This is a genomic window from Mycobacterium sp. NGS59 (assembly GCF_059812345.1).
Genome location: NZ_JCALCN010000024.1, coordinates 1 through 56614, shown reverse-complemented (window position 1 = coordinate 56614; position 56614 = coordinate 1). Strand labels below are relative to the sequence as shown.

Annotated in this window: 53 protein-coding genes and 2 pseudogenes (1 of these 55 cut by a window edge); 39 read left to right on the top strand and 16 right to left on the bottom strand. The window is 67.0% G+C overall.

Translation table 11 applies throughout. The features are described from left to right. The 3 genes in view from AC5Y46_RS21485 to AC5Y46_RS21475 are tightly spaced (at most 47 nt apart) and all read left to right on the top strand, a layout consistent with a single transcriptional unit that may run on beyond the window. On the top strand, positions 1-2302 hold the final stretch of the coding sequence (locus AC5Y46_RS21485) for a type I polyketide synthase (protein ID WP_499992948.1). 10124 nt of this gene lie to the left of the window's left edge; the window shows 2302 of its 12426 coding nt (coding positions 10125-12426); the start codon falls outside the window, past its left edge; it ends in the stop codon at positions 2300-2302. A 10-nt stretch (positions 2303-2312) separates the two neighbouring features. Continuing rightward, entirely contained in the window at positions 2313-4847 is a 2535-nt protein-coding gene (locus AC5Y46_RS21480) for a PEP-utilizing enzyme (protein ID WP_499992945.1), read from the top strand. Positions 4848-4894: 47 nt separating this feature from the next. After that, positions 4895-6490 carry a PE family protein gene (locus tag AC5Y46_RS21475; RefSeq protein WP_499992942.1) on the top strand — a complete coding sequence of 532 codons (1596 nt, stop codon included), beginning with the start codon at positions 4895-4897 and terminating at the stop codon, positions 6488-6490. Here the strand turns inward: AC5Y46_RS21475 and AC5Y46_RS21470 are convergent. Beyond that, positions 6487-7116, bottom strand: a complete 630-nt coding sequence (locus AC5Y46_RS21470; RefSeq protein WP_499945964.1) for a TetR/AcrR family transcriptional regulator — start codon at positions 7114-7116, stop codon at positions 6487-6489. The two genes, AC5Y46_RS21475 and AC5Y46_RS21470, sit on opposite strands and share 4 nt — an antisense overlap. Positions 7117-7209: 93 nt before the next feature. Between AC5Y46_RS21470 and AC5Y46_RS21465 the strand changes: the two genes are divergently transcribed. Together AC5Y46_RS21465 and AC5Y46_RS21460 are read left to right on the top strand one after the other, a co-directional pair. Further along, positions 7210-8424 (top strand): cytochrome P450, encoded by a 1215-nt coding sequence (locus AC5Y46_RS21465; protein ID WP_499945963.1) that lies wholly within the window; start codon positions 7210-7212, stop codon positions 8422-8424. A gap of 2 nt (positions 8425-8426) precedes the next feature. Continuing rightward, positions 8427-9383 carry an SDR family NAD(P)-dependent oxidoreductase gene (locus tag AC5Y46_RS21460; protein WP_499945976.1) on the top strand — a complete coding sequence of 319 codons (957 nt, stop codon included), beginning with the start codon at positions 8427-8429 and terminating at the stop codon, positions 9381-9383. Here AC5Y46_RS21460 and AC5Y46_RS21455 read toward each other — a convergent pair. Next, the gene (locus AC5Y46_RS21455) at positions 9370-10002 is read right to left on the bottom strand and encodes a hypothetical protein (protein ID WP_499945962.1); all 633 of its coding nucleotides are present in this window, start codon (positions 10000-10002) and stop codon (positions 9370-9372) included. The two genes, AC5Y46_RS21460 and AC5Y46_RS21455, sit on opposite strands and share 14 nt — an antisense overlap. Before the next feature lie 78 nt (positions 10003-10080). Between AC5Y46_RS21455 and AC5Y46_RS21450 the strand changes: the two genes are divergently transcribed. The 3 genes from AC5Y46_RS21450 to AC5Y46_RS21440 are packed head-to-tail and all read left to right on the top strand — an operon-like array spanning position 10081 to position 14132. Beyond that, a complete protein-coding gene (locus AC5Y46_RS21450; RefSeq protein ID WP_499945961.1) occupies positions 10081-11586 on the top strand; it encodes a carboxylesterase/lipase family protein in 1506 nt (501 codons plus the stop codon). Positions 11587-11604: 18 nt separating this feature from the next. Then, positions 11605-13617, top strand: coding sequence for a DUF7064 domain-containing protein (locus AC5Y46_RS21445; protein WP_499992935.1), 2013 nt, complete (start codon positions 11605-11607; stop codon positions 13615-13617). Continuing rightward, positions 13584-14132, top strand: a complete 549-nt coding sequence (locus tag AC5Y46_RS21440) for a gluconokinase (protein ID WP_499945959.1) — start codon at positions 13584-13586, stop codon at positions 14130-14132. The genes AC5Y46_RS21445 and AC5Y46_RS21440 overlap by 34 nt, the downstream gene beginning before the upstream one ends. A gap of 79 nt (positions 14133-14211) precedes the next feature. On the opposite strand, the pseudogene AC5Y46_RS21435 reads toward AC5Y46_RS21440, so the two are convergent. Next, a pseudogene (locus AC5Y46_RS21435) lies at positions 14212-15213 on the bottom strand (DoxX family membrane protein); the annotation flags it as partial. A gap of 88 nt (positions 15214-15301) precedes the next feature. Between AC5Y46_RS21435 and AC5Y46_RS21430 the strand changes: the two are divergent. The 14 genes from AC5Y46_RS21430 to AC5Y46_RS21365 all read left to right on the top strand — a co-directional run bounded on the left by AC5Y46_RS21430 (position 15302) and on the right by AC5Y46_RS21365 (position 26686). Beyond that, positions 15302-15865, top strand: a complete 564-nt coding sequence (locus AC5Y46_RS21430) for an isochorismatase family protein (protein ID WP_499945957.1) — start codon at positions 15302-15304, stop codon at positions 15863-15865. Beyond that, positions 15862-16659 (top strand): nuclear transport factor 2 family protein, encoded by a 798-nt coding sequence (locus tag AC5Y46_RS21425; RefSeq protein WP_499945956.1) that lies wholly within the window; start codon positions 15862-15864, stop codon positions 16657-16659. The genes AC5Y46_RS21430 and AC5Y46_RS21425 overlap by 4 nt, the downstream gene beginning before the upstream one ends. 134 nt (positions 16660-16793) lie before the next feature. After that, positions 16794-18113: an ABC transporter substrate-binding protein gene (locus tag AC5Y46_RS21420; protein ID WP_499945955.1), complete on the top strand. Its 1320-nt coding sequence runs from the start codon at positions 16794-16796 to the stop codon at positions 18111-18113. Next, positions 18110-19036: a carbohydrate ABC transporter permease gene (locus AC5Y46_RS21415; protein WP_499945954.1), complete on the top strand. Its 927-nt coding sequence runs from the start codon at positions 18110-18112 to the stop codon at positions 19034-19036. The genes AC5Y46_RS21420 and AC5Y46_RS21415 overlap by 4 nt, the downstream gene beginning before the upstream one ends. Then, positions 19023-19865 carry a carbohydrate ABC transporter permease gene (locus AC5Y46_RS21410; protein WP_499945953.1) on the top strand — a complete coding sequence of 281 codons (843 nt, stop codon included), beginning with the start codon at positions 19023-19025 and terminating at the stop codon, positions 19863-19865. Before AC5Y46_RS21415 ends, AC5Y46_RS21410 begins: the two co-directional genes overlap by 14 nt. Positions 19866-19870: 5 nt before the next feature. Beyond that, positions 19871-20971 carry an ABC transporter ATP-binding protein gene (locus AC5Y46_RS21405; protein ID WP_499945952.1) on the top strand — a complete coding sequence of 367 codons (1101 nt, stop codon included), beginning with the start codon at positions 19871-19873 and terminating at the stop codon, positions 20969-20971. A 64-nt stretch (positions 20972-21035) separates the two neighbouring features. Then, positions 21036-21869 (top strand): DUF3097 domain-containing protein, encoded by an 834-nt coding sequence (locus AC5Y46_RS21400; RefSeq protein ID WP_499945975.1) that lies wholly within the window; start codon positions 21036-21038, stop codon positions 21867-21869. Between the two features lie 80 nt (positions 21870-21949). Beyond that, the gene (locus AC5Y46_RS21395; RefSeq protein WP_499945951.1) at positions 21950-22474 is read left to right on the top strand and encodes an OsmC family protein; all 525 of its coding nucleotides are present in this window, start codon (positions 21950-21952) and stop codon (positions 22472-22474) included. Positions 22475-22483: 9 nt separating this feature from the next. Further along, positions 22484-23551, top strand: coding sequence for an acyl-CoA dehydrogenase family protein (locus AC5Y46_RS21390; RefSeq protein WP_499945950.1), 1068 nt, complete (start codon positions 22484-22486; stop codon positions 23549-23551). Positions 23552-23576: 25 nt separating this feature from the next. Beyond that, positions 23577-24182, top strand: a complete 606-nt coding sequence (locus AC5Y46_RS21385) for an RNA polymerase sigma factor (RefSeq protein ID WP_499945949.1) — start codon at positions 23577-23579, stop codon at positions 24180-24182. Continuing rightward, complete coding sequence (locus AC5Y46_RS21380; RefSeq protein WP_499945948.1) at positions 24179-24442, top strand: hypothetical protein; 264 nt, start codon at positions 24179-24181, stop codon at positions 24440-24442. Before AC5Y46_RS21385 ends, AC5Y46_RS21380 begins: the two co-directional genes overlap by 4 nt. A 122-nt stretch (positions 24443-24564) precedes the next feature. Continuing rightward, on the top strand, positions 24565-25431 hold the full coding sequence (locus AC5Y46_RS21375) for a universal stress protein (RefSeq protein WP_499945947.1): 867 nt from the start codon (positions 24565-24567) through the stop codon (positions 25429-25431). Between the two features lie 132 nt (positions 25432-25563). Then, entirely contained in the window at positions 25564-26457 is an 894-nt protein-coding gene (locus AC5Y46_RS21370) for a universal stress protein (RefSeq protein WP_499945946.1), read from the top strand. 40 nt (positions 26458-26497) lie between these two features. Next, positions 26498-26686, top strand: coding sequence for a hypothetical protein (locus tag AC5Y46_RS21365; RefSeq protein WP_499945945.1), 189 nt, complete (start codon positions 26498-26500; stop codon positions 26684-26686). 256 nt (positions 26687-26942) lie between these two features. Here the strand turns inward: AC5Y46_RS21365 and AC5Y46_RS21360 are convergent, their stop codons facing one another. Continuing rightward, positions 26943-27389, bottom strand: a complete 447-nt coding sequence (locus tag AC5Y46_RS21360; protein WP_499945944.1) for an Hsp20/alpha crystallin family protein — start codon at positions 27387-27389, stop codon at positions 26943-26945. Positions 27390-27530: 141 nt separating this feature from the next. On the opposite strand from AC5Y46_RS21360, the gene AC5Y46_RS21355 reads away from it, so the two are divergent. Then, a complete protein-coding gene (locus AC5Y46_RS21355; RefSeq protein ID WP_499945943.1) occupies positions 27531-27896 on the top strand; it encodes a MerR family transcriptional regulator in 366 nt (121 codons plus the stop codon). Here the strand turns inward: AC5Y46_RS21355 and AC5Y46_RS21350 are convergent, their stop codons facing one another. Next, complete coding sequence (locus AC5Y46_RS21350; RefSeq protein WP_499945942.1) at positions 27897-29363, bottom strand: aminotransferase class I/II-fold pyridoxal phosphate-dependent enzyme; 1467 nt, start codon at positions 29361-29363, stop codon at positions 27897-27899. A gap of 76 nt (positions 29364-29439) precedes the next feature. Here AC5Y46_RS21350 and AC5Y46_RS21345 point away from each other — a divergent pair, with 76 nt between their 5' ends. From AC5Y46_RS21345 to AC5Y46_RS21320, 6 genes are read left to right on the top strand one after another with little or no spacing between them, the layout of a single operon-like run. Beyond that, the gene (locus tag AC5Y46_RS21345; protein WP_499945941.1) at positions 29440-30069 is read left to right on the top strand and encodes a flavodoxin family protein; all 630 of its coding nucleotides are present in this window, start codon (positions 29440-29442) and stop codon (positions 30067-30069) included. Positions 30070-30095: 26 nt separating this feature from the next. Further along, positions 30096-30635: a DUF1360 domain-containing protein gene (locus tag AC5Y46_RS21340; protein ID WP_499945940.1), complete on the top strand. Its 540-nt coding sequence runs from the start codon at positions 30096-30098 to the stop codon at positions 30633-30635. Positions 30636-30659: 24 nt separating this feature from the next. Further along, positions 30660-31076 (top strand): ChaB family protein, encoded by a 417-nt coding sequence (locus tag AC5Y46_RS21335; RefSeq protein ID WP_499945939.1) that lies wholly within the window; start codon positions 30660-30662, stop codon positions 31074-31076. Between the two features lie 6 nt (positions 31077-31082). Continuing rightward, entirely contained in the window at positions 31083-31736 is a 654-nt protein-coding gene (locus AC5Y46_RS21330; protein WP_499945938.1) for a UdgX family uracil-DNA binding protein, read from the top strand. Between the two features lie 52 nt (positions 31737-31788). Continuing rightward, positions 31789-32172 (top strand): hypothetical protein, encoded by a 384-nt coding sequence (locus tag AC5Y46_RS21325; protein ID WP_499945937.1) that lies wholly within the window; start codon positions 31789-31791, stop codon positions 32170-32172. 5 nt (positions 32173-32177) lie between these two features. Continuing rightward, complete coding sequence (locus AC5Y46_RS21320) at positions 32178-32864, top strand: HAD family hydrolase (RefSeq protein ID WP_499992920.1); 687 nt, start codon at positions 32178-32180, stop codon at positions 32862-32864. Positions 32865-32914: 50 nt separating this feature from the next. Here AC5Y46_RS21320 and mbp1 read toward each other — a convergent pair whose 3' ends face one another. Together mbp1 and AC5Y46_RS21310 are read right to left on the bottom strand one after the other, a co-directional pair. Further along, positions 32915-33148, bottom strand: a complete 234-nt coding sequence (gene mbp1, locus AC5Y46_RS21315) for a microaggregate-binding protein 1 (protein WP_499945935.1) — start codon at positions 33146-33148, stop codon at positions 32915-32917. Between the two features lie 217 nt (positions 33149-33365). Continuing rightward, positions 33366-35160, bottom strand: a pseudogene (locus tag AC5Y46_RS21310) (thiamine pyrophosphate-requiring protein). Positions 35161-35288: 128 nt separating this feature from the next. On the opposite strand from AC5Y46_RS21310, the gene AC5Y46_RS21305 reads away from it, so the two are divergent. Continuing rightward, the gene (locus AC5Y46_RS21305; protein ID WP_499945934.1) at positions 35289-35465 is read left to right on the top strand and encodes a DUF3349 domain-containing protein; all 177 of its coding nucleotides are present in this window, start codon (positions 35289-35291) and stop codon (positions 35463-35465) included. A gap of 501 nt (positions 35466-35966) precedes the next feature. Here the strand turns inward: AC5Y46_RS21305 and AC5Y46_RS21300 are convergent. Both AC5Y46_RS21300 and AC5Y46_RS21295 read right to left on the bottom strand, forming a co-directional pair. After that, positions 35967-36749, bottom strand: coding sequence for an acyl-[acyl-carrier-protein] thioesterase (locus AC5Y46_RS21300; protein WP_499945933.1), 783 nt, complete (start codon positions 36747-36749; stop codon positions 35967-35969). After that, positions 36742-38142: an NAD(P)-binding protein gene (locus AC5Y46_RS21295; RefSeq protein ID WP_499945932.1), complete on the bottom strand. Its 1401-nt coding sequence runs from the start codon at positions 38140-38142 to the stop codon at positions 36742-36744. Before AC5Y46_RS21295 ends, AC5Y46_RS21300 begins: the two co-directional genes overlap by 8 nt. 81 nt (positions 38143-38223) lie before the next feature. Between AC5Y46_RS21295 and AC5Y46_RS21290 the strand changes: the two genes are divergently transcribed. From AC5Y46_RS21290 to AC5Y46_RS21280, 3 genes are read left to right on the top strand one after another with little or no spacing between them, the layout of a single operon-like run. Beyond that, positions 38224-39024 carry an enoyl-CoA hydratase/isomerase family protein gene (locus tag AC5Y46_RS21290; RefSeq protein WP_499945931.1) on the top strand — a complete coding sequence of 267 codons (801 nt, stop codon included), beginning with the start codon at positions 38224-38226 and terminating at the stop codon, positions 39022-39024. Continuing rightward, positions 39021-39917, top strand: coding sequence for an alpha/beta hydrolase (locus AC5Y46_RS21285; protein ID WP_499945930.1), 897 nt, complete (start codon positions 39021-39023; stop codon positions 39915-39917). Before AC5Y46_RS21290 ends, AC5Y46_RS21285 begins: the two co-directional genes overlap by 4 nt. Then, on the top strand, positions 39914-41578 hold the full coding sequence (locus tag AC5Y46_RS21280) for a tetratricopeptide repeat protein (RefSeq protein WP_499945929.1): 1665 nt from the start codon (positions 39914-39916) through the stop codon (positions 41576-41578). The genes AC5Y46_RS21285 and AC5Y46_RS21280 overlap by 4 nt, the downstream gene beginning before the upstream one ends. Before the next feature lie 6 nt (positions 41579-41584). Here AC5Y46_RS21280 and AC5Y46_RS21275 read toward each other — a convergent pair whose 3' ends face one another. Beyond that, positions 41585-43807, bottom strand: coding sequence for a molybdopterin-containing oxidoreductase family protein (locus AC5Y46_RS21275; RefSeq protein ID WP_499945928.1), 2223 nt, complete (start codon positions 43805-43807; stop codon positions 41585-41587). Positions 43808-43837: 30 nt separating this feature from the next. Next, complete coding sequence (locus tag AC5Y46_RS21270; RefSeq protein WP_499945927.1) at positions 43838-44584, bottom strand: GAF and ANTAR domain-containing protein; 747 nt, start codon at positions 44582-44584, stop codon at positions 43838-43840. Positions 44585-44921: 337 nt separating this feature from the next. Between AC5Y46_RS21270 and AC5Y46_RS21265 the strand changes: the two genes are divergently transcribed. From AC5Y46_RS21265 to AC5Y46_RS21255, 3 genes are read left to right on the top strand one after another with little or no spacing between them, the layout of a single operon-like run. Then, a complete protein-coding gene (locus tag AC5Y46_RS21265) occupies positions 44922-45788 on the top strand; it encodes a hypothetical protein (protein ID WP_499945926.1) in 867 nt (288 codons plus the stop codon). A gap of 42 nt (positions 45789-45830) precedes the next feature. Continuing rightward, positions 45831-46097 (top strand): type II toxin-antitoxin system Phd/YefM family antitoxin, encoded by a 267-nt coding sequence (locus AC5Y46_RS21260; RefSeq protein ID WP_499945925.1) that lies wholly within the window; start codon positions 45831-45833, stop codon positions 46095-46097. A gap of 5 nt (positions 46098-46102) precedes the next feature. After that, positions 46103-46498, top strand: coding sequence for a type II toxin-antitoxin system VapC family toxin (locus AC5Y46_RS21255; protein ID WP_499945924.1), 396 nt, complete (start codon positions 46103-46105; stop codon positions 46496-46498). Positions 46499-46508: 10 nt separating this feature from the next. Here the strand turns inward: AC5Y46_RS21255 and AC5Y46_RS21250 are convergent, their stop codons facing one another. From AC5Y46_RS21250 to AC5Y46_RS21230, 5 genes are all read right to left on the bottom strand, one after another. Continuing rightward, the gene (locus AC5Y46_RS21250; RefSeq protein ID WP_499945923.1) at positions 46509-49418 is read right to left on the bottom strand and encodes an MMPL/RND family transporter; all 2910 of its coding nucleotides are present in this window, start codon (positions 49416-49418) and stop codon (positions 46509-46511) included. Further along, positions 49415-49843 carry an MmpS family transport accessory protein gene (locus tag AC5Y46_RS21245; protein WP_499945922.1) on the bottom strand — a complete coding sequence of 143 codons (429 nt, stop codon included), beginning with the start codon at positions 49841-49843 and terminating at the stop codon, positions 49415-49417. Before AC5Y46_RS21245 ends, AC5Y46_RS21250 begins: the two co-directional genes overlap by 4 nt. A gap of 184 nt (positions 49844-50027) precedes the next feature. Then, positions 50028-50636: a TetR family transcriptional regulator gene (locus AC5Y46_RS21240; protein ID WP_499945974.1), complete on the bottom strand. Its 609-nt coding sequence runs from the start codon at positions 50634-50636 to the stop codon at positions 50028-50030. A gap of 40 nt (positions 50637-50676) precedes the next feature. Further along, positions 50677-51837 (bottom strand): AAA family ATPase, encoded by a 1161-nt coding sequence (locus AC5Y46_RS21235; protein ID WP_499992905.1) that lies wholly within the window; start codon positions 51835-51837, stop codon positions 50677-50679. A gap of 69 nt (positions 51838-51906) precedes the next feature. Then, positions 51907-53403, bottom strand: a complete 1497-nt coding sequence (locus tag AC5Y46_RS21230) for a PecA family PE domain-processing aspartic protease (protein ID WP_499992904.1) — start codon at positions 53401-53403, stop codon at positions 51907-51909. A 206-nt stretch (positions 53404-53609) separates the two neighbouring features. Here AC5Y46_RS21230 and AC5Y46_RS21225 point away from each other — a divergent pair, with 206 nt between their 5' ends. The 3 genes from AC5Y46_RS21225 (at position 53610) to AC5Y46_RS21215 (ending at position 56591) form a co-directional block, all read left to right on the top strand. Beyond that, on the top strand, positions 53610-54614 hold the full coding sequence (locus AC5Y46_RS21225) for a CobW family GTP-binding protein (protein ID WP_499992901.1): 1005 nt from the start codon (positions 53610-53612) through the stop codon (positions 54612-54614). 25 nt (positions 54615-54639) lie between these two features. Further along, entirely contained in the window at positions 54640-55464 is an 825-nt protein-coding gene (locus AC5Y46_RS21220) for an acyl-CoA thioesterase (RefSeq protein ID WP_499992898.1), read from the top strand. Between the two features lie 101 nt (positions 55465-55565). Continuing rightward, a complete protein-coding gene (locus AC5Y46_RS21215; protein ID WP_499992896.1) occupies positions 55566-56591 on the top strand; it encodes an AbrB family transcriptional regulator in 1026 nt (341 codons plus the stop codon). Positions 56592-56614 lie beyond the last annotated feature (23 nt).

The window sequence follows — 56614 nt, the reverse complement described above, 5'->3', positions numbered from 1 at the left end:
CCCGGGCACGTTCGAGAACCTGCGCGCCGAACCGATCCCCGACCTCGATGGCCCGTTGCCGCCGCGTCAGGTCCGCATCGCCACCACGGCGATGGCCGCCAACTTCCGCGACGTGATGATCGCGCTGGGACTCTACCCCGACGCCCACGCGGCCATGGGCGTCGAGGCCGCCGGAACGGTGATCGAAACCGGTTCGCAGGCAACCCGTTTCGCGGTGGGCACTCGGGTCACCGGGCTGTTCCCGGACGGAACCGGGACCGTGGCCACCACCGACGAACGGCTGCTGATCGAGATACCGGCCGGGTGGTCCGACACCGCCGCGGCCACCGCCCCCGTGGTCTTCGCGACCGCCTACTACGCGCTGAAGGTTCTCGCCGATGTGCGGCCCGGGCAACGGCTGCTGGTGCATGCGGCCGCCGGCGGGGTGGGCATGGCCGCGGTGCAGCTGGCCCGGCACTGGGGTATGGAGGTCTTCGCCACCGCCAGCAAGGGCAAGTGGGACACGTTGCGGGCCTTGGGGTTCGATGACGATCACATCGCCGATTCACGCAGCCTGGAGTTCGAGGAGAAGTTCCGCGCGGTAGCCGCCAGGGCAGGCGCAGCCGGAATGGATGTCGTGCTCGATTCACTGTCCGGCGATTTCGTCGACGCCTCGCTACGACTGGTCACCCCGGGCGGGATCTTCCTGGAAATGGGTAAGACCGACATCCGCGATGCCGCTGTGGTGGCCGAGCAACACACCGGTGTGCGCTACCGCGCCTTCGACCTGTTCGAGGCCGGGCCCGACCACATCCAGCGGATGCTGAGCGAACTGTCCGAACTGTTCGCCGCCGGCGTCCTGAATCCGTTGCCGGTCACCACGTTCGACGTTCGACGGGCACCGGCCGCGTTGCGCTACCTGAGCCAGGCGCGTCACGTCGGCAAGGTGGTGATGAGCACCAGTTCTGCGGTGGCGGACGGCACGGTCCTGATCACCGGCGGCACCGGCATGGCGGGTTCCGCGCTGGCCCGGCACCTGGTGACCCGCCACCGGGCGCGCCACCTGGTGCTGGTGAGTCGTCGTGGGCCGGATGCACCGGGGGCGGCCGAACTGACCGAAGAGCTGACCGCGGCCGGCGCTGACGTTCGGGTAATCGCCTGTGACGCCGCCGATCGGGACGCCTTGGCCGAGGTGATCGCCTCCATCCCGGCGCAGCATCCGTTGTCGGCGGTGATCCATGCGGCGGGGACCCTGGACGACGCGGTGGTGACGTCGCTGACCCCGGACCGCGTCGATGCGGCGCTGCGGGCCAAGATCGACGCTGCCTGGAACCTGCACGAGTTGACCCGCGACCTGAAACTGTCCGCGTTCGTGATGTTTTCGTCGATCGCAGGTCTGGCCGGCGCCTCCGGGCAGGCCAACTACGCGGCGGGCAACTCGTTCCTGGACGCGCTGGCCGCCCACCGGCACGCGCACGGGCTGCCGGCCATCTCCCTCGGCTGGGGGCTGTGGGACCAGACCAGCAGCATGACCGGCGAATTGGGCAAGGCCGATCTGGCCCGCTTCGCCCGCGACGGCATCGTGGCGATGTCGTCGGACGAAGCACTCGAACTGCTCGACACCGCGCTGATCCTCGACGAGCCGTTCCTGCTGCCGGCCCACATCGACCTGGTGGCGCTGCGCGCCAAGTTCGACGCCGGCACGTTGCCGCCGATGTTCGTCGACCTGATCAACGCTCCGGCGCGACGGCAGGTCGACGACTCACTGGCCGCCGCCAAGTCGAAATCCGCGCTGCTGCAACGCCTGGACGGCCTGCCCGAGGATGAGCAGCACACCATCCTGCTGGATCTGGTGCGCTCGCACATCGCCACCGTACTGGGCAGCGGCACACCGGAATCCATCCATCCCGACCGCGCCTTCCAGGAACTGGGCTTCGACTCGCTGACCGCGGTCGAGATGCGCAACCGGCTCAAAGCCGCCACCGGCCTGCCACTTTCGCCGACACTGATCTTCGACTACCCGAACTCGGCTGCGCTGGCCGGCTACTTCCGCCAGGAGTTGCTGGGCAGCGACAGCCCGCAGGCTCAACCCGCGGCGCCGGGTGAAGAGGAGCTGCAGCGGGTGGTCGCCTCCATTCCGGTACGGCGACTGCGTCAGGCCGGCGTGCTGGATCTGTTGCTGAGCCTTGCCGACGAGGCCAACGCTACGGACGGCGACCGCAACGGCGCCCAGGACGCGCCGGGTGGGACGGCCGTGAAGGACATCGCCGACATGGACCTCGACGATCTGGTCAGCGCGGCGTTCATGGACGACGACGAATAGTGGCAATGCAGTGAGGGTCGCCGTCACCGGGGCCAGCGGAGTCCTCGGCCGCGGCCTGGTCGCCAGGCTGCTCAGCCAGGGTCACGAAGTGATGGGAATCGACATCCGCCGGCCCGAAAGCTGGCCGAGCGCAGCCGAGTTCGTTGCCACAAACCTCCGCGACGCGGCGACGGTGCGGCGGGCCGTGTCCGGCGCGGACGCGGTCGCGCATCTCGAGCCCGCACCCGACGCCATGTCCGACGTCCTGCACGCCGACGGCAAACGCATCGTGTTCGCGTCTTCGGCGCGCGTCTACGGCGACGTGATCGGACCGGTGACCGAAGACGCGCCGACGGCTTCCGACGGCACCGGACACGCGCACGCCGAACGGCTGCTTGCGGCGTCCGGAACACCGTGGGTCGCGGTCCGTTTGCCGCTCGTGGTGGGCCGCGGTGCCGACGACGAGCTGCGCCGTGTCGCGGCGCTACCGGTGCTGCCCGTCGACTCCGCCGATCGCCGGGTGCAACTGGTGCACGTCGACGACGCGCTGCGGCTGCTGAACGCAGCACTGGTGCGCGACGAGTTCGTCAGCGGCCCAGTCAATCTCGCGGCGTCAGGCTCGCTGACCTGGCGGCAGGTGGCGGCGGCCCTGGGTCGTCGGGTCCTGCCGGTCGGGACCAAACTCGCCGGGCGGAGCCGTTTCTCGGTCCTGCGGAGTGCTCCACTGCTGGATACCTCGCGGTTGCAGCACGTTTGGGAGTTCACCCCGGCCTGGACCGCCGAGGAATGCCTGGAGGATTTCGCCTTGGCGGTGCGAGGTCGAGTCACGCTGGGCAAGCGGGTGCTGTCGGTGCCGTGGCGATTGGCGCCCGTCCAGGATCTGCCGGCGGTCGACACCGCCGCAGACGACGGCGTCGTACCGCAACTGGCGGGCCCGGAAGGGGCCAACGGCGAGTTCGACACCCCGATCGACCCGCGGTTCCCGACGTTCCTGGCCACCAACCTGTCCGAGGCGCTGCCCGGGCCGTTCTCGCCGTCGTCGGCGTCGGTGACGGTACGGGGACTCCGCGCCGGCGGTGTCGGCATCGCCGAACGGTTGCGGCCGGGTGGTGTGGTGCAGAAGGAAATCGCGATGCGCACGGTCGCGGTGTTCGCGCACCGGCTCTACGGCGCGATCACGTCAGCGCACTTCATGGCCGAGACCGTCCCGTTCGCCAAACCGACGACCATCGTCAGCAACAGCGGATTCTTCGGTCCGAGCATGGCCTCGCTGCCGATCTTCGGTGACCAACGGCCACCGTCGCAGACCAATCCCGTTCGCCGCCAACTGCGGACTTTGCGCAACATCGGGGTGTTCGGCGTCAACCTGGTGGGGCTGTCCGCCGGCTCGCCGCTCGACACCGGTGACTACATCGCCGATATCGAGCGCCTGGAACAACTCGTCGGTGACGACGTCGCCGGCCTCGGCGATCGGAGGCTGCGCAGCCTGATCCTGTTGGCGCGCGACCACGTCGTGCACGGCTGGCTGCTGGCGTCGGGTTCGTTCATGCTGTGCGCGGCGTTCAACGTGTTGCTGCGCGGGTTGTGCGGACGGGAAACCGCCCCGGCGGCCGGACCGGAACTGGTCAGCGCCCGGTCGGTGGAGGCGGTGCAGCGCCTGGTGGCGGCGGCCCACTCCGATCCGACGGTGATGGGCGTGCTCGCCGAACCCGGCGAACGACTGGACAAGCTGGCCGTGGAGGCTCCGGAGTTTCACTCCGCGGTGCTGGCCGAGCTGGCACTGATGGGACACCGCGGCCCGGCCGAAGTCGAGATGCTGTCGACGAGTTACGCCGACGATCCTGAGCTGCTGATCCGGATGGTGACCAAGACACTCGGCGCACCGCCCGCCCCGGCGCCACGATACACGCCGATTCCGTTGCGCGCCAGGCCGATTGCTGTGCTGGCCGCACGGCAGTTGCGCGACCGTGAGGTGCGCCGCGACCGGATGGTGCGCGCCATCTGGGTGCTGCGCGGGCTGCTGCGCGAGTACGGACGTCGGCAGGCCGAGGAAGGCGTGTTCGGGTCCCCCGACGACGTGTTCTACCTGCTGGTCGACGAGCTCGACGCGTTGCCGCCCAACGTTTCCGAGTTGGTGGCCCGGCGTCGCGCCGAGCAGCGTCGCCTGATCGCCGTCGTCCCGCCGATCGTGTTCAGCGGCGCCTGGCAGCCGACCACGTCGTCGGCGGCGGTGCTGGCCGGCGGGGACACCCTGCGCGGAGTCGGCGTCTGCGGCGGCCGGGTGCGCGGGCGGGTGCGGATCGTGCGCCCCGAGACCATCGACGACCTGCAACCCGGCGAGATCCTCGTCGCCGAAGTCACCGACGTCGGTTACACCGCCGCGTTCTGCTACGCCGCCGCGGTGGTCACCGAGCTGGGCGGGCCCATGTCCCATGCCGCCGTGGTGGCCCGCGAGTTCGGGTTCCCGTGCGTCGTCGACGTGCGGGACGCGACCCGCGTGTTGCCCTTGGGTGCGCTGGTCGAAGTCGACGGCACGACGGGCGAAATCCACCTTCTCGAACCCTGATCGAGCTAATCTGTGCTGCACGTCCGACGAGGGCCGGGAGGTGCGCAATGTCGTTCGTGGTTGCCACGCCCGAGTTAATGTCGGCTGCCGCAGCGCAATTGGCGACAATCGGGTCAGCGGTCAACGCCGCCAACGCATTTGCCGCAACCCCGACGGTCGAGGTGCTCGCCGCCGGGGCCGACGAAGTGTCGGCGGCCGTGGCGGCCCTGTTCGGTCGGCACGCGCTGGGGTATCAAGCGCTCAGCGTGCAAGCGGAAACCCTCCACGCCCAGTTCGTGGCAACACTCGCCGCCGCGACCCAGGCGTATGCAAGTGCCGAAACCGCCGCCGCGGCGCCGCTGACCGACCTGCTCAACCTGATCAACACGCCGTTCCGGCTGGTGCTGGGCCGTCCGCTGATCGGCAACGGCACCGACGGGGCCGCCGGCACCGGAGCCGACGGCGGCGCCGGGGGACTGCTGTTCGGCAACGGGGGCGCGGGCGGTTCTGGCGGCGGTGCGCATCCGGCCGGCGGGCGGGGCGGCGCCGCGGGACTACTCGGCAATGGCGGGGCGGGCGGTGCGGGCGCCGAAGGAGCCGTCGGAGGTTCGGGCGGCAACGGCGGCTGGTTGTTCGGCAACGGCGGCGTCGGGGGCGCCGGCGGTGATGCTCCGCTCGGTATCGGCGGTCTCGGAGGGGCCGGCGGCCAGGCGATCCTGCTCGGTGCCGGAGGGGGCGGTGGCGCCGGCGGGCAGGGCGCCAACGGCGGCGGCAACGGCGGCGGCAACGGCGGTGCCGGTGGATGGGGCGGACTGTGGGCCGGTAACGGCGGAGCCGGCGGCGCGGGTGGTCTGGCCACCGCGGCGGGTAACGGCGGGATCGGTGGCGCCGGTGGTAACGCGTGGTTGGTCGGCGACGGCGGGGCCGGCGGCCACGGTGCCGCGGCCACGGCCCCCGCAGACACTGGCGGACTCGGCGGCGCCGGAGGTGCCGGGGGCAGCGGCGGGCTGTTGTTCGGCAACGGCGGGACCGGCGGCGGAGGCGGGACCAGCGCTGCCGGCGGCATCGGCGGCGCGGGCGGTCTCGGCGGCAATGCCGGGCTGATCGGGTCCGGCGGCGCCGGAGGCGGCGGCGGCCTGGGCGGCGGGCACTTCAGTGAAACCGGCGGCAGCGGCGGCAGCGGCGGCGCGGGTGGCTGGTTGTTCGGCAACGGCGGTGCCGGCGGAGCCGGCGGCGACGCGCTGACCCAGGCGAGCGGCGCGGGTGGTGACGGCGGTGTCGGTGGCGCGGGCGGTGCCGCCAGGCTGTTCGGCGACGGCGGGCTCGGCGGGGCGGGAGGTGCCGGCGGTCAGGCGAACGGCGCCGGCGATGCGGGGGGAGCGGGCGCGCGTGGCGGTCGCGGCGGCTCCGGTGGCTGGGTCTTCGGCAACGGCGGCGGCGGTGGTCGCGGCGGGGTCGGCGGATCGTCGGACACCGCAGCCGGCGGGCCGGGCGGGGCCGGCGGCGACGGGGGATCGACCACCCTGGTCGGCGACGGCGGCAATGGTGGCGCAGGCGGGGCCGGGGGACAGGGCGCGATCGTCGGCACCGGCGGCCCGGGCGGCACTGGTGGCGCGGCGGGGCTGCTGTTCGGCAGCGACGGCAGCACCGGCGCGGCGGGCTAGAGCGACCAGCTGTTGGGCTCGGGCCGGAAGCAGAACGCGGGCGCGGGCGGCAGCGGGCGTCGCTCACCGATCGTGATCGCGTCCATGATCAACGCGACATAGCGTTGCCAGCCGTTGCCGGTGTCCATCGTCGACAGCACGCTGTAGAGCATCGCGATCAGCCGGGGTAGGTCGTCGGCGACCAGGTCGTCGCGGATCCGGCCTTCCCGCTGCCCGCGGCGCACCAGCTCGCCGAGCGCCTCGTTCAACTCGTCCGAGACGTCGGCGGTCAGCGATCCGGCGCGTCGGGCGGCCATCAACAGGTTCTGGTCCCGGGCCCCGAGCGTGATCGCCGCTTCGATCAACTGAGTGAGGCCGCGCAGCGGGTCGGCGCAACGCAGTGCATCAGCCAGCGCCGGGCCCAGTTCCTCGCCGATGCTCTGATCCAGGGCCGCCCGGACCAGTTCGCCCTTGGTGGGGAACCGGCGGTACAAGGTCCGCTCGCCGACGCCGGCGCGACGCGCGACGGCCTCCACCGGGGCGTCCGGACCGAGTTCGCCGTAGACGTCCCGCGCGGCACGCAGAATCCGCTCGACATTGCGGGCGGCATCGGCTCGCAGAGTCGGCCGGTCTTCGACGGCTGTCACCGCTACAGCGTAACCGCCGGTTGACTGCCGATGCCGACAGCTCTACGCTCGAACAACTGGCAGACCTCTGACACTTAACGGGAATCAGCTTTGATGTCAACCACTTCCGATGTGCGCTCCGAACCGGAGCTGCCGGTGATTCCCGTCCCACGCGCGCCGCACTGCCCGCTGGCGCCGCCCGCCGACTTCGCCGACTGGCGCGACGGGCAGGGCTTGCGGCGGGTGATGTGGCACGGCCAACCGGCCTGGATGGTCAGCCGCTATCAGGACATCAGAGCGGCGTTGACCGATCCACGCCTGTCGGCGGACACCATCCCGGATTTCATGAAGCCGCAGAGCACCGAGAACACGCCGGTGATGTTCGCCCGGGTCGACGATCCCGAGCACCACCGGTTGCGCCGGATGCTGACCACCAACTTCACCTTCCGGCGCACCGAGACGATGCGTCCGCAGATCCAGGAGCTGGTCGACCATTACCTGGACCGCATGATCGACAAGGGACCCCCCGCCGACCTGGTCCGCGACTTCGGGCTGCCGGTGCCGTCCATGGTGATCGCCCTGCTGCTGGGGGTACCGCCCGCGGATCTGGAGATCTTCCAGCACCACACCACGGTCGGTCTGGACACCCGGTCTTCCGACGAAGAGAAGGCGCAGGCCTTCATGGCGATGTACTCCTACATCCAGGAGTTGGTGGATCGAAAGCAGCACGAGCCCGGCGACGACCTGATCAGCCGGCTGGTCACCGACTATGTGGCGACCGGGCAGCTCAACCGAGAGACCGCGGGCATGACCAGTGTGATCATGATGCAGGCCGGTCACGAAACCACCGCCAACATGATCTCGCTGGGAACGGTTGCGCTGCTGGAGAATCCGGAACTGTTCGCCCGTCTCGGGCAGACCGACGATCATGCCGTCATCGCCAACATCGTCGAGGAGCTGATGCGCTACCTGAGCATCGTGCACAGCCAGGTGGACCGGATAGCGACCGAAGACTTGATGCTGGGCGGTCAGTTGATCCGTGCCGGGGACGCCGTCCTGATGAATCTGCCGGCCGGAAACTGGGATGCCGACTTCGTCGACGATCCGGAAGTCCTCGATCCCGACCGAAACACCCGCGGCCACTTGGGTTTCGGCTACGGCGTGCACCAATGCATCGGGGCGAACCTGGCGCGCGTCGAGATGCAGGTTGCATTCGCGACGCTGGCGCGGCGGCTGCCCGGATTGAAGCTCGCGGTGCCGGCGGATCGGCTGCAATTCAAGGAATCATCCGACATCTACGGCATGAAAGAGTTGCCGGTCAGTTGGTGACGGTGAACGGCCTGCGCTTCGACGACCGAGTAGCCGTGATCACCGGCGCCGGTGGAGGTCTGGGTGAGCAGTACGCGTTGCTGCTGGCCTCCCGCGGCGCGCGGGTCGTGGTCAACGACATCGGATCGTCGGTGACCGGCGAAGGATCCGACGCCGCGGCGGCCGACGCGGTCGCGGAAGCGATCCGCGAACAGGGCGGCCAAGCCGTCGCCGACACGCACAGCGTCACCGACCCCCAAGGCGGACAAGCGATCATCGACACCGCGCTGGCGGCCTGGGGGCGGGTGGACATCGTGATCAACAACGCCGGGATCGTCGGTGACGCGCCGTTCGAGGACATGACCGCCGACCGTGTCCAACCGCTGCTCGACGTGCACCTCAAGGGTGCGTTCCACGTGACCCGCCCGGCGTGGAAAGTGATGCGCGAGCAGCGGTATGGACGCGTGCTCAACACCTGCTCGGCAGCCGGGATCCTGGGCGCGGAGAACATGAGCAACTACGGGGCGGCCAAGACCGGTCTGATTGGTCTGACGCGCGTGCTGGCGGCCGAAGGCGCCAAGGACAACATCAAGGTCAACGCCATCTCGCCGATCGCGCTCACCCGGATGTTGACGCATTCCATCGATCAGACCGGTGACCCGGACGATCCGGGCGCGCAGGCGGTGCTGGATGACCTTGTCGGGCAATACCTTCGGCGGCTGGATCCGGGCCTGGTGGCCCCGGTTGCGGCGTTTCTGACGCACGCGGACTGTCCGGTTTCCGGCGAGATCTACACCGTCGGCGCCGGCCACGTCGCCCGGTTCTTCGTCGGCCGGACCAGAGGTTTCTACAGTCCCACGCTGTCCGTCGAGCAGGTGCGTGACCATCTCCAGGAAATCCGCGACGAAACGGGCTATACCGTTCCCGGCGGCCCTGGCGACGAGATGACCGAACTGTTCGCCACCATCATGAGCAACTGAACGCCACACCGACACCGTCGGGTGGCGGCACCGACTTCAGACACCCGAACGGTTCGATACCCGCGGCGCTGAACCGGGCGGCGGACTGGTGGGCGTAATTCACACAGAACAGGCCGGCTTGGTCTGCGCGGCAGCGAAAGTCGCCGAAGGACACCGCGTCACCGTTGGCCAACTCCGCCCCGGTGCCGGCGAGAAACGGCCCCGGATCGGCGCGCGCCGCGCCGATCTGCAGGCGGGCGCCGTCGAAGTCGACCCACCCGCCCTTCCACTCGCCATAGGCCGTCTCGGGAGGCGGCGGGGGACTGGCCAGCTCGACCAGACACGACAGCAGGCCGGCGGTGTGCTCGGCGTCCGTCGTGCACTTGGCCTTGGCCCCCGCAGCGCTGAACGCGGTATTGCCGGCGAGCTGGTAGCGGGCCGGATCGACCGGATGAGCTGCTTCGATCCAGGCGATGACGGCACCGATCGGCGCCCCGGCCACCGGTGGGGTCGACGCCGGTTTGCTGCTGGTCGGTACGGCCGACGTGGACCCCGTCCCCGGTGTTGCCGGTTCACCGGTGTTCGAGTGCGAGCAACCGGCGACCAGCAACGGGATTGCGACCAGCGCGGCGATCCGCATGACATGAGGCTAGCCGCCAGACAGCAGATTTCGGCGCTACCCGCGCCGTGCCCGCGACGATTCCGCTACCGTCGATCTATGCATGAGCGCACCGTCCGCGCCCGTACAACCGCCGGCACCGTCGAAGGGTTCACCCGCGACGGCGTCAACCGCTGGCGATCCATTCCCTACGCCCGCCCACCGGTGGGCGCGTTGCGCTATCGCGCGCCGCAACCGGCGCAGCCCTGGTCCGGGGTGCGGCACTGCCACGGGTTCACCAACTGCGCGCCTCAGCAGCGCCGCTACACGCTGCTCGGCGTCAACCGGTACCAGCCGATGAGCGAGGACTGCCTGACCCTCAATGTCGTCGCCCCGGAACGCGGCGGCGACGGCCCGCTGCCGGTCATGGTGTTCATTCACGGCGGCGGGTACATCCTGGGCAGTTCGGCCACCCCGATCTACGACGGCGCCGCGCTGGCCCGCCGCGGCTGTGTCTATGTGTCGGTCAACTACCGGCTGGGCGCGCTGGGCTGTCTGGATCTGTCAGCACTGTCCACGGCGGACGTCACCATCGACAGCAACCTGTACCTGCGCGACCTGGTGCTGGCGTTGCGGTGGGTCAAGGACAACATCGCCGGCTTCGGCGGCGACCCGGACAACGTGACGATCTTCGGCGAGAGCGCCGGCGCGCACATCACCGCCACGATGCTCGCGGTGCCCGCCGCCGAGGGCCTGTTCCACCGGGCGATCTCGCAGAGTCCGGCGGCCGGCATGATGCGTTCGCAAGACGTCGCCGCCGAGTTCGCCACCCGCTTCGCGCGGCTTCTCGGCGCCCGCGGGCAGGACGCGGCCGACACGGTGATGCGGGCACCGGCCGCGCAACTCATCGACGCCCAGCACCAGTTGATCGACCAGGGCATGCAGCAGCGGCTGGGCGCCTTCCCGATCGGTCCGGTCTTCGGTGACGACGTGGTGCCCATCGAACCCGTCGAGGCGATGCGTTCGGGTCGGGCGCACCGGGTCCCGCTGATCGTCGGCACCAACGCCGACGAGGGCCGGCTGTTCACCCGGTTCCTCGGGATGCTGCCGACCAACCGCAAGATGGTCGAGGAGCTGCTCGCCGATCTGGAACCCGCTGCCCGCGAACGCATTACCGCCGCCTACCCCAAGTACCCCAAGCAGTCGGCGTGTATCCAGTTAGGCGGTGACTTCGCGTTCTGCACGGCGGCCTGGCAGATCGCCGACGCGCACGGCCTGCACGCGCCCACCTACCTGTACCGGTACGACTACGCGCCGCGGACCCTGCAATGGTCCGGTTTCGGGGCCACCCACGCCACCGAGTTGCTGGCGGTCTTCGACATCTACCGCACCCGGTTCGGCGCGCTGCTCACCGCCGCGGCCGACCAGCGGGCCGCCCTGCGGGTCAGCAACGACGTGCAACGACGCTGGCGGGCGTTCAGTCGTACCGGCGTCCCGGGTGACAACTGGCCGGTCCACACCGACGACGAGCGAGCGGTCCTGGTCTTCGACCGCAAGCCCCGCGTCGAGTTCGACCCGCACCAACACCGTCGGCTGGCCTGGGAGGGTTTCACGCTGGCGCGGTGACCTGGCACGCTGTCCTTCATGGGCACGAACACAGACCAAGCCATTGAGCGTCCCGGCGACCTGACCGCCGAATGGCTGACCGCGGCGGTCCGTGCCGGCGACGTCGCCGAGTTCACCGTCGAACGCATCGGTACCGGCCAGATGAGCGAGTGCTACCGCATCGGGCTGACATACGCCCACCCCGAACCCGTTGCCGGCCGCCCACATTCGGTGGTGTTGAAGGTCGCGGCGACCGACCCGGTGAGCCGACAGACGGGGCTGGCAATGGGCCTCTACGAGCGCGAGGTCCGTTTCTACCACGACATCGCGCCGCGGTTGGGTGGCGCGATCGCGACGTGCTACCACGCCGCCATCGACGTCTCCACTGGAATCTTCGATCTCCTGCTCGACGACGCGGGACCCGCCGCGGCCGGTGACGAGATCGCCGGTGCCACAACCGAACAGGCTCAGCTGGGCGTCACCGAGTTGGGCCGTCTGCACGGGCCGCTGCTGGGGGACGCGACGCTGGCCGACGCCCAGTGGCTCAACCGTGACTCGCCGCTGAACCAGGCATTGGTCACCGCGCTCTACGCCGACTTCGTCAACCGTTACCGCGATCAGATCGCACCCGAACACCGCGCGGTGTGCGAGCGTCTCGTGGAGTCGTTCGACGGATATCTGGCCCAGGAGGCTGCCCGCGGCGGAATCCAGGGCTTGGTGCACGGCGACTACCGGTTGGACAACATGCTTTTCGGTGCCCCGGGAGCCAACCGGGCACTGACGGTTGTCGATTGGCAGACCGTCTCGTGGGGACCGGCACAGACCGATCTGGCTTACTTCCTGGGCTGCGCCCTGCCGGTGGCGGACCGCCGTGACCAGTACGAGGACTTGCTGCGGGCATACCATCAGGCCCTGGGCCCGCAGCCAGCCATCACCCTGGACGAAGTCCGGGAAGGCGTACGCCGGCAGAGTTTCTTCGGCGTGATGATGGCGATCGTCTCGTCGATGCTGGTGGTGCAGACCGAGCGTGGCGACCGGATGTTCATGACGCTGCTGCAACGGCATTGCGAACATGTCCTGGATACCGACGCGTTGGCGACATTGCCCGCGGCCGCGGTACCCGAGCCGCTGCGGCCGGCACCGGAGGACGAACTCGCCCACGCCGCCACCGACGAGCCGCTGTGGAGCGAAAGCTGGTACGCCGATTTCGTCGACCCTGCGGAGGGGCTGGGCGGCTGGTTCCGGCTCGGCTGGATAGCGAACGAGCAGCAGGTGTGGATCCACGCCTTACTGTGCGGGCCGGACCTGCCCACCATCGCCGTCGATACCAAAGTGCCACTGCCACAAAGTCCTTGGGCGGTACGGTCCGACACCCTCGAACTGCACCACGCGGCCGACGACCCGCTGCGCAGCTATCGTGTCGACCTGCGCGCGCAGGGACGCTCGTACGCCGATCCGTCGGCATTGCTGCGCGGCGAAGCGGGAGAGCCCGTCGAACTCGCGATGAATCTGGTGTGGGCCACCAGCGGGATCCCCTACCGGTACCGGGTGACGACGCGGTACGAGATCCCGTGCACCGTGTCGGGCACCGTCACCGTCAAACACGCTCGCTACCAGTTGGATTCGGTCCCCGGACAGCGCGACCACTCGTGGGGGGTACGCGACTGGTGGAGCATGGACTGGATGTGGAGTGCGCTGCACCTCGACGACGGGACCCATCTGCACGCGCTGAGCCTACAGATCCCCGACACCCCGCACCTCAGCATCGGCTACGCCCAGGACGCGGCCGGCAACATCGTCGAGCTGAGCGCGGTGAGCATCCGGGAAGCGTTCGGCGGCAACGGTTTACCGCAGGACACCACACTGCAGATCGAGCCGGGGCAGCTCACCGCAGACGTCGTCGTCCGGGCGCACGCTCCGGTGCGGCTGACCGCCGTCGACGGCCGGGTCAGCCAGTTTCCCCGGGCATGGGTCGAGATCACCACCACCGACGGCCGCAACGGCGTGGGCTGGATGGAATGGAACCGCAGCCGGACCGAACAGAGCCGGTGAAACGTCCGGCGGGCCCCGTCGTCGTGATGGGGGTTTCCGGGTGCGGCAAGTCGACCGTCGGGGCGGCGCTCGCGCAGCGGTTGAATGTGGCTTTCCTGGACGCCGACGCCCTGCACCCCCCAGCAAACGTCACCAAAATGTCTGCCGGGCAACCGCTTTCGGATGCCGACCGGCATCCGTGGCTGGAGCGGGTCGGCGCCTGGCTGACCGGGCACCCTCGATGCGTGGTCAGCTGTTCTGCCCTGAAGCGCAGCTACCGCGATCAATTGCGCGGACACTGCGCCTCAGCGCAGTTCTTGCACCTGGACGGGTCGAGCGACCTGATCGGCGCACGCCTGGCCGCCAGGTCCGGTCACTTCATGCCGGCAACGTTGCTGCAGTCACAACTCGACGCGCTGGAGCCGCTGGGCGCCGACGAGCACGGTGTGGTCGTGCGACTCGCCGAGGACCAGGACGTGAACGCCGTCCTCGACGCGTTCCTCGCTAGCGTCCCCAGCGCTTGCGACGGCTGCTGAGTTCGTCGTCCAGCCGGTCGCGTGCGGTCAGGGCTAGTTCGTTGCTGCGAGCAACCGCCCGGTCGGCGAGTTCGCTGCCTCGGTGCGCGGCCCGGTCGGCGAGTTCGCTGCCCCGGTTCACCGCCCGGTCGGCGAGTTCACTGCCCCGGTGCGCGGCCCGGTCAGCGAGCTCGCTACCCCGATTGGCGGCGCGGTCGGCGAGCTCGCTGCCACGGTGGCGCGCGGTCTCGGCGAACTCCACGCCGCGGGTCTGCGCGGTGTCGGCCAACTTCTTGCCACGCTTGCGCGCCTTCTTGGCATACGGCGCGCTCTTCTCCACCGCGGTGCTGGCCAGCTCTTCTCCGCGCTTGCGGGCCTTCTTCGCGTAGGGCGCGCTCTTCTCGGCAGCCGTGCTGGCCAGTTCGCGACCGCGTTCCAGTGCCGCCTCGGCGTAGGGCTGGCTCTTTTCGGCGGCCGTGCTGGCCAACTCCCGACCACGCTCGAGCGCAGCCTCGGCGTACGGTGCGCTCTTCTCCGCGGCCGTGTTGGCCAGTTCGCGGCTGCGCTCGGCACCGGCCTGCAGGCCATGCACGATCCGCTCACCCAACTCCGAATCCAGGAACGAATCGCTGGACCCGGACACCCGGTCCGACAGCCGCTCGGCGGCGCGGCGACCACGCCAACCCAACGACGGCTTACCCGCGGTGTCGGCGGACGCGATGATCAGCCCGCCCAGCAGACTGACGTCGCCCAGGAACGCGCGCCGCTTCTCGGCCTTGCGTTCCGGGTCGGTTTCGTTCCAAAACTGGTGTGTGCCAAGGTTGCCCGGAATCACGGTCAGCGCCAGCGCCGCCGAAGCCAGCCGCGGCAGCCGGCCCGCGGCCAGCAACACCCCACCGCCGATCTGGACGGCGGCGTTGATTTGAGCGAACGTCTCGGCATCCGCGGGAATGTTGGAACTGACCGACTCCGGCAGCGACTGCAAACCGTCGACAGTCGGTTGTGCGGCTTGAGCTGCGGGTTTCGGGTTCAGCAGCGCCTCTATTCCTTGGCCGATGAAGACAGCTGACAGCATGGGTCGCGCGATTCGTCGGATCAACATGGGCGGTGTGTTCCCCGGTCGGCCAGCCCACAAACCGCTGGATTCGTGCCAATCCTCCGTCCCTGCAGCGGGGGATAGGGTGTACCCCGTGCGGGCACTGATCATCGTCGACATGCAGAACGATTTCTGCGAGAGCGGAGCGGTACCGGTGGCCGGCGCACACGCACTGGCGCAGTCGATCAACGACCATCTGACGGGTGCACCCGGCTACGACCACGTCGTCGCGACCAAAGACTTCCACATCGACCCGGGCGACCACTTCTCCGACGACCCCGACTTCGCTTCGTCGTGGCCGCCGCATTGCCGGGCCGGCAGCGTGGGAGCGCAGTTCGACCCCGATCTGGACACCCGGCCCATCGAAGCGATCTTCCGCAAAGGCGCCTACGCCGCGGCCTACAGCGGTTTCGAAGGTGTCGACGAGCGTGGCACCGCCCTGCTGGATTGGCTGCGCCGGCGCGATGTGGACGCCCTCGACGTGGTCGGCGTCGCCACCGACCACTGCGTGCGGCACACCGCGCGGGACGCGGTCCGGGCGGGGTTGACCACCACGGTCCTGTTGGACCTGACCGCGGGGGTCTCGGCCGAGTCCGTCGCACACGCACTGAGCGAGATGCGCAGCGCCGGTGTCGAGTTGATCGGGAGTCGGCGATGACCACAGCAGAGCGAGACGAGTTGCTGGCCACGGTGGAACGCTCGCCGCAGGCGGTGGCCGCGCACGACCGCGCCGCCTGGGTGCAGGTGTTCGCACACGACGGCCGGGTCGAAGACCCTGTCGGGTCGAGTCCGCACATCGGGCACGACCAGATCTATCGCTTCTACGACACCTTCATCGGTCCGCGCGACATCACGTTCCACCGGGATCTGGACATCGTCAGCGGCCGCGCCGTGTTACGCGATCTCGAACTCGAAGTCGGCATGGGTCCGGGTGTCACCATGTACATTCCCGCCTTTCTGCGTTACGACCTTCGAGAAGTCAACGGCGAGTGGCAGGTTGAGCGACTGCGGGCCTACTGGGAGCTGCCGGCGATGATGCTGCAGTTCCTCAAGACAGGTGCGCGGGCATTGCCCCCCGGCGTGCACCTCGCCCGAGGATTGCTGGGCAACCAGGGTCCGCGCGGCACCGTCGGGTTCATGACCGGGTTCCGCCGCGCCGGGGCGCGTCACAAGAAGCTCGTCGAGAACTTCCTGGGTGCGTTGACCCGACGCGACGAGACCACTGCATCGGGCGCGTTGTCGGCCACGGCCACAATCACTTTGGGTGACGACGACACGCTCGATCTGGCCGGACTCGCCGAGCGGCTCCGCGGCGGCAAGTGGACCAAAGTGATCGGCGCCGGGTCCACCGTCGTCGTGGGAGTCAGCTCCGAGCGCGGACGCGGCATCCTGTTCGCCGATGTGGCCCGGCGCGGCGATCGGATCAACCAGATCCGTTACTTCCCAGGCTGATTGGGCCTGTCGTGCCGAGCGGCACGGCCGCGGAACTCGCCGGGCGGCGACGTTGGACAACGCCGCGGCTGGTGGCGAGGAAGATAATCCCTTAAGGTCCGCTATGCCGCACTGCGGCCGACACCGGGAGCGTCATGTTCGACAAGCCGTTTGCGCGGCGCAGCCTGCTGCAGGGGGCGGGCACGGTCACCGCAGCCGCAATGGCGCCGTGGGTGAGCGGGTGTTCCTCGGACGACGACGACGCCCTGACCTTCTTCTTCGCGGCCAATCCCGACGAGATCCGGCCACGGATGCGGGTGGTCAACGAATTTCAGCGTCGGCACCCCGATATCAAGGTGCGTGCGCTGCTGTCCGGTCCGGGCGTGATGCAGCAGTTGTCGACCTTCTGTGCGGGCGGCAAATGCCCGGACGTGCTGATGACCTGGGAGTTGACCTACGCGGAACTGGCCGATCGTGGGGTGCTGCTGGATCTCAACAGTTTGTTGGCCGGTGATCGCGCCTTCGCTGCGCAACTCGTGTGGGACAGCATCGACACGCTGCAGAACTCGTTCGTGTTCAACGGCGGCCAGTACGCCCTGCCCGAGCAGTGGTCGGGGAACTTCCTGTTCTACAACAAGGAGATGTTCGCCGCGGCCGGGGTAGCGCCACCGCCGCGCGCGTGGCAACAGCATTGGAGCTTCGGCGAATTCCTCGACGCGGCTCGAGCTCTCACCCGACGCGACGCCTCGGGCCGGATCACCCAGTGGGGTTTCGTCAACGCGTGGGTCTCGTTCTATGCGGCCGGTCTGTTTGCCATGAACAACGGCGTCCGTTGGTCGACTCCGCGGACGAATCCGACGCACCTGAACTTCGACGACGACGCCTTCGTCGAGGCGGTGCAGTTCTACGCCGACCTGATCAACAAGCACAAGGTTTCGCCCAGCGCCTCCGACCAGCAGTCGATGTCCAACGCCGACTTGTTCTCGGCGGGCCGGGCGGCGATCGCGCTCGGTGGGCACTGGCGCTACCAGACTTTCGACCGCGCGCGCGGCCTGGATTTCGACGTCGCGCCGTTGCCGGTGGGTCCGAACGCACAGCAGGCTTGCTCGAACATCGGTGTCACCGGTCTGGCCATCTCGGCGACGAGTCGACGCAGGGAACAGGCCTGGCAGTTCGTCAAATTCGCCGCCGGGCCGGTCGGGCAGGCTCTGATCGGCGAATCGGGATTGTTCGTACCGGTGCTGCGGTCCGCGCTGCATTCCGAGGGGTTCGCCCGCGCACACCGACGGATCGGCAACCTCACGGTGCTCACCGACGGACCGGTGGTATCCGAAGGTCTGCCCATCACCCCGGCGTGGGAGAAAGTCGTGGCGCTGATGGACCGCAACTTCGGACCGGTGCTGCGAGGTTCCCGGCCGGCCAGTGTTCTGACCGGATTGTCGCGAGCCGTCGACGAGGTGTTGCGTAACCCATGACCGCCATCGACGCACGCCCCGAGATCCGCCGTTCGCGCCGACGTGAGTGGGCCGGTCGCCTGTTCGTCGCCCCCAACCTGGCCGCCGTCGTCGTCTTCATGGTGTTTCCGCTGGGCTTCTCCCTGTACATGAGCTTCCAGGACTGGGACATGTTCACCCCGGCTGAGTTCGTCGGAGTGGCGAACTTCCACCGCCTGTTCACCTCCGACCCGTTGTTTCTGATAGCAGTGCGCAATACGGTCATCTACACCCTGGGGACCGTCTTGCCGACCCTAGCGATCAGTCTCGTCGTCGCCGGACTGCTGAACCGGAAAATCAAGGGCATCAGTGTCTTTCGAACCCTAGTCTTCCTGCCACTGGCCATCTCTTCGGTGGTGATGGCCGTGGTCTGGCAGTTCGTCTTCAACACCGACAACGGACTGCTCAACATCATGCTCGGCTGGGTGGGGATCGGCCCGGTGCCGTGGCTGGTCGAACCGCGCTGGGCCATGGTTTCGCTGTGCCTGGTCAGCGTGTGGCGCAGCGTCCCGTTCGCCACCGTGATCCTGCTGGCCGCGATGCAAGGCGTTCCGGAGACGGTGTACGAAGCGGCGAAAGTCGATGGCGCGGGCGAGGTTCGGCAGTTCGTGTCGATCACCGTGCCGCTGATCCGGGGCGCCCTGTCGTTCGTGGTTGTCATCTCGATCATCCACGCATTCCAGGCCTTCGATCTGGTCTACGTACTGACCGGAGCCAACGGCGGTCCCGAAACCGGAACCTATGTGTTGGGCATCATGCTGTTCCAGCACGCGTTCTCGTTCCTGGAATTCGGATACGCCTCGGCGCTGGCCTGGATCGTCTTCGCCATCCTGCTGGTGTTGACGGTGCTGCAGTTGCGGATCCTTCGGCGGCGTTCCTGGGAGGATTCCCGTGGCCTCGGCTGACCGGTCGCTGTTACGCAACAGCATTCGCGCGGCAACCCTGTACGCCGCGCTCATCGGCGTCGCCTGGTGCGCGCTGTTTCCCATCCTGTGGGCGCTGTCGGGGTCGCTGAAGAAGGACGGCGAGATCAGCGAGCCCCGACTCCTCCCGTCCAGCCCGCAATGGTCCAACTACACCGAGGTGTTCGGGTTGATGCCGTTCTGGCGAATGTTCTTCAACACCGTGCTCTATGCCGGCTGCGTGACCGCGGGTCAGGTGTTCTTCTGCTCGCTGGCGGGATATGCGTTCGCGCGGCTGGACTTTCGCGGCCGTGACACGTTGTTCCTGCTTTATCTCGGCACCCTCATGGTGCCGCTGACCGTGACGGTGATTCCCCAGTTCATGCTGATGCGGGCCGCGGGCTGGGTCGACACCCCGTGGGCGATGATCGTCCCGGGATTGTTCGGCAGCGCCTTCGGCACCTATCTGATGCGGCAGTTCTTCCGCACGCTGCCAACCGATCTGGAGGAGGCCGCGATACTCGACGGTTGCTCGCCGTGGCAGATCTACTGGCGCATCCTGCTTCCCCACGCGCGGCCGGCGGTGGTGGTGCTGGCCGTGCTCACCTGGGTCAGCGTGTGGAATGACTTCCTCTGGCCGCTGCTGATGATTCAACGCAACAGCCTGGCGACGCTGACACTGGGCCTGGTCCGGCTCCGTGGCGAGTACGTCGCCCGCTGGCCGGTGTTGATGGCCACCTCGATGCTGATCCTGCTACCGCTGGTCGTCGTCTACGCGGTCGCGCAACGTTCCTTCGTCCGCGGCATCGCCATGACCGGGCTGGGCGGGTAGCGCCGATGGCTTCGGTGAGTTTCGAGCAGGCCACGCGACGCTATCCGGGCGCCGACCGGGCGGCGCTGGATCGGCTGGACCTTGAGGTCGGTGACGGTGAATTCGTCGTCCTGGTAGGGCCGTCCGGGTGCGGCAAGACGACATCGCTGCGGATGGTGGCCGGGTTGGAAACCGTTGACTCCGGCCGTATCCGGATCGGCGGGACTGACGTCACACATGTCGATCCCAAGCACCGCGACGTCGCGATGGTTTTCCAGAACTACGCGTTGTATCCGCACATGACCGTGGCGCAGAACATGGGCTTCGCCCTCAAGGTGGCCAAGACACCGAAGTCCGAGATCGGCGAACGGGTACTGGCCGCGGCGAAAATGCTTGACCTGGAACGTTTTCTGGATAGCAAGCCCAAGGAGCTATCCGGCGGGCAACGGCAGCGGGTGGCGATGGGCCGGGCCATCGTGCGCCGCCCCCGGGTGTTCCTGATGGACGAGCCGCTGTCCAACCTCGACGCCAAGCTGCGCGTGCAGACGCGCAATCAGATCGCCGCCCTGCAACGGCAACTGGGTACCACCACGGTTTACGTCACCCACGATCAGGTCGAGGCGATGACCATGGGTGACCGCGTCGCGGTGTTGTGCGACGGCGTGCTGCAACAATGCGCGCCGCCGCGCGAGCTGTACCGCAACCCCGCGAACGTGTTCGTCGCCGGCTTCATCGGGTCGCCGGCGATGAACCTGTTCACCCTGCCGGTACTGAATTCCGCGGTGTCACTCGGCGACTGGGAGATCCGGATACCGCGCGAGATTTCCGCTACGTCGACCGACATCGTCGTCGGCGTTCGACCGGAACACTTCGAGGTCGGCAGCGTCGGCATCGAGATGGAGGTCGACGTGGTCGAGGAACTGGGCGCCGACGCATACCTGTACGGGCGGGTCACCGGCTCGGACACGGTGATCGGCCGGCCCATCATCGCCCGCACCGACGGCTACGACCCGCCGGCCAAGGGCAGCCGGGTGCGTCTGCATCCGCAGCCGGGGCACCTGCATTACTTCGGCGCCGACGGTCGCCGTATCCCGTCTGCTCGCGCCACGCCCCTTCCGCGAGAGTGAAATCGGCGACACGTCCGCGGCGTGTCTCGTCGTGAAATTCACACTCGGCAAGAACTATTGCCGGGTGATCGATCGCTACGGAACCGATGTCCTGGCCGGGTCGGGACGGCGTAAGCCCCGCTCGGTCGAGCAGCCCGTCGAGCTCGGCATGGTCGTCGAGGACGCACAGACCGGCTACGTCGGCGCTGTGGTCCGCGTCGAATACGGACGCGTCGACCTCGAAGACCGGCACGGCAAGACCCGCGGGTTCCCGCTGGGGCCTGGCTTCCTGCTGGAAGGCCGACCCGTGATACTCACCGCACCACGCCGCGCGGCCCCCGCGCCCGCCGGCCGCACCGCCTCCGGGTCGGTCGCCGTGCCAGGCGTGCGCGCCCGGGTCGCCCGGGCCGGCCGAATCTACGTGGAGGGTCGCCACGACGCCGAACTCGTCGCTCAAGTCTGGGGCGAGGACCTCAAAATCGAGGGCGTCGTCGTCGAATACCTCGGTGGCGTCGACGATTTGGTCGGCATCGTGCACAAGTTCCAACCCGGCCCGCAGGCGCGGCTGGGGGTGCTGGTGGATCACCTGGTCGCCGGGTCGAAGGAGTCACGCATCGCCGAGGCGGTGCGACGGGGCCCCGGCGGCGCTGACACGTTGGTGGTCGGACATCCCTACGTGGACATCTGGCAGGCGGTCAAGCCGCAGCGGCTCGGACTGCAGGCCTGGCCGACGGTGCCCCGGCACGTCGAGTGGAAGCACGGGATATGCCAGGCGCTGGGCTGGCCGCATGCCACCCAGGCCGACATCGCGCGCGCCTGGCAGCGGATCCGGTCGAAGGTACGCGATTGGAACGACTTGGAGCCGGCACTGATCGGGCGGGTCGAAGAGCTCATCGACTTCGTGACGCAGCCGGCGTAGCGCTGTGGCGTAGATCACCGTCACGCTCTCGCAGGCGCGCGGCACCAACTCCATGAACCCGAGTGGAATGGAGGAAGTCAATGACCGACGCGCTGATCATCGATGCCGAGGGCCTCGACCGCCTGTCGTGTAACGCCAAGGCCGACCCCAGCACGGGCAAAAAGACCTTGAAGGCCAAGACGGTCTGCGAGTCCGGATTCCGGAACATGACCTACGTGCGGGATCTGGCGCCCATGCTGGTGGGCGAGCCTCCGGCGCTGCTGGGCGACGACTCGGCGCCCAATCCATCCGAAGCCTGCCTGGCTGCACTCGGATCGTGCATCTCGGTGGGCCTGTTGGCCAACGCCACCCACCGCGGCGTGACGCTGACCAAGATCGAGGTGGAGATGGAAGGCGACATCGACATCTCGGCGGTCTGGGGTGTCGGCGACACTCCGGACGGCAAGGTCCTGGGCATCACCGACGTGCGCTGCAAGGTGACTCTGGCCGGCGACGCCGACGATCAGACGCTGCAGGAGATCCACGACAACGCCATCGCGTGGTCGCCCGTGGTCAATACATTCAGGCGTCCTGTAACTGTCGACTCGGCGCTGTCCATCGGCTAGGCAGTCACAATGACCACGACGACCGACGCCGCCATCGGCCTGCTCGACTCGGAGCTGTTGGCAGACATCCGTGCCCATGCCTGCGCCCTGGACCGCGGGGAGGACACCGCCCGCCGCAGCTTCGCGGCGCTCGGTGCCGCCGGTTTGCTGGGCGTGGGAGCGCCGGGCAACGCCGACGGCAAGCTGCGCGAGATGGCCGAAGTGATCAAACTGATCTCCGCGGAGTGCATGAGCACCGGATTCGCGGTGTGGGCCAACCGGATGGCGGTGGAGTATTCGCTCAGCGCCGCAACGCCGTTCGGCCTCGAGACGGTGCCGGCACTGCTGACCGGAACCACGCTGGGGGTGACGGGCATGGCCGCGGCCTTCAAAGAATTGGCGGGCTGCGGCAGTCTCGAACTCACCGCGACCACGGTCGACGGCGGGTACCGGGTCAGTGGTCCCATCCGCTGGGCTTCCAACCTCTACGACGACTCCCTGCTGGTCACCGCGGTACGCACCGACGGTGGCGAGAAGCTGATCGTGGCGCTGCCGTTGAGCACCCCCGGAGTGACGGTCGGGGACCATTTCAAGCTGCTGGCCATGGACAGCACGGCGTCTTCGTACCTGGAGTTGACGGACGCCTACGTTCCCGACGAGCAGGTGCTGGCCACCGACTTCGAAGGTTTCCTCGGCGCGGTCCGACCCACCTTCCTGGTCCTGCAGTCCGCGATGTGCATTGGGTTAGCCAAAACCACGGTGGCACAAGCCAAGTTGGGACTCACCGGGGTGAACGCGGTGTTCGCCGGCGAGGTCGACCAGGTCGCCGAGAAACTCGACCGAGCCGAGACCGCCCTGGACGAGTTGGCCGGCGCCGTCGGGGGAGCCGAGCCGCCCAGCAAGAGAGACTTGCTCTCGCTACGGCTGTCCGCAGCCGAGACCGTCAGCGCCAGCGTGGCTTTGGAGATTCGTACCGCGGGCGGCAAGGGCTATGCCAGTAAGACTCCGGCCAGTCGTCGATATCGTGAGGCCGCATTCATCCCGGTCCAGTCGCCGTCCGAAGCTCAATTGCGCTGGGAGCTGAACGGGTGTTCTTGAACGGCCGTCGACGGTGAGTCCGCCGGTGGTCGTTCACGAGGGATTGGAACCCGAACGCCTGGTCGGGGGGATATCGGTGGCCGCATTGGTCCGCGACTACCACCGGCCGATGGTCAACTTCGCTCGCACGCTGGTCGACTCGGCTGCGCTGGCCGAGGAAGCGGTGCAAGAAGCATGGGTGCAGGTGCTGAAGTCGGCGGAGTCGTTCGAGGGTCGATCCTCGGTGGCGACCTGGTTGTTCGGGATCGTCAAACACACCGCGTCACGGCACCGCCGTCGGGAGACGCGGATCCGCGAACACGAGATGCTCGGCACCGAGGATGCCGACCCGTTGTCCGGGCGGATGCACCCGGCAGGTCACCCCGACGCCGGCCACTGGCGTCTGCCGCCATCGCGGCGCTTTCTGCCGGAAGACCAGACCATGCACCGCGAACTCGTCGGGTACGTGCGAGCGGCGCTCGACACGTTGCCGGTGCGGCAACGACAGCTGATCATCCTGCGCGATCTCGTCGGCACCTCGTCGGAGGAGGCGGCCGAGATCCTGGAGTTGTCGGCCGAGGCGCAGCGCGCGCTGCTCTACCGCGCCCGAGTAAACCTTCGCAACGAATTGGAAAAGCGGTATCAACGATGACCGGTCACGACAACACCGTCCCTGCGATCGACTGCGTCGAGTTCGTTCGGCTCGTCGACGACCTGGTCGACTCCGACCCGCGACACTGGGGCCCGATCGTCGCGCGGCATCTCCGAGACTGCCCGCCCTGCCTGGTCTATCTGCAACAGATGCTGGATCTGAAGGTGTTGCTCAATCACGTCTTCGACGGCGAGAAACTCAGCGACTCGCACGTCGCGGGGGTGGTCAATACGCTGAATACGTTGCGGGACAGGGGTTGAGGGTAGCCGCGGGAGGTCTACCGAACGGGGCCGTGCGCTCGGCCGTCGAGATTGCATCTGTGCAGCAGAACGTCGAGTGGGGACCGGCCGATTCTCCATCTGGGCGACTACTATCGGGGCTTGTGGCTGAATTCGGGATCCTGGTCGCGATCGACGGGTCGGCGGAGTCCGACGCGGCCGTAGCCTGGGCGACCCACGAGGCGGCGATGCGCAATGTGCCCCTCACCCTGCTGCACGCGGTCGCCCCGGTGGTGGTCGGCTGGCCGGTCGGCCAGCTCTACACCGAAATGCCGGACTGGCAGAAGGACAACGCTGATCACGTCGTCGCGCACGCCCGCAAAAGCGTGTCGCAAAGCGATACACAGCCGCCCGCCGTCAACGTCGAAGTGGTCTATGCCAGCGTGGTTCCCACGGTGGTCGATGCGTCCGAGCACGCCCAGATGGTGGTGGTCGGAAACCAGGGAATGGGCACGTTGGGCCGCATGTTGTTGGGCTCGGTCAGCTCCGCACTGATTCAGCACGCGCACTGCCCGGTCGCCGTCATCCGTTCCGGCGACGGCACCATCGCTCCGGACCCGCACGCGCCGGTGCTGGTGGGTATCGACGGCTCGCCGGCCTCCGAAGCCGCGACGGCGCTGGCCTTCGACGAGGCATCGCGCCGCGGTGTCGACCTGGTCGCGTTGCACGCCTGGAGTGACATCGGCGTGTTCCCGGTCCTCGGAATGGACTGGCACGACCGCCAAGATCAAGGTCAGGAAGTTCTCGCCGAACGCCTGGCGGGGTGGCAGGAACAGTATCCGGACGTCCACGTGCAGCGCTCGCTGGTGTGTGACACCCCGGCGAAGTGGTTGCTGGAAGCGGCCGAGCGGGCGCAGTTGCTGATCGTCGGCAGTCGCGGCCGCGGCGGGTTCTCCGGCCTGTTGCTCGGGTCGACCAGTTCGACGGTGGCGCACTCGGCGAAGATTCCGGTCATCGTCGTCCACTCCTAGCAGGGGCCTTTGGTCCTTGCCGTCGAAGGCCGTTCGACCGGCGCGGACAACGACCGGAACCGATACGGTGGTTGTCGACAGCTCCTTGACCGGGCGATGCCGGCCCGCATGGACTGACGAAGGGACAGCGAAATGAGCTCAGGCACAGCCGGATCCGCCAAGCCGCACGGCGTCCTGGTCGGGGCCGACGGCTCGCCCGCGTCGAAAGTCGCCGTCGTCTGGGCGGCCCGTGCTGCGGCGTTGCGAAACGTTGCACTCACCGTCGTGCATGTGGTCAACGCGGACGTGGCGACGTGGCCGCCGATGCCCTACCCGGACACCTGGGCGGTCTGGCAGGAGGACGGCGGGCGCAAGATCGTCGCCGAAGCGGTCGAGGTCGCCCAAGCGGCCGTCCCGGACCGCGAACTCACTGTCCACAGCGAGCTGGTGTTCGCGACACCGGTGGCCACCATGGTCGAAATGTCAAAGGATGCAGAGCTTTTGGTGGTGGGCTCGTCCGGTCGGGGTGCGGCGGCCCGGCTGCTGCTCGGCTCGGTCAGTGCCAGTGTGGTGCGGCACGCGGACTGTCCCGTCGCCGTCGTCCACGACGAGGACCCGCTGATGCCCAACCCGCTCGGCGCTCCCGTCTTGCTGGGCATCGACGGTTCCCCCGCCTCGGAGGCGGCCACCGCGGTTGCGTTCGACGAAGCATCGCGGCGCGGCGTCGAACTGATCGCGTTGCACGCCTGGAGTGACCGCGAAGTGATCGAGCTTCCGGGCCTGGACTGGTCGCAGGTCAAAACTCAAGCCGAGATCAGCCTCGCCGAGCGGCTGGCCGGTTGGCAGGAACGCTATCCCGATGTCACCGTGCAACGGGTGGTGGTGTGCGACCAGCCGGCCCGCCAACTCGTCGAACGGTCGGAATCGGCTCAGCTCGTCGTGGTGGGCAGTCACGGGCGCGGCGCGATCGCGGGCGCGCTGCTGGGCTCGGTGAGCAACGCCCTTGTGCACTCGGCACGCATGCCGGTGATCGTGGCCCGGGGATAGCCGGGGGTTGAAACACGGCCACGTGGGAAACCACTGTCGCATGGCTGAATTCAGAGTTATCGACCCGCACGGCGAAGTCGTCGCGACCAAGGAGATCGAAAGCGCCGACGATGCCCACGCGTGGTTCGTCGACACGGTCGCCGACAATTCCGAGCTGGGTTGGCGGATGGAAGTGAACTCCGACGGCGAATGGTCGTTCTTCGACGACACCGAAGGCGCATCGAAGTAGGGTCAGGCCTGGCCCACGCGGGCGGAGGCGGTCAGTAGCAACTGGTCGAAGTCGCTCGCGACGGCACGGCGTGCGGGACCCCGCGGAAGTCTTCGACAATCTGCTAGGCCAACACCCGCAGCTTGACATTGGACTCGTGCATCTGCTGCAGCTGATTGGACCATTCCCAGCTCCGGTAGGCGAAGAGGAAACGAAACCAACCGCGGTCCGGGCGACGACCGGCAGCTAGGTCGCCGACCCGAACTGCGGGGTGTGATTAGGCGTTAATGACTTCGCGCTTGGTCTCGTCGTTGATCGCATGGTGCCCGTTGCCGCGACCGACGGAGATCTTGCGCGGCTTTGCCCGCTCGGCCACCGGTATGCGCAGTCGCAGCACGCCGCCGTCGTAGTTGGCTTCTATCCGCTCGGTGTCGAGATTCTCACCGAGGACCAGCTGACGGCTGAAGACGCCACGGGGCCGTTCGGCAGCCAACATCTCGCGGTCCGGGTCCACGCTTGGACGCTCGGCTCGCACGGTCACCACGTTGCGTTCGATGTCGATGTCAAGGGTGTCGGCGTCGACACCGGGAAGGTCGAACTCGACCACGAACTCTTCACCTTCGCGCCACGCGTCCATCGGCATCACCGCTGGCCGGGCGGCGGTTCCCAGCACCTGCTGGGCGAAGCGGTCCAGTTCACGGAACGGGTCAGTACGCATCAGCATGGCGGTCACCTCTCACTCCAATCTGTATTCTGGGCGACATAGTGATCTATGTCAGATGGCATAGATTTCTTATAACACCTTGGCTAGAAGATCGCAAGTGTGGTAAATAAGTTTTCTGTCGTATGACGGAGGGGACTACTGATGAGCGAGCGTCCTGGCGGCGCCGGAGCGCCGGCACCCGAGCACGGTGTGTACGGGATCTCCGTTGCCGCGGAACTCTCCGGCGTCGCGGTGCAGTCACTCCGCCTCTACGAGCGTCACGGCTTGGTCACCCCCGCCCGCAGCGATGGAGGAACACGGCGCTACAGCGCGCGCGACCTGGCCCGGTTGCAACGCATCAGCGCCCTGGTCGACGCCGGGGTCAACCTGGCCGGAATCGCACGGATCCTGAGCCTTGAAGACGACAACGCCGAACTGTCCGCGGCCAACACCGATCTGCGTTCGGCCAACCGTAGCCTGCGCAGCGCGGTACGGGACGCTCGCGACGACGGCCGACCGCCGGCGTGATCAGCCTCGGGCGACCACCCGAAATTGCTGCATGCTCTGATCCGCCGCGTCGGGCAGGTTCATGCCCGCTTCGACACCGGAGCGCAAGTAGTCGATGACGGCCTCGTTGAGACGCTCGCCGGGCACCACCGCCGGGATCCCGGGCGGATACGGGGTGATCTGCTCTGCGGCGATCCGGCCGGCGGCCTTCTCGGCGGGCACCATCTCGGCCGGCCCGAAAAACGCGTCGCGGGGAAGTTGCACCGAATCCAGCTGCAGCTCGTCGGGTGACGGCAGCCGGATCTGCGGTGGCTTCTCGAAATCGTCTGCGGCCCTGCGCCATTGGGTCATGGCAGACACCAGTCGCTCGGCGGTGTGCTCGTCGTCGGCAAACGACATCGTCGCCAGGATCCGGCGATGGTCACTCATCCCCACATCCACCTGGCAGTTCTCGCGCAGCCAGTCCGCGGCCTGGTACCCCGATGTCCCGGTGGCCGAGACGTCCATCAGGACCTGAGTCCGGTCCAGGTCCTTCGACGCCTCCTCGCCCAGCAACTCGTCTTCGAGCACCAGGACATCGGGGATGTCGGCGAGCCTGGCCCGCAAATTGTGGGCCAACTCGAGTTCGGCGCCCAGCAACTCCTGGCCGTGCTCGACCATCTGGCGGCGCCACCCGTCCAGCGCGGCGTAGATCATCACGTTGGGACTGGTGGTCATCAGCAGGTCGGCGCACGCCGAAAGATGCTGCCCATCGACCAGGTCCCCCTGCACGTGAAAGACCGATCCCTGCTCGAACCCGGCCCCCATCTTGTGCACGCTGACCACGCAGACGTCGGCGCCGGCATCCATCGCCCACGTCGGCAGGTCCTCGTGGAACGGCAAGTGCGCACCCCAGGCCTCGTCGAGGATCAGAGGCTTCCCGTAACTGTGACAAACCTCGGCGATGCCCTCGATGTCGGCGCAGGTGCCGTACGGACTCGGGCTGACGATCAGCGCACCGGCGGCGTCGGGGTGCTTTTCCCAGGCATCGCGCACCTGCTCCGGCGACGGGGGATGGGTGAAGTGGTGTGCATCGTCCCAGCGGGGTGTGATCCAGCACGGCCGCACCCCGGAGAAGATCAGCCCGGCAACGATCGACTTGTGGCTGTCGCGGGCTACCAGCAAGCCGCCCTCGGCACATCCGGCCACGGCCATCATCGCCGCTTTCACCGACAGCGAGCTACCGCAGGTGGAGAAGAACGCGGTATCGGCACCCACCGCGTGGGCCATCAATTCCTCGGCGCGCGAAAGGTATTTCCCGCGGCTGAGCCGGTCGTCGAGTCCGCCGCTGGCCAGCACGTCGCTGCGGAACGGGTCCTTGCCCAGGACTGCCAGCACCCGGTCGTCGGTTCCGGCGCCCTGTCGGTGACCGGGAGGGGTGAACCCGTAGCGGTTGTAGCGGTGATAGTCGAGTAAAGCGTCCAGCAGCGGTGCCTGCGACTGATCCATCCCGGACGGGTACCCTGCCCGGACGGCGCCTACCCGGCCAAGTTTTGTCGATCGATATGCGGGTATGAACCCCACCATGACCGACCCTGCGCTGGTTCCGCTGCGTGCCGTTGCCCTGGTGTGCAGCCTCAAGCCCAGTCCCGGGGAATCGAGCAGTGAACTGATGGCCAAGCACGTCACCGGGCAGCTGGGCAAAGCAGGCGTCGAATCCGAGTTGATCCGCTGCGTGGATCACAACATTCTGCCCGGTGTCGAGGACGACATGGGCGAGGGCGACGAGTGGCCCGGCATCCGTCGCAAGATCCTCGACGCCGACATCCTGCTGATCAGCACGCCCATCTGGCTCGGTCACCCCTCGAGCGTCACCCAACGTGTCCTGGAACGCCTCGATGCGGAGTTGTCCAATACCGACGACGACGGCAGACCGGCCATGGTCGGCAAGGTAGGCGTCGTCAGTGTGGTGGGTAACGAGGACGGTGCGCACAAGGTCATCGCGGACGTGTTCCAAGGGCTCAACGACATCGGCTTCAGCATTCCGGCCCAAGGCGGTACCTATTGGACCGGCCGCGCGATGGAGTCGGTCAATTACGACGACCTCGACGAGGTGCCCGATCCGGTGGCATCGACGACGGCGGCGCTGGCCCGCAACGCCGCCCACCTGGCCCGGGCGCTGAAGCAGCAGCGCTATCCGGCGTACGAAACGTAATCCATTCTCGTGCAAGGGTGTATCAAATGAGTGACGTGAGCGAGGCCGGTGCCGAGTTGATCGCGCGCGCCCAGCGGGAAGCCGACGAGTATCGCGGCGACGAGACGCGGCCGATGGCAGGGTACGTGGCGTCCATGACGGCTTACAGCCTGTTGGTGGTCGCGGCGACGGTACTGGCAGTCGCGACCGGGCGCCGGTTGCCGAATCGCTGGCGATTGCAGGATCTTGCCCTGGTCACGGTGGGTACCCACAAGCTGTCCCGGACGATCGCCAAGGACCCCGTCACCAGTCCGATTCGCGCGCCGTTCACGCAGTATGAGGGTGCCGGCGGGCCCGCCGAGGTCAACGAAGAAGCCCGGCACGACAGCCAGCTGCGTCACACCCTCGGCGAACTGCTGACCTGCCCGTTCTGCCTCGACATGTGGATCGCCACCGGCTTCGCGATCGGACTGATCTTCGCGCCCAAGTTCACCCGCCTGGTGGCCGGCACCTTCACCGCGCTGGCAGGGGCCGATTTCCTGCAACTGGCCTATACGATGGTGCAGCAGAAAGCCGAAAGTTCCTGAGTTCGAACAGAACCGAGGTGTGAGATGCCCAAGACCACGAAGAGCGGCGCGGTCAAGAAGGACGAAATTCCCGGCACGCTGCGCCGCTCCAGTGCCAAGGCGCAACGCACCTTCGCCAAAGCTCACGACGCGGCCGCCGAGCAGTACGGCAGCGAGGAGCGGGCGCACCGGGTCGCCTTTGCCGCGGTGAAGCACAGTTACGAGAAAGTCGGCGACCACTGGGAAGCCAAGGAACAACGCGGTCCCTCCGACGACCGAGCCGAGCGCGGTGGTCTGGCCAATCCGTTGCCCTCGCAGGAAGGCGTCGACGCCAACGCCAGCAAGAAACACCTGCTCGACATCGCGCGACGGCTGGACGTGTCCGGCCGGTCCAAGATGACGAAAGACGAACTGGTGGAAGCGATCAAGAAGGAAAACCGCCGGGCCACTCGGCGACGGTGAGGTCCGATGGCGACGGCACCGGCGGTGGGCGCGGAGAACTTCCTGCCCGACAACCACGCGCTGAGTTCCCTCGAACACGCGGCAAGCACCTGTCAGGGGTGTGCGCTGTATCAGGACGCCACGCAGACGGTGTTCGGGCACGGCCCCGGCGACGCACCGTTGATGCTGGTGGGCGAACAGCCTGGCGATCACGAGGACCAGCAGGGACTTCCGTTCGTCGGGCCGGCCGGTCGGCTGCTGCAGCGCGCGCTGGAGGATGCCGACATCGACCCTGATCGGACCTACAAGACCAACGCCGTCAAGCATTTCAAGTTCAGCCGGGAGGGCAAGCGGCGCATCCACCAGAAACCCGGCCGAATCGAAGTCGTCGCCTGTCAACCCTGGCTGTTGGCCGAGATCGAAGCGGTGCAACCGTCAGTGATCCTCTGCCTTGGCGCAACAGCCGCACAGTCGTTGTTGGGCAACAAGTTTCGGGTAACCGCCCAGCGCGGTGAACGCCTGCAACTGCCGGCAGCGCTCGGTATCGAGCTGGCACCGGAACCGGCGGTGATGGCGACGGTGCACCCGTCGGCGTTGTTGCGTGACCGCAGTGACCGTCGACAGCAGAACTACGACCTGTTCGTCGAAGACCTGCGCCGGGCGGGCGCGGGCCTGCGTTAGCCGCTCGGGTTCGTCGATGTTTCGGCCCAGCGCACTTGGGTAGTCGACCAGGATGAGCCTGCAACAGAAGGAAACCGCTGAGGAGATCTCCAATCAGAGCCTTCCGCAGACTGCGGACGACGGTGACGGACGGATCCGTGCCCGGCGTGGAGTGGTCAACTGGGTGCTCGCGCTCCTGACGGTTCCTGCCGCAGCGCTGATCATGATTTCGGCGGTCGGTGCGGCGATGAGCATGGCCGCATGCAGTTCGAACTGCCCCAACCTGGGTCCTAACGGCATCCTCTACGGCGTCTTGCTCTACGGCGCTCCGGTGATAGCGGGGTTGACGATCATCGTGTCCTTCTTCACCGCGTTGCGCCGGCGCGGATTCATCGTGCCCGTAGTCGGGTTGGCGTTGCTGCTCGCCGACTTCGCCGCCATCGCGCTGCTGTTCTGACGGCCTTGTCCGGCAACGAATCCGACGGCCGCGCGGCCGTCCTGTTCGATATCGACGGCACCCTCGTCGACTCCAATTACCTGCATGTCCAAGCCTGGCAGCGGGCTTTCGCCGAAGTCGGTGTGGGCGTGGAGACCTGGCGTGTCCACCGTTCGATCGGCATGGACGGCTCGACACTGGTCGAGTCGTTGTCCGACGACGCCCCCGACGACGTGCAATCGCGGCTCAAAGACCTGCACACGCGCTACTACAAAGATGCCGCACCGCTGTTGCGCCCGCTGCCCGGCGCCCGCGCGCTGCTGCAGCGGGTCGCCGACCTCGGGATCCAGGTAGTGTTCGCCACCTCGGCACCACCGGACGAATTAGCGATGCTGCGGAAGGTGCTCGACAGCGACGACCTGGTCGCGGCCGTCACCTCCGCAGACGACGTCGACACCGCCAAGCCGAAGCCGGACATCGTGGAAGTCGCCCTGCGCAAGGCCGGGGTCACGGCCGAGCGGGCTGTCTTCGTCGGCGACGCGGTCTGGGATGTCGAAGCGTGCGTGCGGGCCGAGCTGGCCTGCATCGGCGTGCTCAGCGGCGGGGTGTCCCGGGGAGAACTCGAAAACGCCGGTGCTATAGCGGTTTTCGAGAACACCGAAGAGTTGCTGCAGGAACTCGACGAGACGCCGATAGGCCGGTTGGCCAACTGAGACGAAAGGCCCGGTCCGTGCGGACCGGGCCTTTCGCTTCGAGCAACGAATTACTGGTTGGCCTTCTGGCGCTGTTCGGCTGCCTCCGCGCCACCGCGGGCGGATTCGGCCTCGGCCTCTTTCTTCGCCGCGTCACGCTGCGCGTCAGCCTTGTCCTGCTGCGCCTCGCCCTCGCGCTTCACGTCGTCGCGGCCGGTAACGGTCCCGATGACTTCCTTGGCCTTGCCCTTCACGCCCTCGACGACACCCTCGATGCCCTCCTGCGGGCCACTCTTCTCCGCCATGAATCCTCCTATTGCTCACTTGCTTCACATGGCGACTTCGCGCTGTTGATCGATTGCGCTCAGTCAACAGGGCCGGTCCAAAAACGCTTCCCCTGCTTGGTGAGGTGTTTCCGAATGCCGTGGCGGTCAAACCTGTGGGCTGTGTCACGTCGCCAACGGCACAGGCCCTACCGCGAGGATCGTATTCGCTTCTGGCTGAGCAGATATGGCGAGGCAATCATTTGCGCCGGTGTGGAAGGAATTCCTGGGCCTTGATCTTGACGCCCTCTTTGATGATGCCGAACGCATCCTCGTCACCGCGCAGCACGGCGCTGGCGGCGCTCTTCATCTGTTCGAAGGTCGCATGCGGCGGCACGGGTGGGATATCCGGGTCACAGTGCACGTCCAGCACCGTGGGCCTGTCGGCCCTCAGTGCCCGGTCCCAGGCGGGGGCGATCTGCTCGGGATCGGTCAACGTGGCGTACCCCAGCCCGAGGCTGGCCGCAAAACCGGCGTAGTCGACGTCGGGAAGCGTCTGGGACTCGGCGAACTTGGGTGCTCCGCCCATCGCGCGCATCTCCCAGGTGACCTGGTTGAGGTCATTGTTGTGCAACACCGCCACCACCAACCGCGGATCCGACCACTGTCTCCAGTAGTGCGCGATAGTGATCAGCTCGGCCAACCCGTTCATCTGCATCGCGCCCGTCGCCGGAGAACGCGATCACCGGCCGGTCCGGTCGGGCGAACTTGGCCCCGATGGCGTAGGGGACTGCCGGACCCATGGTGGCCAGCGTGCCGGACAACGACCCGCGCATGTTGCCGCGGAACTTCAGTTGCCGCGCATACCAATTCGCCGCGGAACCCGAGTCGGCGGTGACGATCGCATTGTCCGGCAGTTGGGGTGACAGTTCGGCGAACAGTCGCATCGGATTGATCGGATCGGCGGACACGCCAGCCTCCATCGCCATCGTCTCCCACCACCGACCCACGTTGGCTTCGATTTTGTCCCGCCACGAACGATCGGTCTTGCGTTGCAGCAGCGGCAATAACGCCCGCACGGTCGCTGCCGCGTCACCGACGAGGTTCACTTCGTTCGGATAACGCATCCCGATCAACGTCGGATCGATGTCGATCTGCACGCCGCGAGCCTGGCCGTAGGGCGGCAGGAACTGCGAGTAGGGGAAGCTGGACCCGATCGTCAGCAAGGTGTCGCAGTCGCGCATCATTTCATAACTCGGGCGGGTGCCCAGTAACCCGATAGACCCTGTCACCCAAGGCAATTCGTCGGACAGCACGTCCTTGCCCAGCAACGCCTTGGCGACGCCGGCGCCCAGCACGTCGGCGAGTTCGGTGACTTCGGCGACCGCGCCGCGGGCGCCGCAACCGGCCAGCATCGCCACGCGCTCGCCCGCGTTGAGGACGTCGGCGGCTTGCTGCAGACCCTGCGGCGACGGCTCCACCACGGGTTGTTCGAATCCCAGACTCGACGGCACCATCTTGAACTCGTGTGCCGGCGGTGAATATTCGAGGTCCTGCACATCGGCGGGAATGATGAGTGCGGTCGGCGCGCGCCTGGTCAGCGCGGTGCGGATGGCGCGGTCCAGCACGTTGGGCAGTTGCTCGGGCACGGTGACCATCTGCAGGTAATCGCTGGCGACGTCCTTGAACAGGCTCATCAAGTCGACCTCCTGCTGGTAGGAGCCACCCATCGCGGAGCGGTTCGTCTGCCCGACGATCGCCAGCGCCGGGACCCGGTCCAGTTTGGCGTCGTAGAGGCCGTTGAGCAGGTGGATCGCACCGGGACCGGAGGTCGCCGCGCAAACCCCTAGTCCGCCAGCGAATTTCGCGTAACCGACCGCTTCGAACGCAGCCATTTCCTCGTGCCGGGCCTGGATGAACATCGGTTTGTTGTCCGCCCGGCCCCACGCCGCCAGCAGGCCGTTAATCCCGTCGCCCGGGTAGGCGAAGACTTTGTCCACCCGCCACTCACGCAGTCGTTGCAGTATGAAGTCGCCGACCTCCATGGCTGCCATCAGACACCCTCCCTGTTTCGCGTCTTCGGTCGCGTTTACCCATTTGGCCAGGATGTGAACGCGCCGCGATGTTTGACCAGGCGATTTCGGGGAATGCCTGATGCCTCTCGGGCAAGGAGCTGAAGCGCATGTTTGTGGTCAACGCCGTGGTCAGGATGGTGGACTTCTTGCGGGCCGCGTACCCGCAGGGCGTTCCGTCGACCGATACCTTCCCGGTCTTGGCGGTGTTGCCACACCGGCTGTCGCATGCCGAACTCGCCCCGGCCGGCCGGGGAAGCCTCGCGGACGTTCCAGCCACGGCATAACCCGGTCACGTCGCGTCCGGCGTGAATCCTGGGCTTTGAACGTGAATCCTGGGCGTTGAACGTGAATCCTGGGCGTTGAACGTGAATCCTTGGCTTTGAACGTGAATCCTTGGCTTTGAACGTGAATCCTTGGCGTTGAGGGTGAAGCCTGGGCGGGATCTCGTCGATTCTTCCGCCGTGGCTTCACCCCGAAAGCCGTCAGTGCACAATCAACGCTGCCAGCCACGGCATGACCCGGTCACGTCGCGTCCGGCGTGAATCCTGGGCTTTGAGGGTGAAGCCTTGGCGTTGAGGGTGAAGCCTGGGCGGGATCTCGTCGATTCTTCCGCCGTGGCTTCACCCCGAAAGCCGTCAGTGCACAATCAACGGCCAGGCTTCACCCTGAAAGCCCTCATTGCACAATCAACGCCGAGGATTCACCCCCGAAGGCGTGGCATGTCGCAAGCCGCCCCCTGCGATGCTGACGCCTCGGCCAATCAAGGGCCTGACCGCGAACATCACTCACGGGATGTCGGGCGCTGCCATCCTGCGGACCAGCGCGGCCGCGCGCACGTCGTCACCGACGGTGAACTGCATGCGCACCGCATCGTCGCCGACGTGGTAACGGATGGTCAGGTCTTCGCCGTATTTGATCGGACTGCGGTATTCGAGCACCGCGCGGTAGGGGCGTTGCTCCAATTCGGGTACCAGGCCGAGGATTTCGTGTACACCATGCCAGTAGATCGTGTTGTTGACATGCTCGAACAGGTCGATATCGGTGCGGCGCAACGGAAACGGGATCACCTCGGCGTCGTGGATCGGCGCGGTGAGCCAGGGGCGCCATTTGAGGCGGTGGTCGTCGGTGGTGCTGCCGAAGCGCGCGACGCAGTCGTCGGACAGGCGCGAAGGCGTCAACGTGTCCTTGTTCATGCAGATCCAGAAGCCGGCTGTCTCGATCCGGCCGCCCTGGGCGCCGATCAGCTGCACCCGCATGTTGCACCATCTGCTGGAAAGCCCTGCGCACCAACGGCGGAAGACGATCTCGCTGGGTATCTCGATCGGCTCGAGGACGTCTATCACCGTGCGTAGCACGATCCAATGCGGATGAACTTCGGCCAGTTGCGCATCATTGAGATGCTCGGCCCCGACTTCCTGGATGTAGCGTGCGACGCCGTCCAGCCGTAGCCGCCGGTGCTCGTCGATGTCGGACGTGCCCAGCCGCCAGCCGGTTCGATACACGTAACCCTGGTCCGGGACGTCGACCAGCGGCAGCTCTGCATCGGGATGACAGGACGGCTCACTCATTGCTGACCTCGCTGAGCAACTTCTCCAGCTGTTCGCCCGCGGCATTGAGTTTGGACTGGAACATCGAAACCACCCGCTCGCGCACCCGCGGCTTGTGCGACAGCGGCGGCAACAATTCGGCGAGCAGATTCAGCCGCGCCGCGGCGAGCCAGTCGGTCAGCTCGGAATCGTCGAGCCAGCGGGAAAAATTCAGCAGATCCGACCGGGTGAGCCGCAACCAGTCCACGTCCCGGTCCGGGTGCGGAATCGGTTCGCACAGTTCGTTTTTCACCACATCGTCGGTGTAGGCGAACTCGCAGTGGGCGATGAACGCGGCACTGAATACCTGCTGGCATCCGCGCACCGCCTGCAGCGTCATGCGGTCGCCGTCGAACACCGGCACCGCCGGGCGTTCCGGCGCGCCGTCGGCGGTGCAGTCGATGTAGAGGGCCGACGGGGACGCGGTGACCGACCCGCCGTCCAGCACGATGGTGTCCGGTTCGATGCGTTGGACGTGGCCGAGCCGCACGACGTCCTCGATGCGGCGGAGCTGGTCGTACTCGGGTTGCGACACGGTCGCGCACCGGTACATGGTGGGCCGGACCGAGCCGTCGAAGCGGAGCAACGTGCCCGCGGCCTCCAACCGGCCGAACAAGTCCTCGACCGACGACGCGGCGTCGATCGCTTCGAGGGTCGCGCCGTAGTTGTCCCGGAACTTCTTGATGAACGTGGGCCCCGGCTGCAGGGTGACCCGGTCGATCAGCCACGAGTCGCGCGGCATGATCCAGGTCAACCGCTGCGGGCTCACCCCGTTGCGCAGCAGCCACAGGCAGACATCCATCCCGGTTTTTCCGGCGCCGACGATCACGTACCGTTCCCGTGCCGCGAACTTGGGTAGCTCGTTGGGCGGGATGCAATCGACGCCGGGGGCGACGGCGTAGGGCGCGGGCCGCATGGACGGCACCACGGCGCGCAGGTAGGTGGCATCCACGACGCGGCGCGCGACGTTGACGACGTATTCGTCGCCCGCCAGCGTCCGGAACCGGCCTTCGCCAAGATATTCGGTCATCGGGAAGTACTCGACCCGCCCCGAGGGCAGGAACTGTTGCTGCATGACGGCGTCGAAGTAGGCGCAGATCTCGCCGACGGGTGCCAGTTCGTTCAGTCCCTGATTCCACCCCACGCTGTCGATGGTGTTGTTGCCCAGCGCTCTTGAGTTCACCCCGTAGTAGGCCGACGGCTGGTGCAGCCGCACGAACGGGTAGGCGGTGGTCCAATGCCCGCCGGGCTGGTGTGCCCGATCGACCATCACGACGCGCGCCTCGGACTCGGCGATCAGCGTATCGGTGAACGCCATCCCCATGGCTCCGGCACCGATCACCAGATAGTCGGTGTCCAAAGTTTGGACACTCATCGCGCGTCCGCTCCCATTCGCCCTCCCTATTGCGGCAACCGTTGCGCCACGATAGCGCCTGACCCGGGTAAGTTCCCGTAGATGGGCGCCGATCTCACCGTCGCGATCGAGGACGGTGTCGCGCTGTTGACCCTGAACCGGCCCGAACGACGCAACGCCTACACCGCCGAGATGGGCGCGCTGCTCAACCGCGCGTACCGGCAGTGCGACGAGGACGACGCGGTGCGCGCGATCGTGCTCACCGGCGCCGGGGACGCGTTTTGCGTCGGTGCCGACTTTGCCGCCGAAACCAGCCCGTTCGATGCGCCGTCGGGCGAATCCGCTTTCACCGCATCTCCGACCGACCCCGCGGCTTTCGAACTGCGCACTCCCGTCATTGCCGCCGTCAACGGGCACGCCATCGGCATCGGCCTGACGATCGCGCTGCAGGCCGATATCCGGATCATGGCCGATGACGCCAAATACGCGGTGGCACAAGTTCGTCGGGGTGTCATACCGGACTGCATGTCGCACTGGACGCTGCCGCATCTGGCGGGCGCGGCCGTCGCGGCGGACTTGCTGTTGACCGGCCGAACGTTCGACGGAAAAGAGGCGGTGGCAATGGGTCTGGCCACGCGCGCACTGCCGGCCGTCGAGGTCCTGGACCATGCGATGACGGTGGCGCGCGATATCGCGGTGAACGTGGCGCCGATGTCGGCTGCGCTGAGCAAACGCCTGCTGTGGGACACCGTGATCAACGGCTACCCCCCGCGCCGTGTCGCCGACCTGGAAACACGGCTGCATCACCTGGTGATGGGCAGCGCGGACGCCCGGGAGGGCGTGGAGGCGTTCCTGCAGCGCCGCACCCCACGCTGGAGCGGCTCGGGAAGGATGAACGGGTGACGAGCTGGAGAAGTCGGGCGCTGCCGGCGCTCCTTCGGTTCACGGGACGGACCCGCCCCTACGCCAGCGCCGAGACGGCCCGCGCGCACATCGAGCAGCGCGCCGAGCATCGGCAGCTTTTCGGCCCGCCCCCTCGGTTACGGCGCGACGTATCGCTGGCCTTCCAACACGGGTCGGGATGGCCCACGTACACCTTGACACCCAAGCGAGGCAGGAATGGTCCGTCCCAACGAACGGTGATCTACCTGCACGGCGGCGCGTGGGTGAACGAAATCGCCAGTCAGCATTGGCGTTTGGCGGTGCAGATCGCAGCCGAAGCCTACGCGAAGGTGATCGTTCCCATCTATCCGTTGGTGCCGTTCGCCACCGCCGTCGACGTCGTGCCGCAGGTGGTGGCGATGGTGACGCACAGCATGAGCGCGGGACAAAGCGTGTGTCTGGCCGGTGATTCCGCCGGCGGCCAGATCGCGTTGTCCGCGGCATTGCTGCTGCGCGACGACCACCATGTCACCCTTCCGCAAACCGTCCTGATCTCGCCGGTCGTCGACCTCTCGCTGACCAACCCGCTGATCGGTGCCGTCGACGACCCGTGGTTGGGCCGCGATGCCCTGCACGTGTTCGCCGAGCGGTGGCGTGGCGAACTTGCGGTGGACGATCCGCGGGTGAGCCCGCTGGCGGCCGAACTGAGCGGGCTGGGGCCGATCACGCTGTTCACCGGCACCCGCGACATGCTTAACCCGGACGCCCGGCTGCTCGCCGAAAAGGCAACTGCGGCAGGCGTAGAAGTCGATTTTCACGAACAGCCGGGTTTGCTGCACGTCTATCCGCTGACACCCACGCCGGAGGGTCGTGCCGCGCGGGCCGTGATCGTCGAGCGGCTGGGTCGGCCATGACTTCCGACGAGCAGTACTACGACCTCGGCAGCTACGGTCGTCGGGTCGGGACCGCAGTCGCGGAGTCGCAGACCTGGTTCGACCGCGGCCTGGTATGGGCGTATGCGTTCAACCATGAAGAGGCGATCCGCTGCTTCGAGCGCGCTCTGCGGGCCGACCCGGATCTGGCCATCGCCCGCTGGGGAATCGCCTACTCGATCGGACCCAACTACAACAAAGCCTGGGAAGCCTTCGATCCGCTGGATCGGAAAGCCTCGTTGGCTCGTGCGCGTGCCGAACTAAGCCGGGCGGCAGGGGGGCGGCTCAGCGAGGTCGAACGCTGCCTGATCGGCGCGCTGTGGGCTCGTTTCCCCACCGGCAACCCGGACAACACCGATGCGCTGGAAGCCGGGGCCGTCGGCTATGCCGACGCGATGAAAGTGCTCGCCGCGGCTTACCCGCACGACCTGGACATCCAGGCGCTGACCGCCGATGCACTGCTCAACGTCACCCCGTGGGCGCTGTGGGACACCAGCACCGGGGAACCCGCGGCGGGCTCGCGTGTAGTCGAAGCCCGCGGAATTCTCGAGCGGGCGCTGGCCGGGGCGGCCGGCCGGGCACATCCCGGCATCCTGCACCTGTACCTGCACGCGATGGAGATGTCGCCGACGCCGGAGGTGGCGTTGCCGGCTGCCGACCTGCTGCGCGACCTGGTTCCCGATGCCGGGCACCTGCGGCACATGCCCAGCCACATCGACGTGCTGTGCGGTGACTACGGCAACTCCGTGGCTGCCAATGTTGCCGCCGTGCAAGCGGATCGACGATTCGTCGAGCGCGCGGGACCGCTGAACTTCTACTCGCTGTACCGCGCGCACGACCTGCATTTCATCGTGTATTCCGCGATGTTCCAGGGCAAGTCGCGAATCGCTCTTAGCGCCGCCGACGAGCTCGCCGGGCAGCTGACGCCGGAGTTGCTGACGATCGACTCGCCGCCGATGGCCGACTGGTTGGAGGCGTTCGTGCCTCTTCGGACCCATGTGCTGGTGCGGTTCGGTCGCTGGGCGGAGTTGATCGCGCAACCCCTGCCCGAGAACCCGGACCTGTATTGCACCACCGCGGCCACCATGCGCTACGGGCGCGGTATCGCGCTGGCGGCGACCGGACGGCTCGCGCAGGCCGAAGAAGAACGTGCCGCATTCGGCGAAGCGTATGCCCGCATACCGGAGTCCCGATACCTGTTCAACAACACCAGCCGCGACATCCTGGCGGTGGCCGCAGCCATGCTCGACGGTGAGATCGACTACCGCGCAGGGCGTTACGACGAAGCATTCGGCCACCTGCGACACGCCGTCGACCTCGACGACGCCCTGCCGTATGACGAGCCATGGGCCTGGATGCAGCCCACCCGGCACGCGTACGGGGCGCTGCTGCTCGAACAGGGGCACGTCGAAGAGGCGGCCGCGGTGTACGCCGCCGACCTCGGGCTGGACCCGACGCTGGCCAGGTGCTGTCAGCATCCCGGCAACGTGTGGAGTCTGCACGGCTACCGCGAATGCCTGAACCGATTGGGCCGCAACGACGAAGCCCGCATCGTCGATCAGCAATTCAGGCTTGCCGCCGCCCGCGCCGACGTACCGATCCGGGCCTCATGCGCGTGCCGGCTGGACGCGTGCTGCGAATGAGCGCGATCAGAGTGCCGGTCCGGGCGGCTGCCGGCTCAGTTCGACGGCCACATAGGTCGAACTCATCGCCGGGGTCTGCGACAGCGGATCCACCGGTTCACCGTCGATCAGCAGGTTGCGGTTCACCCCGAACGACTGCGGCGCGTCGCGGCCGCGCGGATCGAAAACCCGTGAGCCCCAACCATGATCCAGCACGATCAGTCCACGTCGGGGCCGGTCGCTCAGCGAGGCCCGGACCCGGACCTCACCCGTGGGGGAGTGCACCCGCACCAGGTCGCCGTCGCTGACGCCCAGGGCGGCGGCGTCGGCCGGATGGATCAGCACGACACTGCCTTTGCCACCGGGATGCAGCCCGGGCAAGTCGTTGAGAAACGAGTTCATGGAGTGGCGGTGCCGGCGGTTGCCGATCTGAAAGGGATAGCCGGCCGGGGGCTCGGGCGGCGCCGCGGCGAGCAACTCGCGGGTCCGCGCCACCAACTCCGGCGGCGCCACCTGCACCCGCTTGTCGGCGGTCCGTAGCGCGGCCGAGAAGTGGCCGTATTCGCGGGGGCCGAGCACCAGGCCGTGCGGGTGAGCCAACAGGTCGCGCCATTTGAGCCTGCGGCCGTTCACCTTTCGGGACATGGCGATGATCAGCCGGTTGATCCAGTGCGGCGAGAACGCCAGTGCCGGGCGGCGGGTGGCCCGGGCCAGTCGGCGGCTCCCCTTGACGAACGCGTTGACGCCCTTGACGCCGAACAGCGGGACCTCCATCGCCAACGCCAGATCGACGAAGATGCGCCACTCTTCGCGCGCGCTCGTCGGTGGATCGACCGCGCGCACGCCATACTGCACGTAGGGTTCGTCGTGCAGATTGCTGGTCAGCGCGAGCAGGTCGTCGCGTTCCAGCCAGTGCACCGCGGGCAGCAACCAGTGTGCGTGCCGGTGACTTTCGCGTTGCACGAAGTCGATTGCCACCAGTAGGTCGAGCTGCCCCAGTGCCTCATCCAACGCCGCGCCGCCGGGGCCGGAAACGACCGGGTTGCCCGAGTTGATGACCAGGGCGCGGATCTGACCGGGCCCCGGGGTGGTGATCTCGGCGGGCAATTCGCTCAGAGCATGCGCGCCGGCCACCATCGGCCGGCCGGTCAACCTGCTGCGGTGCCCGGAAGGCTTGGCCGCCGCGGCAAGTTTCAGCGCGTCGATGTAACCGGGTTCGAAGCGACGACCCCCGGGGCGGTCCATTCGCCCGGTGATCACGTTGAGCACGTGCCCCAGCCATTCGCCCACGGTGCCGGACACATGCAGCGAGATCCCCGTCCGGGTCACCGCCATCGCCGCCCGGGCGGTAGCGAAATCTCTTGCGGTGGATTCGATTTGCGCACGCGGCACGCCGCACCGGTCGGCGAGGTCGTCAAGGTCGGCCTCGGCGGTCAGCGCGCGCAGCGTAGGCAGGCCGGCGGCGAGTTGTGCGCAGTCGAGGCGATGTTCAAGGCCCTCGGCGAGAATGACTTTGACCATGCCCAGCAGCAGCGCCCAGTCCTGGCCGGGCCGCACCGCGATGTGCACATCGGCCTTGTCGGCGGACTCGGTGCGCAACGGGTCGACGACGACGATCTTGGCCCCCAGTTTCTGCCGGGCCAGCGCACGCTTCCACCCGCCGGGCACGCTCTCCACCCAATTCCAGGCGCTCACAGCCGGATTCGCGCCGACCAACAGAAAATAGTCGCAGTTGTCGATGTCGGAAACGGGCACCATGATCGACGACCCGTACATCGCCTCGGCCACCACGTGCAGCGCGTTCTGATCGACCGAGCCCACCGCATAACGATTCTGGGTGCCCACGGCGTCCAGCCAGCCGTTCATGAAGATCAGGTTCGACGACGAATACGCCGCGGGATTGCCGTAATACGCGCCGATCGCGTCCGGCCCGTCGGCGTCGATCAGCGCATTCATCCGACCCGCGATGTCTGCGATGGCCTCGTCCCAGGTCGCCTCGACATAGTGGTCGCCGACCCGGCGCATCGGCGCCAGGATCCGGCGGGGATGTTCGACGAGTTGCGCGGCGTTGCGACCCTTGGCGCAGAAGTCCTGCCAACTGTGCGGGTTCTGCTTGTCCGGAGAGATCCTGCGCACCCGGTTGCCCTCGACGCTCACCTCGATACCGCAGGAGGCCAGGCAATAGCGGCAGAAGGTGAATACCGTCCGGGTGCCCGTGTGGTTCACCCCCTGGTCTTGTCCCACCGTCACAGCGTGACAGTAGGCCGATATTTTGTATAGCTAACAGCGGGTGGCGTCTCGGATCATCTGTCGCCGGCGGTCGCCGTCGGTATGACTAAGTTCGCTGACCGCGATTTTGCTTGCTTTGTCTGCCCCTTGCTTCACGCTGATCCGGCGCGACACCTCGGCAACGGAGATGTGGGAGTCCTCCGAGAGCCGTCTCAGCAACGAGAACGCGTCTTCCGCGGTGACGTTGTAGCGCTCCATCAGGATGCCCTTGGCCTGGCCGATCACGTCCCGGGAAGCGACCGCGCGACGGAGTTGACTCCTGGTGCGCACGGTACTCCAGGCCAGTGCGGCGTGAACGGCAAAGATCTTGGCGATCTCGACCGCTTCGGTGTCGAATGCCTGGCGCTGCTCGGCGAATACGCTGAGCACCGTCGCCGCGTACTGGTCGGGCAGCAACCCCGCCGACACCAGCGACTTCACCGGCGTCCTGGCCCCTGCTTCGCGTCGCAACAGCGGCCATCTCGGATCGCTCGTCAAGTCGTCGACGTGGACGGGAACGCGGCTGCGAACGGCATCCAGGCATGGTCCCTGCCCGGCACGCTTCTGCAAGTTGTCCAGCACGGCGGGATACGTGCCGTTCGCGGCGACCGTCTGCAACTGCCCCCGGCGGCGGATGAGTGTGATGCCGGCATGCTGCGCGCCCGGAACGAAATCGACGGCAGCGTCGACCAGTTCGCTACCACACGCATGGAGGTCGTCGCTGTACCGCTCGCACACGGCTCGGACGCGTTCCGCCATCGCGGAATAAAGGTTTCGTGGGCTCGCGTCAATCAAGGTGTCCCCCTCTCCGCTGTTGGCAGCTACGCGGTAGCCGGAGCCGTCAGAGTGGATGTGCCCGACACAAAAGGTCCGCCTGCGACGACAACAATGGCGCGCCGCGACAGGCGCTCGTGCTCAACGCCCGCAGTCAGATACCCGGTGCACAGCTGTACAAACGTCGAATCCGGCCGGGCGAACCGCCTGTCCATACCGCGAAGCCGAGCGGCCACGACGCGCGCCAAAGACGCTGTACAGTCGCTCAGCATTACTGTTACAGTCCGCAGTCACAGCACTGTTGCGGGAAGAAGGAACAGCAGTGACCGAACGACTGCGCGACATCCGCGAGTTGGCCGACGACACCGACGCCTACCGCGACGAGCTGTACCGGCGCTGGACCGGTCTGCTCAGCTACCGCTACATCGGCCGCAAGCATTCCTCGATGGACCTCGGCGACGTCGACAACACGGTGACCATCCGCCGGGACATGCGCAACGAAGCCGGCGGCATCCTGGTTGCCCCGCTTGCCATCTCGTCGCCGGAAGGCTGCCAGACCGACATGGTGGCGGTGCCCAACCCGGTCATCGCGTCGGTGCAGATCGTGGACCCCGGATACGACGTGTCCCGGATCGAGATCGCCGATTCCGGCATCGTGCACCAGGGCCGCACCATGGGGTACGGCCGGTGCAAGATCGTCGACGCCGACAACCCCGACCGGGTGATCGCGTTCAACGAAGGGCAGGGCGCGATCATCGGCATTCCGCCGGAAGGTCTTGACCGGATGGATGTTTCGGGCACCGAACTCGTGATCGAGGACTCGCCGGACCTGCCGCCGCTGTGGCAGGCGTTCGGTGCCGCCAAGCGCGACGACGGGCACTGGGTGTTGCCGCCGCTGAGCGTCGAGTACGCCTCACCGGATGCGGCGCTGCACATCGGCCCGCAGCACGTCGTACTCGAAACGGCGGCAACAGATTTCGCCGCCGACCTCGCCGGGACCCGCAAGCTGCAGGTGGTCAGCTGGCATGTGATGTTCATGTCGCGTGGCAAGGTCGGCCCGTTCCGCGTCGACGGCACCGCGCACCGGGGCGGGTCCGGCCGGGTGGGGGTGCGGATGCTGCTGCACGACGAGGGCAACGCGGACAAGGCGGTCACCTCGGCCGCGGCGGTCTTCGACGTCGTGGAGTAAATGTACCGTTCGAGGTGCCTGCAATGTGCTACTGTGTAGCACATGCGCTCGATCGGGGTACGTGAGCTGCGGCAAAACGCCAGCACGTACTTGAAGGCGGTCGCATCAGGAGAGTCAATCGAGATCACTGATCGCGGCAACCCAGTTGCTCGTCTGGTCCCGATATCGGGTGATCCTTGGGAAGACTTGATCGGCGCGGGTGAGGTTGTCCGCGCGACACGTGCGCTCGATGTCGACGAAGTCGTCCCCCGCGACTACCCGCACAGCGGCTCCGAAGCCCTCGAGCGACTGCGCGAGGACGAGCGCTAGCGCCGATGCGGATCTATCTCGATACCTCGGCGTTGGTCAAACTCGTCGTTCGGGAAAACGAAACCGATTCGCTGCGTGATTATTTGCGCAATCACACCGACGACAACCTGTTTTCGTCGGCTCTGGCGCGCACCGAACTGATTCGCGCGGTCGGTCCGTCCGGTTCTCGAGCGGTGGCCGACGCGAAGCGGTTGTTGGAAGGTCTGGACCTGGTCGTCTTGAGTCCGCGACTGCTCGACGACGCCGGCGTTCTACAACCTGTGCGACTCCGCAGTCTCGACGCGATTCACCTCGTATCCGCACAACGGGCCCGCGACGATCTGCGCACCGTCATCACGTATGACGTCCGAATGCTGGCTGCGGCCGAGGAACTCGGCATCCCCGCGGCCTCGCCCCGCTGACATACTGGGGTCAAACCGACGTCAGCGCTTCGGTTTTCTCCGTGCTTCGGGCGTTCCCGGACGGCCAGGGGGAGGGGACCGGCCGCTGCCGGACCCGTTGCGGCCACCAGAACCACTTGCCCAGCAATGCCGCGATCGACGGTGTCATCAGCGATCGCACGATCAGGGTGTCGAACAACAGACCCAGCCCGATCGTGGTGCCCACCTGGCCGATGACCGTCAGCTCGCTGACCGCCATCGTCATCATCGTGAACGCGAACACCAGGCCCGCCGAGGTGACCACCGAACCTGTTCCGCCCATAGCCCGGATGATCCCGGTGTTCAGCCCGGCATGGATCTCCTCTTTGAACCGGGACACCAGCAGCAGGTTGTAGTCGGCACCCACGGCCAGCAGGATGATCACCGACATGGCCAGCACCATCCAGTGCAGTTCGATGCCGATGAGGTGCTGCCAGATCAGTACCGAAAGCCCGAAAGACGCACCGAGGGAAAGCAATACGGTGCCCACGATGACCGCCGAGGCCACCACGCTGCGGGTCAGGATCAGCATGATGATGAAAATCAGGCACATCGACGCGATCCCGGCGATCAGCAGGTCGTAGTTGCTGCCTTCCTGCATGTCCTTGAAGGTGGCCGCGGTGCCACCGAGCAGGATCTTGGAGCCCTCCATCGGGGTGCCCTTGAGCGACTCGTAGGCGGCCTTCTTGATCGCGTCAATGTGCGAAATGCCTTCTGCGGACATCGGATCGCCGTCGTGGCTGATGATGAAGCGCACGGCGTGGCCGTCGGGGGAGATGAAGTTCTTCATCCCCTTCTTGAATTCGGGGTTGTCGAAGGTCTCCGGCGGCAGATAGAACGAGTCGTCGTTCTTGGACGCATCAAATGCCCTGCCCATGGCGGAGGAGTCGCGCTGTGCCCGCTGCTGCTGTTCCAGCAGCCCCTTCTGGGTCGAATACATGGTCAGCATCATGGTTTTCATGTTCTTCATGTTCTGGATCATCTCGGGCATCAGCGCGTTCATCCGCGGCATCAGCGTGTCCAGGTGCTCCATGACGGGGATCAGGCTCTGGATGTCGTCGGTCATCGTGTCGACGCCGTCCAGGGCGTCGAAGACCGACCGCAGCGAGAAACACACCGGAATGTCGTAGCAGTGCTTCTCCCAGTAGAAGTAGGAGCGGATCGGCCGGAAGAAGTCCTCGAAATCGGCCATGTGGTCGCGCAATTCGGCGACGTCCATGGTCATGCTCTTCATCTTGCCGACCATGATGTGCATGTCATTGGTCATCTGCGCGGTGATGTCCTGCATCTCGACCATGCTGTTGATGGTCGTCTGCATCTCTTCGGACTGCTTGAGCATGTCGGCGATCTGGTCTTCTTGATACTTCTGCGTCATCTGCTGACTGACGCCCTGCATGCTGATCTGGAACGGGATCGAGGTGTGCTCGATCGGCGTGCCCTCGGGCCGGGTGATGGCCTGCACTCGACTGATGCCCGGCACCCGGAAGATGGCCTTCGCGATCTTGTCGATGACCAGGAAGTCCGCGGAATTGCGCAGATCGTGATCGCTTTCGATCATCAGCAATTCGGGGTTCATCCGCGCCTTGGAGAAGTGGCGGTCGGCGGCGGCGTAGCCGGCGTTGGCGGGCAGGTCGGCGGGCAGATAGTTGCGGTCGTTGTAGTTGGTCCGGTACCCGGGCAGGGTGAGCAGGCCGATCAGCGCGATGCCGATGGTGACGACCAGGACCGGGCCGGGCCAGCGGACGACGAGTGCGCCGATCTTGCGCCAACCGCGAATCCGCTGCGCGCGCTTGGGTTCCAGCGTCTGCCGGAAGCGCGACGCCACCGAGATGACCGCGGGGCCGAGCGTCAGCGCCGCGAGCACCACCACCACCATGCCGATGGCCAGCGGGACACCCAGCGTCTGGAAGTACGGCAGGTTGGTGAAGTGCAGGCAGAAGGTGGCACCGGCGATGGTGAGGCCGGACCCGAGCACCACGTGGGCGGTGCCGTGGAACATGGTGTAGTAGGCGTCTTCTCGTGATTCGCCGACCGACCTGGCTTCCTGATATCGGCCGATCAGGAAGATCGCGTAGTCGGTCGCGGCCGCGATCGCCAACGTGACCAACAGGTTGCAGGCGAACGTGGACAGCCCGATGATCTGGTGGTAGCCCAGGAAGGCGACCGCGCCGCGTGCGGCGGCCAATTCGAACACGACCATCGCCAGCGTGAGCAGCACCGTGACGATCGAACGGTAGACCATCAGCAGCATGGCGATGATCACGACGAAGGTCGCCATCGTGATCACCTGCAGGCTGCGGTCGCCGGCCAGATGCTGGTCGGCTTCCAGCGCCGAGGGACCGGTGACGTACGCCTTGACCCCGTTGGGCGGCGTCACTTCTTTGACGATGGCCTGGACGGCCTCGACCGAATCGTTGGCCTTCGTCTCGCCCATGTTCCCGGCCAGGTAGACCTGGACGTAGGCAGCCTTGCCGTCGTTGCTCTGGGCACCCGCCCCGGTCAGCGGATCACTCCAGAAGTCCTGAACATGCTCGACGTGCTTGTTGTCGGCCTCGAGTTTCCGCACGATCTGGTCGTAGAAGGCGTGCGCCTCGGCGCCGAGCGCGTTCTGGCCCTCCAGCACGATCATCACCGAGCTGTTGGACTTGTACTCCTGAAACACCTCGCCGACCCGCTTGGTCGCGATCACCGACTGCGCGTCATCGGGACTCATCGAGACCGACCGCAGCTTGCCGACCTCGTCGAGCTGGGGGACGACGACGTTCAGCAGCGCGATCAGCGCGATCCAGCCCAGGATGATCGGCACGGCGAACTTACGAATGAAACGCGGGATCGCAGGGCGCGCAGCGTGTTTGGCGACCGGGATGGAGTCCGTCGGTGCGTCGTGGGTGGCAGTGCTCATGCGGATTTCACCAGGCAGGAGGTCAGGGCGTGCACGCCGTTGGATGTTTGTTCGTCCTTGACTTCGTCGTCGACGGTGATGCGACAGCCCAGGTAATCGCCGTCGCTCTGCGCCGAGATGTTGGGAAAGACCGACGGCGCGGTGGTGCTGAGCACCAATGTCCAGGGCAGCGGCGCGCCGTCCAACCGTTGTGGTTCGGCGCTGAGGTCGAGGTAGTTGACGTTTGCGTGGGCGGCCGAGCCGAAGATCTCGTACTTGACCACCTTGGGCTTGAACGGCTTGGAGTCGTCGACCTTCGAGCTGGTCAAGGTGTCCTCCTGCTGGAGCGCGTAGAACGACTTGACCCGGGCGACGGTGAAACCGCCGATGGCGACGACGGCCACGATCAACAGCGGCAACCAGGCATTACGCACGAGCTTTGCCATCTGCACTTACGTGAGCCTTTCCGGTCGCACGACGAATTACGTTGCACCACAGCGATCTAGAGGACGCGTTGGGTACGCAGCCCGATGGGGCCGGAGCCATTAGTTATATGTGCTAACCGGACCACCCGTACATCATCTGCATATTTTGCAGACGATGCAACTTTCTGTAATCCTGGTCACGCTCTCATTGCGTGAAGATGCTGTTGACCAGCGCGGCGGCGCGCTCGACGTAGGGCATCGGCGTGTCGCCGGCATCCTCCGGCTCGCTGCTCGACCAGCGTTCGATGCCCGAACGCACCGCCGTCAGGGCCAGCGCCGAGATCAGCGCCGGGATCTCGTCGTCGGACGGCACTCCCTGACGCTTGGCGACGATGTCGGTCAACTGCGTCTGAAACCGCTCCAAGTCGGCTAGGAACGCGGCCAGCACCGCAGGGGTCGTTTTCGCCAGGTCCAGCATGCAAACGGCCTGCTCACGCTGGGGTGGCATGTCACGCAGATGGTGTGCCGCCAGGGTGATCAACTCGGCCAGCACCACCGGGTAGGGCGCGGCACCGGCGGCGACGAACTCGTCGGCCAACTCGGCCGGCAGGTCCGAGGGGCCGTAGGCGATCGCGGCTTCCTTGTTCGGGAAGTAGTTGAAGAACGTGCGGGTGGAGATGCCGGCTTGCGTGCAGATCTCCTCCACGGTGACCCGGTCCCAGCCGCGTGCCTGCGCCAGTCGCACCGCAGCCCCGCGGATGTCGGCGCTGGTCTGGCGACGACGTCGCTCGCGAAGACCCAACTGGTTGGCCATAGTCTCCAATAGTTGCACGTTCTGCACATTTTGCACACATTCAGCGTTTACCCCAGTCCCACGGTGGAGTCGTCAGCAAACCCTGGCCGGAGATCCGCGTCTCGCCGAAATCCTTGTACAGCTCGATTTCAACGGTGTCTTCGTTCTGCAGGGACTCCCGTAGCGAACGGGAGTGCGTGACCACCACCACTTGGGTGTGTGCGGAGGCCGCTCGAATCAGTGCGGCCAGCGGACCGACCAGGCTCGGGTGCAGTGAGGTCTCCGGTTCGTTGAGCACCATCAGCGACGGCCGCTGCGGGCTCAGTAGCGCAGCCGCCCACAGCAGGAAACGCAGTGTGCCGTCGGATAATTCGGCCGCGCGCAGCGGTCGCAGCATGCCGGGTTGTTGCAGCTGCAGATCGAACAGGCCGTTGCCGACGTCGACCGAGAGGGTGGCGCCGTCGAATGCGTCGGCGACGGCACGGGTCAGGTCGTCGAAGCCGGCCTCGATGATCGTTTGAATGGCGGCGGCCAGGTCGCGGCCGTCGTCGGACAGCACCGGGGTGCGGGTACCCACCTGCGGTTGCCGTGCCGGTGCGCCGGCATCGACCCGAAATCCGTCGTAGAACCGCCAGCCGCGCAACCGCTCACGCACGGCCGCGAGTTCGGGAAGCGCTTGCGGGTGGGCGAATTCGGCAAGGACGCTCCGATACGACGGCAAGGTACGGGATACCTCGTCGAACCCGCGGCCGGAATCGCTGGTGGCTTCGACGAATTCGCGGGTGCGCTGCACCAACGTGGTACTGCGCCGCAAGGTGGGTCCGACGAACACCGCCTCGCGCTTGATCTCTGGATCGCGGGCGAACGCACTGCGGTGCCCTGCCATCTGCGGTATCCCGAGGTCGACGAGATAGCCGAAATCGTCTGCGGCGAAACCGAGTTCGAGGGACACCGGCCGGGTGCGGGTGGTGCCCTGCACTTTGCCTTCCCGACGGGCGCCGTTGAGTTGCTCGGGACCGGCCCACAATACCGATTCCAGTCCGCCCTCGCGGGCCAGTGAACCGATCACCTCGCCGCGACCGCAATCGGCCAGCAGGCGCAGCGCCCGGTAGACCGATGATTTACCGGTTCCGTTGGCGCCGGTGACGATCGACAGTCGGCCCAGCGGCAGCACCACCTCACGCAGCGAGCGGTAGCCGCGGATCGCGACGGTCTGGAGCATGCGGAAGACTCTAGTGCCGGATGCCGACAGGCTTCGAATTAGTTGTCCGGCAACGCAATCAACAGGATGCTAGGGGTTGTTGGCGATTGTGCTGCCGCTAGGAGTGGTGAAGTCGATGTAGATGGGCTGCTGGAAGAAAGGAAGGTAGCCGGTGTTCATCAGGCCGGATGAGATGACCGTGGGCTGGTAGGTGCTGGTGTTGAATTCGTACAGCTTGTCACCGCCGGTCTGCGCTGTGTAGAACTGGTACTGGCCTGCCGGCAGACTGGTTGCGCCGCCGATTGCCGATGACGGCATTGTGCCGTATACGCCGCCGGAGTCGATGATCGACGGGACCGCGATGCGATCCACTCCGCCATTCGTGGACATCCATAGGGTGGTGATCGGGGACCCGCCGGGCACCGTGAAGTTGACCGTGCCGGTGTTAGGGCCGAAGTGCAACTTCTCGTCAGCCATGTCGATGAGCACGCCCTCGTTGAGGCCGGTCGGCAATGCCAGGTTCGGAATGCTCGGGCCCGGCCCAACTGCGTTCGGGCCTACACCCAAAACGCCGTCGACACCTGCGGTGCGGAAGTAGGCGTCGAACGGGGTGACGAAGGGGTTCTCCAGGAAAGCGTTGAAGTATTGGCCGATCGCGAACGGTGTTGTCGGAACGGAGAGCAGCACCACATTGACGCCGGTCGGCGCGGTGACAATGCCGTTGCCGAAGTCCACCGTGGCGGGGAAGGTTGCGTATAGATAGGTCAATCCGCCGCTGTAGGCGCTGATGTTGAGCCCGGTTGGCAGGCCCATGCGGAGCAGACCCAGCGGTCCGCCGACGTCTTTCATCTGGACGACGAGACCTTCGGATCCGGTGTCGACCAGGATTGGCGTCGGAGCGTGGCCGTTTAGCTGCATATTGACTACCGGCTCGGTCACGGCGACGGTCGGCATCGGGACGCTCTTGCCGTCCCACCCAGCGCCGCTGAACCCAGGATTGCCCCATAGGAGCCCGCCAGCGCCTCCGGTGCCGCCGAGGCCTCGATTGAGTCCGCTGACGCCGCCACCGGTACCGCCGGAGCCTCCGTTGCCGATCAAGCCGGCCGCGCCGCCGTTACCGCCGCTCAGGCCAACTTCCGTCAGGGTCCGGGAATAGCCCGCGCCACCGTTGCCCCACAGGATCCCGCCGGCCCCGCCGTTCGGGTTCGCGGCGGTACCCGGTGCGCCGTCACCGATCAGCGGCCGGCCCAACAACAGCTGAGTCGGCGCATTGATCACCGCAAAGAACGGATCCAGCACTGTCGCTGCCGTCGCCTCGGCGGAAGCGTACGACCCCGCGGCCGCGCCCAGCGATTGCAAGAACTGCGCGTGATACGCGCTGACCTGGGAATTTATCGCCTGAAACTCGTCGCCGAACTCGCCGAACAACGCCGCCACCGCGGCGGACACCTCGTCGGCAGCCGCAGCAGCAAGCCCGGTGGTCGGCACGGCGGCGGCCGCACTCGCGGAGTTCAGCGCCGAACCGATGCTCTCCAGATTCACCGTCGCCGACGTCAACCAGTCCGGCGACACGGTTAGAAACGACACGTCGCCCCCTTAACGTCGACCACCGATGTGCCCATAGAGCCTATCGAGTTCCCGTCCCGACATCCCGGCTTTCCGCACTCCGGTCCTTGCTACATCAGATACTCACACAAAATCCCGGTCGGGGCTGTGCGAAGGGCAAAACGGCCGGCACCGCTACCGTGCCTGCAGACTGAAGTCTCGGGTCACCAACGGCGAAGGGACAAGCCTTGTCTGCGATACCGGTGATCGCACTGACCGGTCACCTCGGAGCCGGCAAGACGACGCTGCTCAACCATCTGCTGCGAACTCCCGGCACGCGAATCGGCGTGGTGATCAACGATTTCGGCGAGCTCAACATCGACGCTGGATTGGTGGCCGGCCAGGTCGACGAGCCGGCCTCGATCGCCGGTGGATGCATCTGCTGTCTGCCTGATGACGGCGGTTTGGACGACGTGCTCGCCAAGCTCGCGGACCCGGCGCGGAGGCTTGATGCCATCGTCGTCGAAGCCAGCGGACTGGCCGAGCCGGTGACGATCGCGCGGATCATCGGTTTCAGCGAGCTGCCCGGCATCCGAAGCGGCGGCCTTGTCGACGTCGTCGACGCTGTCAACCACTTCGACACCGTCGACCGCGTCCAGCTACCGCCGGCGCGATACGGTGTCGCCTCGCTGATCGTGGTCAACAAGCTCGACCAGGTGCCCGAGGGTGAGCGTGCGCTGCTGCTACAACGTGTCAAAGAGCGGGTGGCGCAACGCAATCCGCGCGTCCACGTGGTGGGCACCACGGGTGGCAGGATCGATCCCGCGCTGCTGTTCGACGCATCGGGAACCGGCCAAGAGCCCGGGCAACTCTCGATCTTGGAGCTGCTGCGCGACTCCGAACCCGTACACGATCACGTCCACGCCGACGCCGTCACCGTCAGCAGCACCGGCTGCGTCGACCTCGATGCACTGTTCGACCTGCTGGAGAAGCCGCCCCCGAACGTTTTCCGGCTCAAAGGCGTGGTGGCCGTGCGCCACGGCGCCGCGGGCAGGAACTACGTGGTCAACCTGGTGGGCAGTGCCATCCATATCGCCAAGGCGCCGCCGCGGGCGGTCGCCAACTCCCTGGTGGCGATCGGAATGCATCTCGACGTCGACGATGTGCGCGCGCAACTGACCGCCGCGCTGCAGCCCGCCGCCGGGAAGCCGTCCGCGGCGGCGCTGCGCCGGTTGCGTTCATTCAGCCGCTGAGTGCCGTCAGGCAAGATACGTCCCGATGTCCTCCTCACTCGTCGACGTACTCGCCACCATGGAACTCGCCCGGACCGACCAGTGGCTGTTCGTCGGGCAGCAGTTGCCCGCGCCCGCCAACCACATCTTGGGTGGACACATCTCTGCCCAGGCGCTGCTGGCAGCCAGTTACACCGCGCCCGGCCGCGCGCCGCACAGCGTGCACACCTACTTTCTGCGGTCCGGTGATTCCCGTCGCCCGGTGGACTTCGAAGTGGTGGATCTGCAAGAGGGACGGACGTTTTCAGCGCGCCGGGTCACCGCCCGGCAGGACGGCAAGATCCTGATGGAAGCGATGTCGTCGTTCAAGGTCGCCGACCCGACCGCGGCTCAAGTGGCTTATCAGCCGTCGATTCCGCGCGTGCCCGAGCCCGAAGAGTTGCCGCCGGTGGCGCCACATCTGGCCGAGTCCGACGAGCGCACCCAGGGCCGGTGGGCGAGCCTGCGCTGGTTCGAGCGCCGCATCGTCGACACCGAACACGCGCCTCCGGCCCGGTCACCGATGTGGTGGCGACCGGACGGCGACGTTCCCGACGATCCGGCGCTGACCGCGAGTTTGGTGGCATACCTGTCGGCGGTGACGTTGACCGAGCCGGCGTTCGCGGCGCGCGGCGGTGTCGGGGAATCCGCCCAGCGTGACCACTCGGTCTGGTTCCACGCACCGGCGGTGCTCTCCGATTGGCTGCTGTTCGAACGGTCTTCGCCCAGCAGCGCCGATTCGCTCGCGCTCGCCAGCGGCACGATGTTCAACCGCAACGGCACCCTGGTGTGCACCGTGCGCCAAGAGATGTACTTCCCGCCGCAGCGCTGAGCCGGATCCTCAGCCGGCTGAGCCGCACGGACCCGCAACGGCAAGGGCGCCTAACCTGGGTTTCAAGAATTCATCAAGGCCGGTGTTAGACCTTCTACGCCATGAACACCATCGACCTTGCCATTGTCGGCATCGGCTGCGGAATCTTCGCCTGGGCGCTGGCCCGGTGCGCGCCGAAAGCGGTTTCTGGAATGGGCCTGGCCGCGCAAGGCGTGCTCGGTGTCTACACCGGCCTCATGGTGCGCGACATCTCGTTCGCGGCGCTGGGTTCGCACTGGCCGATCGTCATCGCGATCACCGTCAGCACCTTGATCGTCAGCGTCGCCGGCGGTGCGCTGCTCGGTCTGCACAAAGACGTCAGCCCGCTGACCGGCGGACTGGCTCTGGTGGCCGGCGGTTCGTCCGGGCTGGTCGCCATCGCACGCGACCTCGGCGGCGACGACCGCGTCGTCGCGGCGGTTCAATACCTGCGCGTTGCGCTGATCACGGCCGCCATGCCGGTGGTCGCGACCGTCTTCTACCACGGCAGCGCCGCACAGGGATCGCACCCGAGCGAAACCTCTTCTCTGCCTTTGTCTTTCGGCCTGCCGCTGATCGCCGGCATTGTGCTGGCCGGCGCGGTGGCCGGACGTGCGGTACGCGTCCCGGGAGCTGGGCTGCTGGGGCCGATGGCGATCACCATCGCGCTGGAGTTCTCCGGACTGATCCACGGTCTGGCCGTTCCGATGCTGCTGGTTCAGGCCGGGATCATGATGATCGTCTGGCAGACGCTGCTGGCGTTCGACCGCGAGTCGCTGCGGGCGATTCGCCGGATCCTGCCCGGTGCGTTCGCTCTGATCATGGTGCTGAACCTCGCCGCGGCCGGTCTGGGTGTGGTGCTGGCCGACGAGGCCGGACTGAGCATGCTGGACGGCTACCTGGCGACCAGTCCCGGCGGCATCTACGCGGTGCTGGGCACCGCCGCGGGCTCGGGCTCCAATGTGACGTTCGTGATGGCCGCCCAAGTCATCCGGGTCGTGTTGATGCTGTTGGCCGCGCCGTTCGTCGCCCGGTTGTTCATGCGGTTCGCCCCGCAGGGCGCACCGATGCGCCGGCCGAGCCGGGAGCTTGTCCCGGTGGCCGCCTGACAGCGACCACCGCACCCTGTCGT

Excerpts from the sequence above, each read along its gene's own strand:
- AC5Y46_RS21390 (WP_499945950.1), top strand. The coding sequence starts at position 22,484 with ATGACCACGACGACCGACGCCGCCATCGGCCTGCTCGACTCGGAGCTG.
- AC5Y46_RS21425 (WP_499945956.1), top strand. The coding sequence starts at position 15,862 with ATGACCACAGCAGAGCGAGACGAGTTGCTGGCCACGGTGGAACGCTCG.
- AC5Y46_RS21350 (WP_499945942.1), bottom strand. The coding sequence starts at position 29,363 with ATGGATCAGTCGCAGGCACCGCTGCTGGACGCTTTACTCGACTATCAC.
- AC5Y46_RS21215 (WP_499992896.1), top strand. The coding sequence starts at position 55,566 with ATGAACACCATCGACCTTGCCATTGTCGGCATCGGCTGCGGAATCTTC.
- AC5Y46_RS21220 (WP_499992898.1), top strand. The coding sequence starts at position 54,640 with ATGTCCTCCTCACTCGTCGACGTACTCGCCACCATGGAACTCGCCCGG.
- AC5Y46_RS21240 (WP_499945974.1), bottom strand. The coding sequence starts at position 50,636 with ATGGCCAACCAGTTGGGTCTTCGCGAGCGACGTCGTCGCCAGACCAGC.
- AC5Y46_RS21340 (WP_499945940.1), top strand. The coding sequence starts at position 30,096 with ATGAGTGACGTGAGCGAGGCCGGTGCCGAGTTGATCGCGCGCGCCCAG.
- AC5Y46_RS21235 (WP_499992905.1), bottom strand. The coding sequence starts at position 51,837 with ATGCTCCAGACCGTCGCGATCCGCGGCTACCGCTCGCTGCGTGAGGTG.
- AC5Y46_RS21335 (WP_499945939.1), top strand. The coding sequence starts at position 30,660 with ATGCCCAAGACCACGAAGAGCGGCGCGGTCAAGAAGGACGAAATTCCC.
- AC5Y46_RS21355 (WP_499945943.1), top strand. The coding sequence starts at position 27,531 with ATGAGCGAGCGTCCTGGCGGCGCCGGAGCGCCGGCACCCGAGCACGGT.
- AC5Y46_RS21280 (WP_499945929.1), top strand. The coding sequence starts at position 39,914 with ATGACTTCCGACGAGCAGTACTACGACCTCGGCAGCTACGGTCGTCGG.
- AC5Y46_RS21370 (WP_499945946.1), top strand. The coding sequence starts at position 25,564 with ATGAGCTCAGGCACAGCCGGATCCGCCAAGCCGCACGGCGTCCTGGTC.
- AC5Y46_RS21395 (WP_499945951.1), top strand. The coding sequence starts at position 21,950 with ATGACCGACGCGCTGATCATCGATGCCGAGGGCCTCGACCGCCTGTCG.
- AC5Y46_RS21300 (WP_499945933.1), bottom strand. The coding sequence starts at position 36,749 with ATGAGTGAGCCGTCCTGTCATCCCGATGCAGAGCTGCCGCTGGTCGAC.
- AC5Y46_RS21245 (WP_499945922.1), bottom strand. The coding sequence starts at position 49,843 with ATGGCAAAGCTCGTGCGTAATGCCTGGTTGCCGCTGTTGATCGTGGCC.
- AC5Y46_RS21295 (WP_499945932.1), bottom strand. The coding sequence starts at position 38,142 with ATGAGTGTCCAAACTTTGGACACCGACTATCTGGTGATCGGTGCCGGA.
- AC5Y46_RS21260 (WP_499945925.1), top strand. The coding sequence starts at position 45,831 with ATGCGCTCGATCGGGGTACGTGAGCTGCGGCAAAACGCCAGCACGTAC.
- AC5Y46_RS21465 (WP_499945963.1), top strand. The coding sequence starts at position 7,210 with ATGTCAACCACTTCCGATGTGCGCTCCGAACCGGAGCTGCCGGTGATT.
- AC5Y46_RS21345 (WP_499945941.1), top strand. The coding sequence starts at position 29,440 with ATGACCGACCCTGCGCTGGTTCCGCTGCGTGCCGTTGCCCTGGTGTGC.
- mbp1 (WP_499945935.1), bottom strand. The coding sequence starts at position 33,148 with ATGGCGGAGAAGAGTGGCCCGCAGGAGGGCATCGAGGGTGTCGTCGAG.
- AC5Y46_RS21360 (WP_499945944.1), bottom strand. The coding sequence starts at position 27,389 with ATGCTGATGCGTACTGACCCGTTCCGTGAACTGGACCGCTTCGCCCAG.
- AC5Y46_RS21415 (WP_499945954.1), top strand. The coding sequence starts at position 18,110 with ATGACCGCCATCGACGCACGCCCCGAGATCCGCCGTTCGCGCCGACGT.
- AC5Y46_RS21255 (WP_499945924.1), top strand. The coding sequence starts at position 46,103 with ATGCGGATCTATCTCGATACCTCGGCGTTGGTCAAACTCGTCGTTCGG.
- AC5Y46_RS21450 (WP_499945961.1), top strand. The coding sequence starts at position 10,081 with ATGCATGAGCGCACCGTCCGCGCCCGTACAACCGCCGGCACCGTCGAA.
- AC5Y46_RS21420 (WP_499945955.1), top strand. The coding sequence starts at position 16,794 with ATGTTCGACAAGCCGTTTGCGCGGCGCAGCCTGCTGCAGGGGGCGGGC.
- AC5Y46_RS21290 (WP_499945931.1), top strand. The coding sequence starts at position 38,224 with ATGGGCGCCGATCTCACCGTCGCGATCGAGGACGGTGTCGCGCTGTTG.
- AC5Y46_RS21445 (WP_499992935.1), top strand. The coding sequence starts at position 11,605 with ATGGGCACGAACACAGACCAAGCCATTGAGCGTCCCGGCGACCTGACC.
- AC5Y46_RS21455 (WP_499945962.1), bottom strand. The coding sequence starts at position 10,002 with ATGCGGATCGCCGCGCTGGTCGCAATCCCGTTGCTGGTCGCCGGTTGC.
- AC5Y46_RS21440 (WP_499945959.1), top strand. The coding sequence starts at position 13,584 with ATGGAACCGCAGCCGGACCGAACAGAGCCGGTGAAACGTCCGGCGGGC.
- AC5Y46_RS21270 (WP_499945927.1), bottom strand. The coding sequence starts at position 44,584 with ATGGCGGAACGCGTCCGAGCCGTGTGCGAGCGGTACAGCGACGACCTC.
- AC5Y46_RS21325 (WP_499945937.1), top strand. The coding sequence starts at position 31,789 with ATGAGCCTGCAACAGAAGGAAACCGCTGAGGAGATCTCCAATCAGAGC.
- AC5Y46_RS21330 (WP_499945938.1), top strand. The coding sequence starts at position 31,083 with ATGGCGACGGCACCGGCGGTGGGCGCGGAGAACTTCCTGCCCGACAAC.
- AC5Y46_RS21475 (WP_499992942.1), top strand. The coding sequence starts at position 4,895 with ATGTCGTTCGTGGTTGCCACGCCCGAGTTAATGTCGGCTGCCGCAGCG.
- AC5Y46_RS21380 (WP_499945948.1), top strand. The coding sequence starts at position 24,179 with ATGACCGGTCACGACAACACCGTCCCTGCGATCGACTGCGTCGAGTTC.
- AC5Y46_RS21305 (WP_499945934.1), top strand. The coding sequence starts at position 35,289 with ATGTTTGTGGTCAACGCCGTGGTCAGGATGGTGGACTTCTTGCGGGCC.
- AC5Y46_RS21405 (WP_499945952.1), top strand. The coding sequence starts at position 19,871 with ATGGCTTCGGTGAGTTTCGAGCAGGCCACGCGACGCTATCCGGGCGCC.
- AC5Y46_RS21365 (WP_499945945.1), top strand. The coding sequence starts at position 26,498 with ATGGCTGAATTCAGAGTTATCGACCCGCACGGCGAAGTCGTCGCGACC.
- AC5Y46_RS21250 (WP_499945923.1), bottom strand. The coding sequence starts at position 49,418 with ATGAGCACTGCCACCCACGACGCACCGACGGACTCCATCCCGGTCGCC.